This is a genomic window from Paenarthrobacter sp. TRD_SC_7 (assembly GCF_056156245.1).
This window is the reverse complement of sequence record NZ_CM149587.1, coordinates 4,322,582-4,379,797: the sequence shown is the minus strand read 5'-3', so window position 1 is coordinate 4,379,797 and position 57,216 is coordinate 4,322,582. Positions and strand designations below refer to the sequence as shown.

Genomic DNA, 57,216 nt, shown 5'->3' with positions numbered 1-57,216 from the left:
ATACGGCACTTCTGGAGCCGGCCCGTTGACTCAAGCATCAGGTTGTAGAGCAGGTCCAGCACCAGGTTGCCACTGTTGTAGACATAGGAGCCGCTCCATGGATTGCCTGCAGCGTCCACCGGAAGGGCACCCTGGGCCCCCACCAGGTAGTGATGGATGTTGCTGGTGTCCAGCGCGATCTTCAGGGGAGTGGCTCCACCTGCGCCCGGCTGGTCCACAGGATCCGTCTTCTTGCCCTGGTAGCGCGGTGAGCCATCGAGGAGCTGGGAGATGGTGGTTCCAATGAGTTCCACGTGGCTGATCTCTTCGGTGCCGATGCCTTGAAGGAGATCTTTATACGGTTTGGAGGCGGGGTCACCCCGGAAGTTCATGCTCTGGAAGAGGTATTGCATCATGGTGCGCATTTCACCGAATTGTCCGCCGAGACCTTCCTGGAGGGCGTTTGCTGCGGCGGGATCGGGCTCGTCAGCGGCGATTTCGTTGATGAGAAGTTGGGTGTGCAGGTACATTGCGATTCCTCACGTTGTTCATGCTGCGTGTTTGGGGTGGAAACCCTCTGCTGGCCACCCCGGACCAACCCACCATAAGCATGCTTACTATTCGGAGGCAATGAAAATATCGATTTGATTCCCAGGCGTTAGCCGGCAACTTGGTTGGTCAATGCGTTGCCTTCCTTGAGTGCCTCGATGTTGGCCAGCACGAGCTTGGCGGCTCCCTTGGGCCGGTTGCCGGCCACGTGCGGGGTGATGATCAGGTTCGGCGCGCTCCATAGTTTGGAATCGGCGGGCAGCGGTTCCTCCTTGGTGACGTCGAGGGCTGCAACGCGCAGCCTGCCTTCCTGCAACGCTGCAAGCAGGGCGTCTTCGTCCACGGTGGCGCCGCGGCCGACGTTCGCAAAGATGGCGGTGTTCGGGAGGGCCCGCAGAATGTCTTGGTTCAGGGCGTCCGCGGTTTCCGGGGTGGCCGGCAGGATGGAGACCAGGACATCTGTGGTGCGCAGGACTTCGGGGAAATCGTCGTCCGCCACCACGCGGAAGCCGTAACGCTCGCCTTTGGAACTTGCGACGCCGGTGACGTTCGCACCCAAAACGGCCAGCATGGGAGCCAGTCGCCCCGCGATCGAACCGAAGCCCCAAATGGTGACGTTGGCGCCGTCGAGCGTGTAGAGGTGCTCCGTGTCAGGCGCGGACTGGGCAGCGTTGTACGGCTGGTTCCAGGTGGAGCCCTTCTGTGACTCCATCAGCTGGTCCAGGCGGCGGATCGCGGCCAATATCAACGCCAGTGCATGCTCGGCCACGGGGCCATCGTGAAGGGAGCGGCCGGACGTGATGGCCACGTTGTCCGCGAATCCGGCAGCGAGCACGGAGTCCGGGCCGGCTGCGAGCGTCTGGACCAGCCTGAGCTTCGGCAGTTCGTTGGCCGCGTCCGCCAGGTTCTCCGAAGTGTTCCGCCACACCACCAACACCTCAGCGTCGCGGTGCTCGCTGGGGATGGGCTTGTCCACCGAATAAACGACGACGGCGTCCCCAGCGGCGACGAGGGCGGAGAGGTCCACTTCGATAGTGTCCGGGACGAGGATTTTCACTGCAGCTCCAATGCTCAAAAGGGGTTTGGTAAGTACTCACACATCTAGTCCGAGGCTAGCGGACATACCGAAGCACCACGGCGAGCCGTTGTTCGGCTGGCGGTGATGGAGAATCGGTGCATGATCAGCACAGCGAAGGTTGAGGGTTTCGTGGTTCGGGTGGGCGGTCAGTCGCGAGCTGAGGTTGTGCAGTTGCTGCACAATAAGGAAGTCTTGCTCAATGCCCACGCCGAGACGCTGCTCGCTCACCCGGCGTTCGAGGCCCCGGAGGGGCAGAGCTTACGAATCGTGGAGCGAACGGTGGAGGAGCTTGGTTTCGAGCACGGCGCGGTTCAGTCCCGGATCTTCGCCGCTGCGAGGAAGCAGGGCCTCGAACTCTGTCCCTTGGTGACGGGCCCATACCTTCGATTGGCGATGATGGACCAGGCGAACGCACCGGACTCGGTCTTGTCCGCCGGCCGCGGCCCGACCGGAGCAATCCACGTCGCTTCCGAACCTCTGAGCGAGGACGTGGAGTATCCCAAGGGCTTCTACCTCCGTGTCGTGGACGGGCAGGCCTGGCTGAGGGGCTATAGGTGCGACGACATGTATGTGTGGGCGCCAGGGCAGCGGCTCGCGTTCCTATTGCCAGGTGGTTAATGAGACGCGGACCCGCGGGCTAACCAGGATCTTCACATCATCACTGAGATTCCGATGGGACGAATCACCCTTGCTGTGACAAGACAAAAATCTTGAAATGTGCTGTATGTCATATTTGGCTATCACTAGGTACTCTGTGACTCGGCTGGTTGCGCGGCTTTGACAAGAACTGTCAAAGGTTCAACCATCTGCAAGTTGACAGGCCAGGGCGATGGGGCCCTGCCTCCCTCAGTGAAAGGTGCAACCACTCGTGAAATTACAAGGAAAGAGCTTCGTCAGAAGCGGGGGACTTCGAAAGGCCGCGGCGCTCGCCGTCGGACTGCCGTTGCTGCTCTCGTCGATGGCGATGCCGGCCCAGGCCGCTCCCGCCCCGGAGACGCCCGGGAATGTTGCAGGCGTGGCCAAGAAGAACCTTGACCCCAGCGCCTACAAGGACGGCCGCTACATGGTGGTCCTTGCCGAGAAGCCTGCGGCGACATACGACGGCGGCACGGCGGGCCTCGCGCCCACTAAGCCGGAAGAGGGCAAAAAGCTCGACGCCGACAGCGCGGAGGTGAAGGAATACCAGCAGCACCTGCAGCAGAAGCAGCAGGAAGTCGCCAAGCAGGAAAACATCACCATCGAGCGCGACTTCACCACCGCCGTCAACGGTTTCAGTGCCAACCTGACGGCAGACCAGGCAATCAACCTTGCCAAGGACCCCAAGGTCCTCATGGTGGCACCGGATACGCAGTACGCTCCGGACTACTCCACTACTGACTTCCTCAAGCTCAGCGGCCCCAACGGAACATGGGCCACGCAGTACGGCGGCCAGGACAACGCCGGCAAGGGCACCGTTGTTGGCGTGATCGATACCGGCTACACCCCCTCCAACCCGTTCTTCGCCGGTGAGCCAGTTGGTCCGCTGGTGGGCAACCCCCAGGTAGGCATCCCGTACCGCACCGCCGACGGCAAGATCGCCATGCTCAAAGCCGACGGCGATACTTTCGTTGGTGAATGCCAGCCCGGCACGGATACCGGTGCCGACTACGATGGCAGCGCCTGCAACTCCAAAGTTCTTAGCACCCACTACTTCGCAGACGCCTTCCTGGAGACCGTTCCGCCGGAAAACCGCGCCCCGGAAGAAGTCATCTCTCCCGTCGACGTGGATAGCCACGGCACCCACACGGCCAGCACTGCAGCGGGCAACGCCAACGTTGACGCCGTAGTGGATGGCCGCAGCTTCGGAACCACCAGCGGCATCGCACCAGCCGCGAAGCTCTCCGTCTACAAGGTCTGCTGGGAAGACACCGATCCCGCCACGGGTGGCTGCTACGGCTCCGCTTCAGTGGACGCGATCGAGCAGGCCATCCTGGACGGAGTAGATGTGCTGAACTACTCCATCTCGGGTTCAACTACGTCCACTACAGATCCCGTCTCGCTGGCCTTCTTGTCGGCATCTTCCGCCGGCATCTTCGTGGCAACCTCGGCCGGTAACTCCGGACCGACCGCCAGCACCGTGAACCACGGAGCACCGTGGCTGACTACGGTTGCCGCCACGTCCTTCTCGCAGGAGCTCCAGGGCACCGTTGAGTTCTCCGATGGCAGCAAGTTCCGCGGAGCGAGCATCATGAACCGCGAGGTGAGCGGGGCCGGCGTCGTGCTGTCCACCAACGCTGCAAGCGGTGAAGGCAACGCGGCACTTTGCGCTCCGGGCTCGCTGGACCCGGCCAAGGTAGCCGGCAAGGTTGTTGTCTGTGACCGTGGTGTTGTTGACCGCACCGCCAAGAGTGCCGAGATCCTGCGCGGCGGTGGCGTGGGCATGATCCTGGTGAACCTCACGGATTCCTCCCTGGACACCGACAAGCACGCTATTCCCACCGTGCACGTCAACCCGCCCGCTACCCAGACCATCAAGGACAAGGTCACGGCCAACCCGGCCATCACCGTCTCCCTGCTGAACCGCGACACCACCGGTCTCCCGGCCGAAGCACAGCCGCAGATCGCAGGCTTCTCCTCGCGCGGTCCGCTTCTTGCTACCGACTCGGACCTGCTGAAGCCTGATGTGTCCGCACCCGGCGTCGCGATCCTCGCAGGCGTTTCCCCGATTGGAACCGGTGGCGACAACTTCGGCTTCCTGTCCGGAACATCCATGGCCGCACCGCACGTAGCCGGTTTCGGCGCGCTGATCCTGGGCAAGAACCCGCAGTGGTCCCCGGCCACCGTGAAGTCAGCCATGATGACCACCGCCGGGCCGGTCAAGCTGGCTAACGGCTCCATCAACAAGGACGTCTTCGCCACCGGAGCCGGACAGGTTGATCCCGCAAGGGTCCTCTCACCGGGCCTCGTGTACGACGCCACCACCGAGGACTATTTGAAGTTCATCCAGGGCACAGGCATGGATCTGGGCATTGAGGGGCTCGGCACCACGGCACCGCGAGACATGAACGTTCCCTCCTTCGCCCTCGGCAACCTGGCCGGCAAGATCGAGGTCACGCGTACTCTCACCGCATTGACCCCGGGCACGTACCGGGCATCGGTCAACGTTCCGGGTGTCAACGTCAAGGTGACCCCGTCCGTGCTGACCTTTGGCACTCCCGGTGAGAAGAAGACGTTCAAGATCCAGTTCGAGAATAAGAATGCTGAGCTGGGCAAGTTCGCCATGGGCTCGCTGAACTGGCAGGGTGCCAATAAGACCGTCACCTCGCCGATCGCTGTCCGGCCGCAGTCCGTCATCGCGGACAAGGCATTGGCCTTCACCGGAACGGGCCCCAACGGCTCCGGAACCATCAACATCACCTCCGGCACCAACCTGCCGGTGGGCGTCACGGTTGATGGTCTTTCCAAGGCTGATTCCTCGGCAGTTGAGCTGGTTCCCGGCCCGTTCGCGGGCGAGACCAATGCGTCCAACTACGTGAAGAAGGTGACCGTCGGCGCGGGCAGTGCGCTTGCTAAGTTCTCGGTCATCTCTTCCAATGAGGCGGCGGACTTCGACATGCTGGTGGTGACCCCGACAGGTCAGCAACTGCCGGCCGCGACGGCGTCAGCCAGCGAAACCCTGTCTGTCCCCAACCCGGCAGCCGGCGACTACTACATCTACGCCAACCTGTACGCGAGCCCCAACAACCAGCCCACCAAGGCAACTGTTGATGCCGCAGTCCTCGGTGCCAACCAGGGTAACGCCACTGTGACGCCGAATCCGATCCGCCTCGCCAACGGCAAGACGGGGCAGATCTCGCTGAACTGGAAGAACCTGGAGCCCGGCTCCTACATTGGGCGCCTGACGTTCGCAGGAACCAGCGAGCCGAGCTTCGTCACCGTCCTGGTCAACCCGGGCGGAACCGTAGTGGTTCCGGACGAGGAAGACCCGAAGAAGGACAAGAAAGACAAGAAGCACGGTGGCAAGATCCGCGCTGATGAGCCGACACAGAGCAACAACGCCGGCTAGTACCCGCTTGATCCAGTAGCGGCAGTGGCCGGTGGGGTTTCCCGCCGGCCACTGCTGTTTGGGCAGCCGGGTCCACGACGCGCAAATTCGTGTGGGACACAGAACTGTGCTGGGGACACCTGAATCGCAGCATCCTCAGCCCGTTTGCGTGTCGTGAGCCGAAAAGGGTGGCGCAGGCCGGGCTTAGCTTGCGCCGGTTGAGCCCCCGGTGTTGCCCAGCAACGCGGCCAGGGTCTTCCAGCGTACGATCTCGCATCCATCAGTCCTGCTGAATCGGCTGTGGACTTCGCGGCCCCGGAACCATCCCTTGACCACAGCTATCTGCGGGCCGCCGTACTGCTGCGTGCAGATCCGGTCCGGTCGGGGCTCGGGAAAAAAGATTTCCTCGCCGAACTGCTCGACGGCGGCAAGCGCTGCAGGTGCGTCCGGCAAGTTCGAGTCCAGCGAGTCAGGGTCAGGCGAGAGGATGCCGGCGGCGGACCGGAGATAAAACTCGTGGCTTCCAGCGCCAGGTGCCTCTGTCAGCGTGACCGTCAGGTCGACGTCGTACCCGCTCTTGTCTGCGTCGCTGTTGTCTGGGAAAACCATGGTTACCTTTCGCTGGTGGCGGCGGGTGCCCCGGCAGGCAAACCGCCCAGCTCATCCAAGAGCGGGCTTACTGCTTGGAGCACGCGGGCCCGCAGCTCCTGGGATTCGGCTGCGAAAGCCCGCTGGTATTCAACGTACTCGGCCTTGCCCTGCGGTGTCTCAATCCTGATGGGTGGGTAGCCCCATTCTTCAAGATCGTAAGGAGAAGCCTGCATGTCCATGGCCCGGATCCGCCACGAAAGCTCGAAACAGTCCATCACCAGCTCACCCGGCAGCGCGGGCGTTAGCTTGTAGGCCCACTTATATAGGTCCATGTTGGCGTGCAGGCAACCCGGTTGCTCCGTGGTGCGCTGGTTCTCGCGGGTGGGCGTGAGCTCATTCAGCGGGGCGGCATCCGGTGTGTAGAAGCGGAAGGCGTCAAAATGCGAGCAGCGGATGCGGTTCTCTTCAACCACAGTGTCCGTGCCCTCGCCGCCGAGCCTCAGCTTGAGGTACTCATGCCGCAGCTCAAACTTCTCCTGCCGGTACACCATGGCCCACTCGTGCAGGCCGAAGCACCCAAACTGGGCCGGTCGCTTGGCCGTACCTGCGAGGATGATTCCCGCGAAGCGTACTGCTTCGGCGCGGTCGGCCAGGAAGCCACCCCGGTCAAAGGTGACAGCAGGCGTGCCTGGAGCCAACCCGACTGAGGCGAGTTCGCCGTCGTCGAGGGCTCTGTAGAACTTCCAGGCGACGCGCTCCAAGGCGCGCGTGCCGCTGAGGACCACGCCGTCGCCAGGATGCCAGCGCTGTAGTTGGCCCGGTTTTTGGGTGTAGTAGGTGAAGAGGAAGTCCTCCACCGGGTGCTTCTTGCCGGCCGAACGCCGTGCCAGATATGGGTCTGCGTACCGCGCCACGCGCGCATGGTGGGCTGCCTCCAGCCCGAGCCATTGCTCTTGGGGGAGGTGCCGTAGCCTAGTGGCCGCCATCTGATCCGAGGACGCTCTTTGCGGCCTCCCATAGGGCGATCTGGCAGCCATCCGTGCGGCTGAAGGAAGCGTTGACTTCCTTGCCGTCCACTGATCCGGTCACCTTGGCCGTTGCAGGGCCGCCGTACTGCATGGTGCAGGCCTGGTCCGTCCGTGGCGGGGCCGGGCTCAGGATGGACGGACCGTTCTTGAGGGAAGTGCAGGCCTCCGCGGCTGATGGGTGGCTGCTTTCGGCTGCCGGCGCGCCATTTGTGCAGACGAGCGTGAACGTCTGGGGAGCGGACTCCGGAGTTTCAACCAGGGTGATGGACAACTCGGCATTGCCCTGTCCGAGTGCTGCCGACGGGCCGGTGGGGGAGGCGCTTGGTTTTTGGCTTGAAGGGGAACTGTTTGATGTGGCCGACGACGACGGTACTTCAGTTGGGCTGTTGGTGGAACCCGGCGTGGGATTGCCTGAGCATGCGGAGAGGCCGGCGACGGCCAGTACTGCCAGTAAGGGCCGAACAAATCGCATGCGCATGGAATCTCCTAGGTTGCGTCCATTTTACGTTGCACTTTTGGTGCTCGCTTCAAGGAGAACACTGGGGCTGTGCGCTTGGCTAGGGGACGGTTGCCTAGTTGTTCCGCTGGGTGGCGGCGATCAGTCCGGTCATGGCCTGGTGGAGTTCAGCCACTTCTTCCCGGCTGAGTTGCAGCCGTTCGCGGATCTCCCCCGGAACAGCGGTGGCCTGCTCACGAAGGGCGGCGCCTTTGTCCGTCAGTTTGACCGCCAAGGCGCGTTCATTGCCGGGCACGCGCTCGCGGGTAATCAACTCGGCTTCCTCCAGTCGTCTGAGCAGCGGGGAGAGAGTGGCTGGCTCATGGAGGAGGCTGTCGCTGATGTCCTTCAGCGTCCGGGGGCTTCGTTCCCAGAGGGCCAGCATCACCAGGTACTGGGGATGTGTCAGGCCGAGCCGTTCGAGGACGGGCTTGTAGACGCCCACAACGCTGCGGGAGGCCACAGTCAAGGCGAAGCACAGCTGGCGCTCCAGGAGAAGGTCGTCCGTCTCTTGGGTGGACTCATCGATGGCTGTCATGGCTGCCTCCTGTAGCGAATTAGTTAGTGCACTAATGATTAGCGTACTATGGACTCATGGAACCGTCTAAAAGAGGAGTCGATCCGCGTGGCCAAGGAATCCTTCACACGGAAGTTCATGCGCGCGACAGGAAAGTTCCGGGTCATCTTTGGGCCTGCGCACAGCAGCTCCCTCGATCACGAGATGACCGACGCCAATCGGAAGTTGCTCGCTCAGCGCCAAGCTGAGACCCAGCAGTGGGAAACTCTCCGACGGCCCAACGGCAGCACCTATGTGGTGCCCCGCAACCCGGAGGACAAGTCGCTGCGGTAAGCGCCCCTCTTTTCCCCGCCGAGTTGGCACTTAACCCCCATGTTGTTGGGAAACATTGGCATTAAGTGCCAACTCGGCGTCTGGATCCGGTCGGCTTTCGCCGCGCCTTTTCCCGCCAGCGGGCGTAAAATTGCCTCACTGAACGGCACGCACCAGCCCTGCCGCTTTTCTCTCTCCGGTAAGAAAGGAGGTGGAAAACATGGGACGCAGAATGGAAGGCTTCGTCCATGTGACCGAGCGGCTGCAGTCCGTCTTTGGACCGGCAACCCACGGCGATTGGGACAGCCCCGTGGTGCATAAGCACGATGATTTCGAGACCGCTTCCGAGGAAGACCTGAAGCACTTCGACGTTGAGACTGACTCCGAGGGTCATCACTATGCCGTCCGTAACGACGATCCAGGGCCGAGCACCACTGACTACTCCCTGTAAGAGGGAGTGAGATGCCGAAGGGCCGGACCGCGAACTCCGGCCCTTCCTTACGTGCTGATCGGCTCGGTGCCTTGACCCTGATTCCCTTACCGTGCCACTGTTGAGCAACTAATCAGCATGCTTATTATGTGAGTAGCACGGTAAATGCTGGTCAACAGAGGGGGCCGTCAAATGAGTTTCCAAGAAGATGCAGCGGGGGTTCCGGGCAGATCCGCGCGCCCGGATCGAGGCAGTTCGGAGCACCAGGACCGAGTGAGCCCGCCGCCTGTGGCGGGGCACGACAGGCCAACCCGCACCGCCGCTTTGTGGGTGGCGGTAGCTGTTGGCTTGGCGGTTTTGGTGATGCTGATCGTGTTCTTCGTCCAGAACCAGGACATGATCACAGTCCGGTTCTTCGGACTGGAGGGGACGCTCGCGCTCGGCACAACGCTCTTCATCGCCGCCGTGGGTGGCGGAGTCCTGGTGGCCCTCGCGGGAGGGGCGCGCATCCTTCAGCTAAGGATGAACAACCATCGCCGTAGGAAGGGCGTTGGGGGGCCGGGAGCGGGACCCTAGGCTCTATTAAGTGCGGGAGGACCGGAGCGAGTGCTCCGGTCCTCCCGCAATTTAATCCCGACGGCGGCACTCCCTGACGATGTTAAGTCCGCCGGGGTGGTGGGCGGTCTTAGCCTTCGCAGTCAGTGCAGTAGGCGACGCCATCTTTTTCGCGTGCGATCTGCGAGCGGTGGCGAACCAGGAAGCAGGAGTGACAAGTGAACTCGTCGTTTGCCTGCGGAATAACCTGGATGACCAGTTCTTCGGCGACGATTTCGCCGCCGGGGCCGCTGGCGTCGAGGCCATCGGTTTCGTCCAGTTCAAGCACGACACTCTTCGCCGTGGGAGCGCTGGCGGACTGGAGAGCCTGGAGGGACTGCTCCTGGTTCTCTTTTACATCGGTACGGAGTTCGTCGTAATCGGCTGCCACTTTTTAATGCCTCTTCGTGTTAGGGGGTTACCGGGTATGCAACGTACAGCATGCCACGAAAATTCCATACCATACCCCAGTTCTGCGGCTTGTGGCGAAAACCACGTCATTTCGCTCCCGTGTTACCGGATTGTGTTCTGACTCGTTAGCTGCGGAAGGACCGGAGCGTTTGCCCCGGTCCTTCCCTGTAATGCTCGACGCCGGTACTCGCCGTCGCGTGAATGGCCCTAGCGGCCGGTGCCGCCGTAGACGGTAGCCTCAGCGTCGCCGTCGAGCTCGAACGCATTGTGGATGGCGCGGACGGCGTCGTCGAGCTTGTCAGCGCTGGTGACCACGGAGATGCGGATTTCCGAGGTGGAGATCATGTCGATGTTGATGCCGGCGTCGGAGAGGGCCTTGAAGAACGTGGCCGAAACGCCGGGGTGCGAACGCATGCCCGCGCCGATCAGGGAGAGCTTGCCAACGTGCTCGTTGTATTCGATGCTCTCGAAACCGATCTGGCCCTCAGCTGCACGCAAAGCGGCCAGGGCGTCGGCGCCTTCGACGATGGGAAGGGTGAACGAAATGTCCGTGCGGCCGGTGCCGTGAGTGGAGACGTTCTGGACGATCATGTCGATGTTCGAGTGTGCGTCTGCGATCACTTGGAAGATCGCGGCAGCCTTGCCGGGGATGTCCGGAACGCCCACAACGGTGACCTTGGCTTCGGACCGGTCGTGCGCAACGCCGGAGATGATTGGCTGCTCCAAGGCAACTCCCTCTTGAATGTTGAACTTTTCATCGGCACCGGGGATGACCCAGGTGCCTTCGTGCTGGCTGAATGACGAGCGGACGTGCAGCGGCACGCCGAAGCGGCGGGCATACTCCACGCAGCGAAGGTGCAGGATCTTGGCACCGGAAGCGGCCAATTCGAGCATCTCCTCGCTGGAGATGCGGTCGATCTTCTGGGCGGAGGTCACAACGCGGGGGTCGGCCGTGTATATGCCGTCAACGTCCGTGTAGATTTCACAAACGTCAGCCTCAAGTGCGGCGGCCAACGCAACAGCGGTGGTGTCCGATCCGCCGCGGCCCAGCGTGGTGATCTCGTTGGTAATTCGGCTCATGCCCTGGAAGCCGGCCACAATCGCAATGTGTCCCTTGTCCAGGGCTGTGCGGATGCGGTGGGGGTCGACGTCGATAATCCGGGCTTTGCCGTGGATGCCGTCTGTAATCATGCCAGCCTGGGAGCCAGTGAAAGACTGCGCTGAGGCGCCGAACTTGTTGATGGCCATGGCGAGCAAGGCCATGGAAATTCGCTCGCCGGCAGACAACAGCATGTCCATTTCACGGGCAGGAGCGGAGTCCGTGACCTGACCCGCGAGGTCCAGTAGTTCATCGGTGGTGTCGCCCATCGCGGAGACAACAACCACAACCTCGTTGCCGGCCTTCTGCGCATCCACGACGCGCTGCGCGACCCGCTTGATGCCATCAGCATCGGCAACCGAGGAACCGCCGAACTTTTGAACGATCAGCTGCTTGGTAATCGCAGCCTCGTTGGAGAGCTCTTCGATCTTCACTTCGGTAGTGGGCATAGTCATGCGCGCACCCTCACTGCATCAATAGGGTTCGAACGCGGCATGCCAAATTCCAAATTTGAGCACGCCTGCGTAGCTTATTTGCCCAGTTTATCGCCGTGCGCAGGGCTGGTAGGAATTGTGACCACATAGCGGCCACCTGACGGCGGCATCCGTTGACCACGCCTACGAATGGTTCCTGACCCATCCGTCGCCGCACATCCACATGAAGCTTGAGTACTTCCCCTACCCGGTGAAACTCCGGCGGGCAGCAGATAACCCCGCATCGAACTAGAGAGCGCATGACCGCCCGGCGTACCATCCAAGTAATGAGGATTGCGAACGGCGATGGCCGGCGTCCCTGACCATCCAGACGGTTCGGGTCCGGGATGGAATGAGCCCGAATACGACGTGATCGGCGGCGTTATCGACGATCAGCCGTCCAGCATGACTCACCCAAAGCGAGGTTCGGGGCCGCCACACGCATCTGGGAATCTCAAGGTGACTGGCGGGGAGGCGTGGCGGAACACCCGGAAGTCCTTCTCTTCCTGGTGGTTCTGGCTGGCCTGTGCACTGGGGATAGCTCTCGCATGGGGGATGGCTGCCGCACTGGTTGCTTGGGCAGAAGCCAACGGCTGGTTCGAGACCGGCGCCGGAAATGCCACCTACTTGATCATGCTGGCATTTCTGGCACTCATAGCGGCCGTACTGGGGGCCGGTTGGGGCTTCCGGCATTCGCAGGGAAGCATCCCTGCACTGCTGCTGGCAGGAGCCATGCGGGGCGTGGCCTTGGCCGCGCCGGCGTGCGTTGTATCGCTCGTGGTGGGCCTCAACGTCGGCGGGACGATCGCGTGGGCCGTTTCCGCCGTCCTCGTGATTGTCCTTGAAGTAGCGCTGTTCGGGCTGATCGGTGCCGGTTCGCGGAGATGCTTCGCCAGGGCCGCGCCGGGTGTGGCCCTGGCTGTGGTGCTGGTGGCTTTCCTTTGCGTCGGGAATGTAGCGGCCACCATCCTGTTGCTTCCTGCGACCGCGGGAACAGGCCAGGCTTCGGTGCCCGTCAACGTCGAGCGCGACGACTCCGGAAGGACCGTCTCTTACTTGTGTGTGGGTGATCTTCGCCCGGTGCAAGTTATGCACACTGAACGGATTGCCTGGCTGGCCACGTCCAACCCTGCCTTTATCCTGGGCAGCGTGGGTGCCGACGTTGTGTCCACCGATAACGAGGTGGGATGGCTGTTGTCCGGACTACAATCGGCCGCGGACGGGCCGGCCCGTGAAGTGCCCTGCCTCGGCGGGGTCTCTCGCGACGGGCTGACACCCCCCACGCCCGTAGCACTGACAGGGCTGGCAGTGCAGGGCGTTGTGGCAGCATTGGTGCTCGCAGCGGGGCACTGGCTGGCGTCCCGGAGGCTGCGTGCTAATTCGGGTTCTGGCTAGCTCCCTCGCGCATGTACTCAGAAATTACGACGCCTGAGCCGAACGCCGTCGTCGAAACTTCGGTGAAGGCGCTGGGCTGGTAGGCCCCGGGCGCGAAGAGCGGGATCCCGTCGCCAAAGAGCAGCGGGCTGCGTTTGAGCACGAGCCGGTCGATTTCACCGGCGAGCTGCGTTGCCAGTTGCCCGCCGCCACAAAGCCAAATCGACTGACCGGGCTCGGACTTCAACCGGCGCACAACGTCTAAGGGGTCTTCATCGGTGAGTTTCAAATTGGGGTGCTCGCCGGGGATGTCCGCCTCGGTCCGTGTCCGGGAGAACACCACTTGTTGGAGGTGTTGATACGGGCTCGTCATACCAAACGGCAGACCCACGGCGTACGTGTTCCAACCCATCACGACGGTGTCGAACATTGTCCCGGTACGTTCGATGCCCATGGCGTCGGCGATCACGGTAGGGATGGCATCAGAGAAGCGTTCATTCTGGGCGGCCATGTGGTCGCCCTCTACGGGGAACGCGTCGAATTCGCCGTCTGGGCCGGCAATGTAGCCGTCCAGGCTCACGGCAACGTAGTACACAAGTTCTCGCACGGGACCCCCATCGCGGTTGATGTTGTGATTGCGAGACTACAACAATGCGTTGCGCCTGCCCTCGAAGGCACGGCCGAGCGTGACTTCGTCCGCATATTCCAGATCTCCCCCGACGGGAAGGCCGGAAGCCAGCCTGGTCACAGTGATCCCGATCGACTTGAGCATGCGGGCCAGATACGTCGCTGTGGCTTCGCCCTCGAGGTTGGGGTCCGTAGCGATGATGATTTCCTGGATGGCGCCGTCGTTGAGGCGTGTAAGGAGTTCACGGATGCGCAACTGCTCGGGACCGATGCCCGCAATGGGATTAATGGCCCCGCCCAGCACGTGATAGCGGCCTCGGAAGGACCGCGTGCGCTCCACGGCCAGGACGTCCTTGGACTCCTCGACGACGCAGATGACCGACGGATCACGGCGCTGGTCGCGGCAGATGTTGCACGTTTCCTGCTCGGTCACGTTGAAGCAAACGCTGCAGAACTTCACTCGTTCCTTGACCGTTGTGATGGCTGTGACCAGGCGCTTCATGTCTTCGGGATCCGCCTCAAGGATGTGGAACGCCAGGCGCTGCGCTGATTTGGGGCCCACACCGGGAAGCCGGCCGAGCTCATCAATCAGCTCTTGAACTGCACCTTCGTACACAATGTCCTCGTTAGTTTGAAATCAATGCTGGAGTCAGCGGGGTTGTAGGGGAGATCCGTCCAAGGCGCGCTCTTCAATCAGCTTTCCGCCCAGAATACGCTCCACCGCAGCCCGTCCAAAGACCCGGGATTCCTCGATGGTTTCATCTTCCGGGCTTGGGATGTCCTCCGGGACCGACTCCGGCTTCGCCTGGGTTCTCACCGGCGCCTGGACCCGGCCCGCTTGGGCTTCGGGGCTGTTCGTCAACCGCTGGTACAGGCTCTGACGGCCATTCGGACTGCTCGACGGCGCGCCCTCCTCAAGCGTCGCAACCGAACCATGCGCTTCCTCGGGTTGCGTCGCCATGGATGGCCACACCGCGGGAGCGTTGCTGGCCGCCGGGGCGCCGCTGCTTGCAGGGGCGGGCATGGATTGCGTTCCGGGCCAGCTCGACGCCGGTGCGACGTCCCAGCTGGAGCTTGGGTTTTGCTCGGCATTGGTTGGGTGACCGTAGGTTCCGGACGCCGTTGCCGGCGCCGGTGCTTGCGCCGCGGCCGGTTCGTAGTCCGGGGTATCAGTTGCGGGCGTGCTTTCTTCGATGTCCTGCGCGCGTTGCTTGCCCACGTTGGATTCCGTGCCCACAACCCAAGTGCCCGGCGCCTGCTCCACAGCCCTGGACCAAGGGTCGTCGGACGTGCTGGAGCCTGCGGCGGAGACCGTGGTTTTGTCCGTTGCTGCGGATGGCGGTGCCGATGCCGAGGGTGCTGACGTGGCCGGCGCTGACTTCTGTGCCGGAGTAGCAGCTGCCGGTGCCGGGCTTTGGCGGCTGTGTCCGGACGGTGGTTCCCAGTCCGCTGGGGGCTCTTCGTCCAGCGGCGGGGCGTCCTCGTCGAGCGGCGGGCCCCAGTCGTCGTCAGGGTAGGAGTACTCGCCGGCCGAGGATGCCGCGGACATGTCGGCGACAGGCGCGGCCGGGGTTGTGGCAGGGGCGGCTGACTGCGCGGGTGCCGCTGTTGCCGGGGCGGGGGCCGCCGTCGGGGCTTGGGTGGGTGCCACCGGAGCCACCTCAGCAGCTGGGGTCGGAGCAGTTGCCGCCGGTGAGGTTGCCGTTGACGCAGACGCTGCGGCAGGGCTGGCTGGGGCGAGTCCCCACGCCGAGTCGACAGCCGACACCGGTGCTGGCGGCGACTCAGCAGACGATGAAGCGTCGGACGACGAAGCAGCCGGCGATGATGCGGGGCCCGTAAATGCTGCCGCTGGCGATTCACCGCCGGCCGATGCACGGGCTCCCGCTGACGATGCAGCAGCCGGAGTTTCCCGGCTAGTAGGTGCTTTTGGGTTTGGCTCAGAGCTCGCTGAGCTGTTGCCGCCAGCCACTGCGACGATCTGGCATTCGATGCCGAGGGTCTTGTGGATCGCCTGGCGAAGGTTCTCGGAGTGATCAGCACGTCCGAACGCACCCGCGAGCCCACCAGTTGTGAAGGCGAGCGTCAGTACCTGGCCATCGAACTGGGCCACTTGGGCATTCGGTTCAACCAGCGCCCAAGTGCTGCGCTTGATCTTGGTCAGCGTCTGCAGGACATCCGGCCAGGCTCGGCGCAATGCTTCTACATCGCCGGTGCCTCCGGGGCCCGGGGCCGGAGCCGCAGAAGGCTGCGGCGCTGAGGCAGGAGCCTGCTGTACGGCCGGAGCGGGCTGTACCGGCGGTGCTGGTTGCGCCTGCGGTGGGAGAGGCGTCTGTGCTTGAACAGGCTCGGGCTGCGAGGTTGGTGCCTGGCCGGGATTCACCGGGGCCGGAGCAGCCATGGGTGCGGCCGGGGATGCAGCAGCCTGCGGAGCGCGACCGGAAGCTTGGCGGTCCTCAACGGGCCAGTCGTTAGTGGACACTCGCGGTGCCGTGATGGCGTCGCGCGACCCGGCGTCAGCGGCCGGCGTGGGAGCGGCCGGCGTGGGAGCGGCAGGTTCCGAAGGGGGCGTTGCCCGGGAAACCGCCGGCGCAACAGGCGCCGCAGCGGCGGGAGTCGGCTCAACGGCAACCGGATCCACGCCGTCGCCCGCGTAATTCAGGCGACGTTCCACGCGGTCAATGCGGGCTGCGATGCCGCGCTCAGTCTGCTCGGCGCTGGGAAGGAGGATGCGCGCACACAGCAGTTCAAGGTGAAGGCGCGGCGACGTAGCACCGGTCATCTCAGTGAGCGCCGTGTTGGTGACATCTGCGGCCCGGGACAGCTCGGCCGCGCCCAAGTTGGTTGCCTGATTGCGCATCCGGGCGATCTGGTCCGCTGGCATGCCGCGAAGGATCGCCTGGGCGCTCTCGGGCATCGCCTGAACGATGATGAGGTCGCGGAACCGTTCCAGGAGGTCTTCGACGAAACGCCGGGGATCGTGGCCGGTCTGGATGACGCGGTCCACCGCGCGAAAGACAGTGGCGGCATCGGCTGCAGCGACGGCATCCACGATGTCGTCCAGCAAGGAAGCGTGCGTGTAGCCGAGCAGTGCAACAGCGAGCTCATAGTCCAGGCCATTGGGTCCCGCGCCGGCCATGAGTTGGTCCAGGACGGACAGGGTGTCGCGAACGGAACCGCCACCTGCGCGGATGACGAGCGAGAGCACGCCGGGAGCGACAGGAACGTTCTCCTGCCGGCAAAGGAGCTCGAGGTACTGCATGAGCGGCTCGGGCGGCACCAGCCGGAAGGGGTAGTGGTGCGTGCGGGATCGGATGGTCCCGATGACTTTGTCCGGCTCCGTGGTGGCGAAGATGAACTTGATGTGTTCCGGGGGCTCCTCGACAATCTTCAGGAGCGCGTTGAAGCCAGCCGACGTGACCATGTGGGCCTCGTCAATGATGAAGATCTTGTAGCGGTCGCGGACCGGGGCGAAGGTTGCGCGCTCGCGGAGATCGCGGGCGTCGTCCACGCCACCGTGGCTGGCGGCGTCAATCTCGATGACATCCAGCGAACCGGAGCCGCCGCGTGCGAGTTCGACGCAACTGGGGCACTTGCCACAGGGGGTGTCAGTGGGGCCTTCGGCGCAGTTCAGGCAGCGGGCAAGAATGCGCGCTGACGTGGTCTTGCCGCAACCGCGGGGGCCGGAGAAGAGGTAGGCGTGGTTCACGCGGTTCTTGCGGAGCGCCGTCATCAGCGGCTCCGTGACGTGTTCCTGCCCGATAACGTCCGCGAAAGAATCCGGGCGATACCTTCGATACAGGGCAGTTGTAACAGTCACAAGTGAAACCTACCTATAGGGACTGACAGTTAAAGTAGTGACCCCTCATGCACCCGCCAGAGCCCATCTACCCTTGCTACCTTCCGGTCCTGGGGGAGTTCAACAGGATGACGCCACATGAGGGGCCGTCGACAAGCTTACCCGAACTTACTTCGGGGTTCGAATCGGCCCGGTGGGGCTGTGGATAAGGCTCGACGGCGGGTGGCTGGCCTTCTCGTTTTGCGGCAGGGGCACAAGTTCTACATGTACTGCCCCTGTGGATCCAACGGGGTCAGTATGAACTATGTAACTGTCCTGCAGGATGCCGCAAGCGGCACGGAGGCCGCCCATCTGGTTGTTGACCAGGTTCGTCATCTCGGCGGATAGGTTCAAGCCGTTGATTCCGACTACGTGACGAGGGGTGAGATTGCCGAGCGGCTGGGAACGATGCGAGTCTGGCTTTGGTGCTGGTCGGACGTCGTCAACTGGGCCCCGTCACCGCCAGCCATTCACCGGCCACGTCATGAAAGCCGGCTCCTCGTAAGGGTGCGCGGCCCGCAAAGCCCGCACGACGCCGTCGAGCCTGTCTTCCTCAACCACGCACTCAACCCGGGTTTCGGGCACCTGCTCCTCAATTCCAACCTCACCAATAGAGGGTCGCGCTCCCGGTAAAGGTGTGAAGCGGCCAGTGCCGGGCGAAGTAAAGGCGCAGTGGGAGTAATCGCCGATTCGCCCGGCGCCTGCGTCGCCGATAGCAAGGAGGACCTCCTCGATATGCGTCTCAGGAACGTAGACGACCAGGGCATGCAGCTGAGCCATAAGGACATCCTGTCAATAAACTTCGGCTACAAACAGGTCTCAGCCATTGCAAAACGGGGGACTGCAGCGGACCATGGGTATGTACACCGATTGGGGCAATCTCAAGGTTGTGAGCTGCGGGGCCTGGGAGCGAGGGGCCGGACCCGGCAGCTCAACGGTGATACCGCAAGAATGGGCGCGTTGGGGGCGTCCATTTTTCCGTTAACGGCCGTGTTTCCGAAGCCGTCCAAAGGTGGCAATTCAGCCCGATTACACGATGCCGAAATTCTCAGGTACAGTAGTATCTGCTTTCGAATCGAAAGCAAGGAGAATTCGCCTAGCGGCCTATGGCGCACGCCTGGAACGCGTGTTGGGTTAACGCCCTCGGGGGTTCAAATCCCCCATTCTCCGCGGTTGGCCCCAGTCCTTTGGACTGGGGCCTTTTGCGTTCCCGGACACCCAAATTCGTTACCGCCACGGAACCAGTCAGGCGCCACGTGATTCCGGGCGGCGCTGGGGTAATTCCTGGTCGCCGGTGAATATGCGTGTCGTCAGCCCGACCGGGTCGGATCTTGGCTAGTCGGCGTCCGCCTGCTGCTCGGCGTCCTGCTGCTGTGTTGCCGCTACCCGTTCGAGGACTTCGCGGCAGGCTGCGGTTGCGGGATGGATGCGGCCGGCCGTTCTGGTGGACGTGAATACCGTTCGTTTTGGCAGGCCCGGGAGGTCCAGTAGTTGGACCGTGCGGGTTCTCCCGGTCCACACGAGGTCCGGCATGAGGGCCACGGCGTTCCCGGATTCAATGAGCCGGATCTGTGCTTGAAGGTCGGCCGTCTCGTAGCGCACATCAGGTTCAAAACCCGCCGAACGGCACGCCTGCTCGGCCCAATGCCGGGAAGCAGCGCCCCGGGGTTCCATGACCCATGGCATCGAAGCGGTGTCCGCAAGGGAGGAAACGGTCTCGCCGCCAAGTCCCACCGGGGGAGTGGCAAGGCGGATGGCGTCGCTGGTAAGGATGGCGCGGTCCAAGCCGCTGTGGTGTGGAGCCGCGTGGCCGGGGTATTGCTCGGCCACCACAAGGTCGAAGTCCCGTGCCCACGTTTCGTAGAGGGCGGTCTCGGGTTCGCGCTGGGTCATTTCCACACGCACTTCGGGGTACTCCTGGCGCATGATGCTGAGGAAACCGGGCAGCAAGGCCAGGGCTGCGGACTGGAACACGGCCAAGCGCACGGTCCCGGTCACCATTGACAGCGACGCCGCCAGTTCCGTTTCGGCCCGCTCCAAAGTCTCCAGCAATGCGGCGGTGTGGGCCACGAGGATCTCCGCCTGCGGAGTCAGCTGCACCCGGCGGCCGGCTTTACGCAGCAGTTCCACCCCCGCTTCCTTCTCCAGCAACGTGAGCTGCTGGGACACCGATGAAGGGCTGTACTGCATTGCGTCGGCCACCTCCGCGAGGGTTCCGCGGATCTTCAATTCGTGCAGCAAACGCAGCCTGCGGACATCCAGCAAAGCGGCCTCCAAAGGTTCGGGATGGGTAATCAATATTCGTCAGAAAAGATCGCTTTTCCTAACGTGATTGTAGATCCATACTGATGGAAATAAACAAACTTCTCCGCCTCAGAAGGAGCCCCCATGACCAGCACCCTCCCGGATGCCACCGCACCGCGCACCCAGGATTCCGGGCAGTTCGATGCTCTGGCTCAGGAAGCCATCGCCTTGGTCCGCCACTGGCTTACCGAAGCCAGCAAGATCCCCGTGGATGTATCTGCGCAGCGCCTCGCCGGCGTTTTGAAGGACCCGAACGGCCTTGACTTCACGGTCGGATTCGTCGACGGCGTCATCCGCCCCGAGGACCTGTCGGTCGCCGGCCGCAAGCTGGCCGAGCTGGCTCCGAAGGTGCCCAAGTTCCTCCCGTGGTACATGCGCAGCGCCGTCCGCGTGGGTGGCGTCATGGCTCCGATCGTCCCCCAGGTTGTCATCCCTATCGCCCGCCGCGTGCTCCGCGAAATGGTGGGCCACCTGATTGTGGATGCCACCGACGCCAAGCTCGGCCCGGCCATCGCCAAGATCCGCCAGGACGGCGTTCACCTCAACGTCAACCTCCTCGGCGAAGCAGTCCTGGGCGAGCACGAAGCCCAGCGCCGCTTGGACGGCACACTGAAGCTCTTGGCCCGCGATGACGTGGACTACGTTTCCATCAAGGAATCCTCCACCGTGGCACCGCACTCCCCGTGGGCCTTCGACGAAGCTGTCGATCACGTGGTGGAGAAGCTCACCCCGCTCTACCGTCTTGCTGCGTCCTTCCCCAAGCCCAAGTTCATCAACCTGGACATGGAGGAATACAAGGACCTCAGCATGACCATCGCGGTGTTCAAGCGCATCCTGGACATGCCCGAATTCAAGAACCTCGAGGCAGGAATCGTCCTTCAGGCCTACCTTCCGGACGCCCTCGGCGCCATGCAGGAACTGCAGGAGTGGGCCTCTGCCCGCCGCGCACAGGGTGGCGCACCCATCAAGGTCCGCGTGGTCAAGGGTGCCAACCTTCCCATGGAGCAGGTTGAGGCATCACTGCACGACTGGCCGCTGGCTACCTGGGGCACCAAGCAGGACTCGGACACCAGCTACAAGAACGTCATCAACTACGCCCTCACCCCGGAGCGCATCGACGCCGTCCGCATCGGCGTGGCGGGCCACAACCTCTTCGACGTCGCATTCGCATGGCTGCTCGCCAAGCAGCGTGGCGTCACGAAGGGCATCGAATTCGAGATGCTCCTGGGCATGGCAACCGGCCAGGCCACCGCTGTCCGCAAGGACGTCGGCAGCCTCCTGCTCTACACACCGGTGGTTCACCCGGGCGAGTTCGACGTCGCCATCGCGTACCTGATCCGCCGCCTCGAAGAAGGCGCCAGCCAGGAAAACTTCATGTCCGCAGTCTTCGAACTCAGCGAGAACGAAGCCCTGTTCAAGCGCGAACAGCAGCGCTTCCTGGACTCCCTGGCCGGCATGACGGACGAAGTTCCCGGCCCCAACCGCAAGCAGGACCGCCGACTCCCCGCGGAGCCGGCACCTCTTGAGGGCTTCAGCAACACCCCGGACACCGATCCGGCACTCCCTGCCAACCGCGCCTGGGGCCGTGACATCCTTAAGCGCATTCCCGGTTCCACCGCCGGCAACAAGATCGTCGAGTCCACCAAGGTCGCCGACGCCGCCGAACTGGATCGCATCATCGCGACCGCCGTAGACCACGGCAAGGCCTGGGGCGCCCGCCCGGCCGCCGAGCGCGCAGCCATCCTGCACCGCGCCGGCGAGATCCTCGAAGCCCGCCGCGCCGAACTCCTCGAGGTCATGGCGTCCGAAACCGGCAAGACCATCGACCAAGGCGACCCCGAGGTCAGCGAAGCAATCGACTTCGCGCACTATTACGCCGAGCGCGCCAAGGACCTGGAAACGGTCGACGGCGCCACGTTCGTTCCAGCCAACCTCACCGTAGTGACACCGCCATGGAACTTCCCGGTGGCGATTCCCGCTGGCTCGACGCTCGCAGCGCTCGCCTCAGGTTCCGCCGTCGTGATCAAGCCTGCAAAGCAGGCCCGCCGCTCCGGTTCCGTGATGGTGGATGCGCTGTGGGAAGCCGGTGTGCCCCGCGAAGTGCTGGCCCTCGTGCAGCTCGAAGAGCGCGAGCTCGGCACTCAGTTGGTCTCGCACCCGAGCGTTGACCGCGTCATCCTCACCGGTGGCTACGAAACCGCTGAACTGTTCCGCTCCTTCCGCCAGGACCTGCCGCTGCTTGCGGAGACGTCCGGCAAGAACGCCATCATTGTGACCCCGAGCGCAGACCTCGACCTCGCCGCGAAGGACGTCGTGTACTCGGCATTCGGCCACGCAGGCCAGAAGTGCTCGGCCGCATCGCTGGTGATCCTGGTGGGCTCGGTCGCCAAGAGCGCCCGCTTCCACAACCAGCTGATCGACGCCGCACGCTCCTTGACGGTGGGCTACCCGGACAACGCCACCACGCAGATGGGGCCGATCATCGAACCGGCCAACGGCAAGCTCCTCAACGCCCTCACCACCCTGGGCGACGGCGAAAGCTGGGCGATTAAGCCTGAGCGCCTCGATGAAACCGGCCGTTTGTGGTCCCCGGGCATCCGCTCCGGTGTCAAGCGTGGCTCCTACTTCCACCTGACCGAATTCTTCGGACCGGTCCTTGGCGTCATGACCGCTGAAACCCTCGAGGAAGCCATCGCCATCCAGAACGAGATCGAGTACGGCCTCACCGCTGGCCTGCACTCCCTGGATTCGGCTGAAATGGGCGTCTGGCTGGACACCATCCAGGCCGGAAACCTGTACGTCAACCGCGGTATCACCGGTGCTATCGTGCAGCGCCAGCCCTTCGGTGGATGGAAGAAGTCCGCTGTCGGCGCCGGAACCAAGGCCGGTGGGCCGAACTACCTGATCGGTCTGGGCAGCTGGCTCCCCGCCGAAGCCAAGGCCAAGCGCGGCACTGTCCTCCAGGGCGCAGCCGCGCAGCTTCTCGCCGCTGCCAAATCCGCGGACGTGTCCGCTGAGGAACTCCAGACCCTCCAGCAGTCACTCTTCAGCGACACAGCGGCATGGGAGTCCGAGTTCGGCACCAGCAAGGACGTCTCGGCCCTCTCCGCAGAGCGCAACGTCTTCCGCTACCGCTCCCTCCCAGTGACCATCCGCCTCTCCGAAGGCGAGCGGCTCGCTGAGCTGCTGCGCGTTGTAGCAGCCGGCGTCGTGGCGGGTTCGGCGCTCAAGGTCAGCTCCGCCGTCGTACTTCCCGACGCCGTGGTGACCGTGTTCGCGAACCTGGGCGTCAGCGTCCGAATCGAGGACGACGCCGCATGGCTGGCTCGTGCGGCAAACTTCGACGCCGGCCGGATCCGCCTGATTGGTGGCGACTTCGCCGCGCTGAGCGCAGCGATGGGTGGCCGCCCGGATGTCGCGGTTTACCACGGTGCTGTGACCCAGGCTGGCCGCATTGAGATGCTGCCGTTCCTCCACGAGCAGGCCGTGTCCATCACAGCCCACCGCTTCGGTACCCCGAACCACCTGTCGGATCACCTGATCTAGGTCTTCTGCCGAGGGGTGAGCTCTCGGCAGAAAGTGCGCGCTAAAAGGTTGAAAGCTAACCCCTCGGCGGGCCCACACAACGTGGGCTTGCGTCGAGGGGTTAGCTTTCGGCGTTTTGGGCTGGCGAAAGGGGTGAGAGCTCACTCCTCGGCGAACGGGGCGGCTCAGGCTTCCGCGTAGCCGAGCCTTTGCAACCTTCGCCGGGCGGCCTGCTCGCTTGGCCCGTGGGAGCCCAACGCAAACCGGACCATGCCCAGGACCGCCCTGGCAGCGGTGATCACGGGCAGGGGGAGTGGGCCGAGCCGCGCGCGCGGGAGCCCCAGCAACTCCCGGTACTTGGGTTCAAGGCTTGCGACCGCGGCCGCGAAGAGGATGGTGTACCCGGGTTTGAGCAGAGGGCTCAGCGGTGGATAGCGAATGAACGACACCGTCTCGGCGAGGCGTTCATCAGCCCGGAGTACCCCCGAGGCGTACCACTGCTCAAGTTCGTCACGGACCTGGGCCTCGGTGAGCGGCGGATCCTCCACTCCCATGAGCCGCCCGGCCGCCGCCCACTCACGGACGTAGGCATCGGGCCCGCCGGGGATGGGTCGGCCCCAGATGCGGTTGGCGGTAATGAAGGAGTCAGCGTAGGTGATGTGGACCCAGCGGAGGAGTTCGGGATCGTTGGCGGCGTACTCGCGCAGGACTCCGTTGCCGTCCACATACGTTCCCCGGACGCGCTCGTGGATCTTCCGCACACGTGCGGTCGCTGCTTCCGCGGCCGCTGTGGAACCGTATGTCACGGTGAAAATCCACCGGACCGTGTTCGCCAAGCGGCCGAGCGGATCTTTCTGGAATCCGGAGTGCTCGTAAACCCCAGCCAGCGCACCGGGGTGCAGGGCCTGCATCAGCAGCACCCGTATCCCGGCCACGATGGTAGCCACATGGCCGTGCACCGCCCAGACGGCCGACCCCGGAAGGTGATATCCGGCGTCGTTCCCTTCTGCGAGGCGTGGCACCCACTCGGGAGGCGTGCCCGACGTCCCTGTGAAGGTGCGCTGCAGTTCGTGCCTGTACTCCGTGAGGTAGTTCCTCATAGATCCCATGAGACCTCGCAATTGCGCCCGTGTACAGGGGGAGATTGTGTATGGATAATGCCCCTATGACGGACGCATAAGGGCATTATCTGTACAAAAACGCGGGGTTAGGAACGGACTCGTCGCCGCGACGGTGCTGCGGCCACCAGCAGGGCGGCGATGGCGACGGCGGCACTCAGGATGAGTCCCGGACGGTACTGTTCCAGCATGGCTTGGGCGCTGACTGTTCCAGCTGCTTGGCCGTGACCGCTGACCAGTGCCGTTGTAACTGCCAAAACCAGGGCGGCTCCCACTTGGGTGCTGGTCTGGATCAGGCCAGCGGCCAGACCCTGTTCCGAGTCCTTGATCCCGGCCGTGGCCTGAACGTTGATAGACGGGAAAGCCAAGGCGAAGCCAATGCCCAGCAGGACCACCGACGGCAGGATGTCCAGCACGTAATTCGGTGTGGTGCCCACCCGGAGGAACAGGACGTACCCCAGTCCGAGCGCCGTGAGCCCGGTCAGAATCAGTTGCGTGGCGCCGAACTTCTCGATAAGCCGGTCCGCAAATGGCGCGCTGGTGGCCACCAACAGACCTGCCGGCAGCAAGGCCAACGCCATTCCCAGCGGAGTCCAGCCGAGCACGGACTGCAAGTACATGGTGACGATGAACTGGAAACTCAGGTAGGAGCCAAACAGCCCCACCGCGCTGAGATTGGCCCGGGCCACCCAGCCTTCCTTGAGGATGCTGAAGCGGATCAGCGGATGCTTGACCTTGTTCTCAATCACCGCGAAACCTGCCAGCACGGCAACAGAAACTGCGAACCCGGCGATTGTTGCCACAGATCCCCAGCCCTGCTCCGGTGCTGAAACCAAGGTGTACACGAGGCCGAGCATGCCCAGCGCGAGGGTTACGGCGCCCCAGATATCGTGCCCGCTGTTCTCCGCGGACGGCTTGTCCTTCGGGATGAACTTCATGCCCAGGAGGACAACCACGACGGCGATCGGCACCGAGACGAGGAACGTCCAGCGCCAGCTGAGGCTGGTCATGAGTCCACCCACTACCAGGCCCAGCGAGAACCCGCTGGCACCGAACGTGGTGAAAATGGACAGCGCCTTATTGCGCTCGCGTCCTTCCGCGAAGTTGGTGGTGATGATGGAGAACCCTGTGGGTGCGGTGAAAGCGGCGGCGAGACCCTTGATGAACCGGGTGGCGATCAGGATGGCGGGATCATCCACCAGCCCGCCAAGCAGCGACGCCGCGGCGAATACCGTCAATGCAATGAGAAAAATTCGACGGCGGCCCAACAGGTCCGCGAGGCGGCCACCAAGGAGCAGGAGGCTCCCGTAACCAAGGACGTAGGCGGAGACAATCCACTGCAGGGAATCAGTTCCGAGGTTGAGTTCCTGTCCGATGGAAGGCAGCGCAACGCCAACCATGGAGACGTCCAGCCCATCCAGGGCCAGGACGGTGCAGACAACCATGAGCAGCAGCCACTGGGCACGGGTCCAGTGAACTGCCGTAACCAAAGGCGGCTCAGTTGAGGTCTTGAGGGTGGTGGGTGATGTCATAGATTTGAATGTACATGACGCGTCATTCAATGACAAGGAATATGATGCGGAATATTATGACGTGGATTCTAACGGCGTCATGAACTAGAATCAGGGCATGGCAACGACGCGTGACCGTCAACTGGTTGAGCAGTGGCGCAGCATCCAGAACTCCTACTTCCGCACCGCAGGAGCAATCGACCGCGCCCTCGAAGCCAAGTTCGACATTGGGCTCAACGAGTTCGAAATCCTGGACCTTGTTGCCGAAAGCGAAGAATCGGCATGCAGGATGAAGGCCTTGGGAGAACGCACCCCCATGACCCAGAGCGCTGTCTCAAAGGTGGTGGACCGGCTGGAAAAAGCAGGCCTGGTGTCCCGCGAAACCTGCGTTGACGATCGCCGCTCCCTCTTCCTGGAACTGACTGAGGCGGGCCGTGCACTCCACGCCAATGCCGCCGTCGAACACCGTGCCCTGCTGAAGGAAAACCTGGGCTCCTAGACACCGAAAAACAAAGCTCAAGTTTCTTGAGCTAAAACTGCGCCAACCTTTCGGTAGATGGCACCCGGGAAGCCTTTATTTCTCCACTGATTCCCGCAACAATGGTGCTTGCACGCCAGGCTGGGGTTTGGTGCCGCTGGCTTTGGGGAGTGTTTTGTGGGCAAGCATCATGAATCAGACCGGGCAGTAGACCTGATCCGTACCGTAGGCTTCCATCGCGTTCTAATAGCCGGAAGTCTCGCCGTCCTGGCTTTCTTTGCGTTTGGGTTCCAACCCTTGAATTCCGTGGCCAGCAGCTCCGTTGGCGGAGCACTGGCGCAGGGGGTGGTGGAACCAACGGCTCTGGGCACCCTGGTGCCGCCGGAAGCCGAGACCTTGGTGATCGACTCCATGCCGGAGCCCCCCGAACAAATCCCTGGCGCGCCCATGGTCTTTTTCGACCGCGCTCTGGTCCGCACGGTCAGCAAGGACGGATCCACAGGCCTTACCGTTGCCTCCGCCGGCCTGTCCCGGCCACCTGCGGGCAGTCTCTACTCACCGCTTGAGGTCCTCAACAAGAGCTCGTCCTATGGCTACCGCTACAGCCCCTTGACGGGCCTGGCCGGAGAATTCCACTGGGGCCAGGACTACGCAGCCGCCTGCGGCACGCGGGTCTACGCCGCAGACGCCGGCGTGGTGCGGGCTGTCGGGTGGCATGTGTGGGGCGGTGGCAACCGTGTTGAAATCCAGCATGGAAATGGCCTGGTCACCACCTACAATCACCTCCAGGCAATCGGCGTCACGCAAGGCCAGTCGGTGCGGGTAGGCGAGGTCATCGCAGAGGTTGGGACCACGGGCTGGTCCACTGGCTGCCACCTCCACTTTGAGACGATCGTGAACGGTCTGCATACCGATCCCGCCAATTGGACACTGCTGTCCATCCGCCAGACTGATCCGCTGCAGACCATCGCCATGGTGAACTACCAGCCCGGTGTGGGAAATGGCGCCTCCGGGACCCCGCAATGGGCCGTTCCCGTATCGGATGGAACCAACCGGGCTGTCATTGGTGGAGAGCACGAACACGACGAACCGCTTCCTGTTCCGCCCGCCGTTTCGTCCGGCACCACTCCACCGGCCGCAAATCCGCCGAGCAACCCCGGGGGCACTCAGACCACTCCGCCAGCCACCACGACGCCGGTTCAAACCACGACGCCGACGCCCTCGCCTTCCGTGACGGCTACGCCGACGCCCACTCCGACGCAGACTGCCACACCGACTCCGACGACCACTGCGACACCAACGCCGACGACCACTGCGACACCATCGCCGACGGGCACCTCTACGCCGCCGCCGTCGACGAGCGCCCCGGCAACCACAACCGTGCCGCCATCGCTGACGACAGCCCCGGTGGCGCCGACCCTCCAAACGGCTGTTGTTCCGCCGCCGGCAGTTGTTGAACCTGCTCCGGCACCAGTAGTCGTGGCTCCGGCTCCAGTAGTCGTGGCTCCCGCTCCGGCTCCAGCCGTCGTCGAAGCGCCTGCCGTAACCCAGGCCGTGGTTCCGGCCGCTCCTGCACCTCCGGCTGCTCCTGCGCCCACGCCTGTCGCCGTCCTTCCGTCGGCGCTGCCGGCAGTGGTCCTCCCGCCGGGCTACATCCTGATCGCACCCGACCTGGTCCAGCGGCCGGACGGCGTGATCGTGCCGTTGTCCTCGCTCATCCTTCCGGCGCCCTAGACGCCACACGCTGACGGCACGTGCAACGCTGGCATATCTGCGTTTCGCGGCCCCAAGCCAGCTCCCGTAAGCTCGATGGCGGCAATCCCGCCAGACGACGTCGTCAGGAAGCGAACCCCATGACCAGCCTTTACAGCATTCCCCTTACCTTCAACGATGGCACCGAAGCAGACTTCGGCCGGTTCGAGGGCAAAGCGGTCCTGGTGGTGAATGTCGCTTCCGAATGCGGCTATACCCGCCAGTACGCGGGCCTGGAGGAGCTGTACGGCAAGTATCGCGCGCAGGGTTTGGAGATCCTCGGCGTGCCCTGCAACCAGTTCGGTGGGCAGGAGCCCGGCGCCGACCATGAGATTGCAGAATTCTGCGAGCGGAACTTTGGCGTAACCTTCCCCCTGACCAGCAAAGCCAACGTCTTGGGTAAACAGCAGCACCCCCTGTTTACGGAACTGACCCAGGACGAGGACGGGCAGCCGGCCAAGGTGAAGTGGAACTTCGAGAAGTTCGTCATAAACCGTGGTGGTGAACTCGTGGCAAGGTTCCCATCCACAGTGGAGCCTGACTCCGAAGACCTTATGGAAGCAGTGGAAAAGGCGCTGGCGTAGAGCCGCCGATTCTGAAGGGAGGAAAGTAATTTTCCAACATTCCGCCGGAAATTAGCCAGTTGTTGGCTTGTTGTCTGGTTGGATTGGCCCTACTGGATTGACACGGGAGAAGCCGTCTCCCACCAAACGCTAAGGCAAGCTATGGAGCTCATCGAGGCCGAATACCCCAAACCAGGTCATGTGCTTTTGCACCTGAGTGATCTTCACCTGGTGGGTGGACCGGGCACGCTCCACGGCTCGGTGGACAGCGCAGCCAGGCTCCAGGAGATCTGCGAGCAAATCATCGCCTCACGGATCAGGCCCGAGGCCATCATCTTCACCGGAGACCTCGCTGACAAGGGTGAGCTCGAAGCCTACGAGCGTCTCCGCGAGATGATTGAACCTCTCTGCGCGTCGCTGGGAGCCAAGGCCATTTGGGCCATGGGCAACCACGACAACCGGTCAAACTTCCGTTCAGCATTCGCGGACGCGTCTGCGGCCAGCAAGCCGCAGGATCCGGTGGACCGCAGCTACTTCGTCAACGGACTGCGTATCATCACCTTGGACACCACCGTCCCGGGCCATCACCACGGGGAACTGACAGAATCCCAGCTGGCCTGGCTGGCTTCTGAACTGGCCACGCCGGCCCCGGACGGCACCATCCTTGCGCTGCATCACCCGCCCGTGCCGTGCGTTCAGGACCTCGCGGTGTTGGTAGAGCTGCGCGACCAAGCCGCACTGGCCGCCGTCGTGCGTAATACTGACGTTCGCACCATCCTGGGTGGCCACCTGCATTACTCGACGACGGCGAGCTTCGCCGGCATCCCGGTTTCGGTCGCCTCGGCCACGTGTTACACGCAGGACCTCGCGGTTCGAGCCGGCGGACAGCGAGGGCGCGACGGAGCACAGTCGTACAACATGATCCACGTCTACGAGCACACGATCGTGCATTCCGTTGTGCCGATGTCCGGCGGAGTCACTGTTGGCGAGCCCTTGGATGCAGTGGAGGTTCAGCGGCGCCTGGCGGCAGCCGGCATCCGCATCCCGCACGAGTCCCGGGTGGGAGCCCACACCTCGCCGGGGACGCACACCTCTTCGCTCCCGCTTGTTTCACCCGGCGGCTTTACTTCTCCCAAGGCGCCTTGACGGGGAAGTACTTCTCCAGGAAATCGGTCACCAGTTCGGCGCGTTCTTCTGCCTCGACCTCGGGGAAGCTGCCATCGTTCAGGCAGAAGAAGTCCATGTGGCGCTTGGCCAGGAGCTTGGGCAGGTAGTGCAGTCCGGCCCACATGGTGGAGTCCACGTACCTGACTTTGGCGTTGGTCTGGGTGACAGCGCGGCCGGTCAGCAAGGCGTAGTAGTGGTAGAACGAGTTGGTCACCGAGATATTGTCCGCAGCGCGGAAACGGCTGCCCGCGGTCTTGGCGAATTCCGCGGGGAATTCCTTCTCCATGCGCGCCACAACACTCCGCCGCAGGGGTGCCGCGGTGTGCTCAAGGTGCCTGGTGGTGATCCGGCCGAAGCGCTCCCACAGCAGCTTGCGGTTGACACGGGCTGCATTCTCAAAGCCGCTGCGTTCGGCGTCGTTCTCGCCCAAGCCAATGCGGGTGTCAGCTTCAATGAACTTGGTGATGCCCCCGGGCGTGAAGAACATGTCAGGGCCAACGGGCCGGCCAAAGAACATATCGTCATTGGAGTACAGGAAGTGCTCTGAGAGGCCGTCGATGTGGTGGAGCTGGCATTCCACGGCTTGCGAGTTGTGGGTTGGCAGGACGGAAGGATCGGCGAAAAACTCCTCGCTGCGCACAATGGTCACGGAGGGGTGGTCCGCCAGCCAGGCCGGTGCGGGGGAGTCTGTAGCGATGAAGATCCGGCGGATCCACGGCGCGAACATGTGCACTGAGCGCAGCGCGTACTTCAGCTCGTTGACCTGGCGGAAGCGTGCCTCATGGTCGTCGCCCTCGCCAAGGACAGCCCCGGCCTGCTGGGCGCGCCTCCTGGCGATGTACTCGGGGTCGCTGCCATCCACCCACGAGAAAACGATGTCGATATCGAAGTCGATATCGCTGGCATGGTCAGCGAACATGTTCTCGATGGTGGGCCACGTGAGACCGTGGCGCTGGACTGTGCCGCGCACGGCGTCCTGCCGCAGCATGGTGCGGCGGGTCAGTGAATTCTCCACCGGTAGCTCCAGATGGTCGCCTTCGAACCGCCACAGCTCAAGCTGCACACCCAGGGCAGGGCCATACCAGAGGCCGCCACCGATCTCAACGCGGGGGCGGTACAGGCGGAAGATGCGGGCTTTCCGGTTTGCGGACAGCTCGCCGTCGGCCACCAGCACGGACGTCTTCTTCTTGGCGTCCACAGTCATGGAGTAGAAAGGCTCATTCCGGAATGCTGAAACAAGCGCCTTCCGGACGTCCTTGCGTGACTCCCAGTCGACGGCGACGACCGGCCTCTCGTCATTACCTCGCACCAGGATGAAGTCGACACCTGCGGCATCCAAAGCGGCCCGGACAGCCAGGAGATCGGACACCATGGCCTGTTGCGGCGTGAGTTCGCCGTTGACCAGGGCGTACCGCCCGCGGTGACGGACGACGTCGGACCTGTGCCTAAGATGCGCGACGACGGCAGGCGAGATCGCCTCAGCAATCGCATCCTCTTCGATGGACGGGCTGCCGTGGTAAATCGGATCGACCTGTGCTTGTGTGATGGCTGTATCTCCGGGATCGTTGGGGTGCGTGGAACTGGGTTCGCTGTTTGCTAAATGGAAAGGGCCTCGCGCCAGCTGCGGAGGAATGCGCCGCCGGCATCGTCGTGGATAACGTCGTCCGCCAACTCCAAGTCAGCGGCCGTCAAGATGGTGTAGGGCTTCACCGGTACGCCGTCTGCGGGCCGGACATCCACGTGCTTCACATCGTGATCGTTGTGGTGAAGCCAGTCTGCCATGGCATAGTCCGTGCGGGAATCACCAACGGTCCGCCAAGAGAGCGGGGTAATGCCTTGGGCCGCCAGGAGTTCAACGGCGCGGCTGGCTCCGAGGTCCTTGCCCAGGCGGACGGATTCAATGTCTGTGGAGATGATGGTGGGGTCAAGGCGGTAGTCCGCGGTGTCATCGGACTCCGGTGCGTGGTGGTCCAGAATTGCGGCGTTGAGGCCGTGGCGTCCCATGATGTCCAGGGCGTCGGCGTCGAAGAGTTTCTGCTCGGCCAGGTAATCCTCGCTGGCCACGTCCAGATGCTGCTCCACCGAGACCATGGCGCGCTTGGTCTCGTCAAAGAACATGTGCGCGGAGTAATCCTCGGCAACGAGCCTGCGGATGTCGTCCCCATAGGCTTTGGGAACGGCAAGCTCATGATCCACGTGGATAGGGCCCGGGCCCTCCGCGGTGTAGCTGAACCACACAGCGCCCTTCTCGCAAATAGCGTGAATGACAGTGTCCGCCGGCATTCCGGCGGCAATCATGGGTTCCATGACCTGCTCGCTGATAAATGCATCCGAGCGGCCCGTGTTGAAGATGACGGGGATGCCTGCCGAGGCCAAGGCCACCATGTCCGCAATGATGTCCGGCTTGACGTCGCGCGTCACAGGGCTGGCGATAGGGCCATCCACGTCCAGCAGCAACGCCAAGGCGGGCCTGGTGCGGGCAACGGTCCGGTCAGTACCGTGGAGCGGTTGAGTCATGCCCCTATTCTGTCAGTCCCGGCGGTTGCCTTCACAGCTATGACGCTCGACGACGATTAGTCACCTTTTGGCTACAACCTGCCTGTGCCGCGGGTCACAAGTTCCGTTAGGGCGGTATCTTCCATAGGCTTGCAGGGTGATCTTCAAAGCTGTGGGCGAGGGACGCCCGTACCCTGACCATGGATACTCCGCGCCGCGGGACTGGGCTGCCCTGCCTCCGCGCCCTGTCCGCCTCGACGACCTGGTAACCACAAAGCGCACCCTGGATTTGGAGGCTCTGTTAGCAGAGGACTCAACCTTCTTTGGTGATTTGTTCCCTCACGTCGTCCAGTATCAAGGCGTCATGTACCTCGAAGACGGGCTTCACCGGGCTGTCCGTACTGCGCTCCACCAGAGGACGGCCATTCACGCACGGGTATTGGTCATCGATGGCTAGCAAGCGCAGGCGTCCCAAAGATGTGACGCAGCTCCACGGCCACCATGTTGTGACCGGGCCGGAGCTTCGGGCAACCTTTGCCGAAGATGCCCGTGCCCACAAAGGTCGCTTCCGGCGGCGGCTGTTCCATGGAATCGTCCTGGTCCTGCTGGTTGGAGTGATCGCCGCCGGGGCCGTGGGTGCGTGGGCGATCATGAATGGCATGATCAAGGTCCCCACTGCGATCGCCAGCAAAGCCCCCACCAGCCTATGTCCCGCCACCACGTTCGACTACGTCCCGAACGAGACCGTGACCATCAACGTCTTCAACGCCACGTCCCGTGGCGGATTGGCCGGCACGGTTGCAGACGAGTTCACCGCCCGCGGCTTTAAGGTTGCCTCAGTGGACAACAGCGACACCGCGTACTCCGGCATCGGCGTGGTGGTGTCCGGCGTCAAGGGCCAGGCTGCAGCGTTCAACGTGCAGCGGAACCTTGCGGGGACGGACTACTTCGAAGACAACCGCGAGGACGAATCAGTGGATGTCATCATCACCCCTGGTTTCGAAGGCCTTGTGGAACCCCAGCTGGTGGACCAGACCCCCGGCACACTGCAGTGCCCCCGGGAGGATTTGCGGATCGCGGACAACTCCAAATGGCCCATCATCCCCTCGCTTCCCGCAGGGAACTAGGGCGCGCCAGGGACTCGCATTTTCATTGGCGACGCGCTGGGTGTTGGGCGACGCCCGGATGTGGGTGTCCCGAGTCAGTATGCGGGTCGTTAGCCGGCCAGGGCGTCGTGGGCAGGCGCGTCCAGCCTGATGGGCCTTCCAGTGTCGTCAAACCGGGCCCCCGCACCCAACTGAATGAAGCGCACCGTTTGCGTTGTGTGGGCTTCTACGTCCGAGGTTGGGGCAGGCGGCTGAGAGTCGCCGTCGGACGTTCGGTTGCGTCGTGCGGCGCTGGCGGACAGTGTTCCGTGGATAAGCCGCGCCAACTGGGCGACATCGATATCCGGAAGGTAGCCCTGCTGGACCCCGTCCTGGAGAATGTCCTGAAGCAGGACGTTGAGGTCGCCCACATGGTCCGCAAGCTTCGCGAAGGAACCGGGGGAGAGGACGGCCGCCATCGCCGGTCCTGGCGGCAGGTGGCGGCGGCTGAGGTCCTCCACCTGGGCACGGACGTAGAGGGCAAGCCTGTCCACCGGGTTCTCCAGTGCGGCCAGAGAATCCCGGAGGTCCACGATGAACCGCTCAGTCTCGTCCAAGGCGTACGCGATGAGCAGTTGCTCCATGTCCGCGTAATAGTTGTAGACCGCGGTGCGTCCCACGCCGGCGTGCCGGGCGACGTCCGTCATGGTGAGCCCTGGGAGGCCATGGGTGAAGAGGAGCTCTCCAAAAGCGGTCAGAATCCGACGTTGGGTCTCGGCGCGTTGGGCAGCATTCGTGGCGGCCGTGATCCTTGGCATACAGACACTTTACAGTGATCTGTCACTAAGAGCTGTGAGGCGTCAGCATCAGTTGCCTGCAGGAGCCCGGGATGTGGTCTTGCGGAGGACCAGATGCGGCGTTCGGACCACGCTGCCTGGTGACTTAACCCCTTCGATCCGGTCCACGGCGCGGCCAACGGCCGCGGCGGCAAGGAGCGGAGCGTCCTGGCTGACGGAGGACAGTTGGACGAAGCTGAGCTTGGCGAAGTGGCTGTCGTCATAGCCCAGTACCGATATATCCTCGGGAATCCGGATCCCCGCGGCCCTGAAGCTTTCCATTATTCCGAGGGCCGACCTGTCGTTGAAGGCGATGACAGCCGTGGGCAGATTCGCCTGAAGGATTTGCCCGGCTCCCATGCCGTCTTCCTCTCCTGGACCACCTGGAACAACCACAGGTTGCAGCCCGTGGCGGATCATTTCCGAGCGGTACGTCTCCCGGCGTCTGTCCGACGAGACGGCAGCGCCGCCGTCGACGTGGACGATCCGGCTATGACCGAGACTGACCAAGTGGTCAACGGCTAACGCGATGCCTGCGTAATCGTCACTGCTGACCGAATCCACGAGGTCGCCCACATTGTCCCGAAGGAGGCTTACCACCGGCACCTGGCGGGCGTGTAGTGCGAGTTCATCCACGCTGAGGGTGGGAGCGATGATGATCAACGCCTCGGCGCCGACATCCAGCAAGGTCTCAATGGCGCGGGCCTCGGGCCTTCCGCTGGCCACTGCGCTCAGCGCAATTTCGTAGCCCATGGCCGAGGCTTCAGCGTACGCGGCATCCACAATTTCGGCATGAAAGGGCTGTGAGCTGGAAAAGATGAGACCCAGGAGTTTGGTCCTGCTGCTCCGCAGTAGCCTCGCCCGGGAGTCTGCCCGATATCCGAGTTGGCGGGCCGCCTCCAGGACTCTTTGCCGCGTCGATTCCGCCGCGCCGGGTGCACCCCGCATCACGATGGAAACCAAGGCACGGGAGACGCCGGCAGCCTCGGCTACGTCCATCAAAGTGGGGCGGCGCTGCAAATCCGACATATTTCCTCCTGGGTGCAAACAGTCTATAGAACGATCTAGACGTAGGGCGAACGACATGTCAGGATGGTGCGACTAGAACGATCTAGAAGACTATTTCAGGAGCTACCATGAGTTACCTTCAGCATCCGGTCACCGAAGACCGGCCGGTTCGTATCGGACTGATCGGAGCCGGATGGATCGGGAGTTTCCACGCTGAGTCCGTTGCGCAGCGCATCCCCAATGCCCGGCTTGAGGCGACCGCGGATCCCGCCCTTCAGGCCGTCGAGGCACTTGCCGGCCGCTTGGGCGTGGCCAAGATCAGTAGTGACCCGGCAGATGTGCTGAATGATCCGGATGTGGATGCTGTCCTTATCGCCGCGCCCGCGCGCTTTCATTCCGGGCTGATCGCCGCGGCAGCGCGGGCGGGTAAGCACGCTTTCTGCGAAAAGCCGGGTGGCCGTACTGTGGAAGAGCTTGATGAGGCGCTGGAAGCGGCAGAGGCCGCGGGCGTGATCGTCCAGTTCGGTTTCAACCGACGCTACGCAGACGACTTCGCCGCCGCCCGCAGGCTCATCGATGACGGCGCCATAGGAACCCCGCAGTTGCTGCGGTCCTTGACCCGCGATCCCGGCAACCCGGACGGGATTGCCAACCCGGAGCGGATTCCGCCGGGCACCATCTTCCTGGAGACCCTCATTCACGACTTCGACACCTTGAACTGGCTGAACCCGGGCGCTGTTCCTGTTCGCGTTCATGCGGTGGCTGACGCGCTGGTAGCTCCTGAGGCAAAAGAGGGCGGGCTGTTGGATACCGCTGTGGTCACCGTGACCTACAGCAACGGAGCCATCGCTGTGGCTGAGGCCAACTTCAACGCACTCTATGGCTATGACGTGCGCGGAGAAGTGTTTGGCTCTGCCGGAATGGTGACAGCGGGAGGCCCGCAGGCCAGCACGGCCATGAGCTACACCGCCGCCGGCATCAATGCGTCCACCGTCCGCCTGAATGTGGACCTCTTTCACGATGCATATACGGCTGAACTGGCCCTCTTTGTGGACTCCGTGAAGGCTGACCGTGACGGTGTCCAAGCCCCCGCCGTCCAAGCTGCCGGTGGAACCGCCGCGCGGAACGCCTTGGCTGTGGCCCTTGCCGCTTCCCATTCAGCCCAAACCGGGCTGCCGGTTGATGTGGCAACCATTGCAGTACTGCGTCCAGCCGAACCCGCGTTGCACGCCGTGGGGGAAGAAGCATGAGTTTGCGTTTGGCTGTCTGCGCTGAAATGCTCTACGGCGAACTTCCCTTGACAGAGCGTGTGGAGAGGATCCATGAGCAAGGCTTTGAGGTGGAGTTGTGGGACACCCGGGGCCGGGACATCGCGGCCCTGGCAGCAACAGGTGCCCGGTTCTCGTCGATGAGCGGCTATTTTGGCGGTAGCCTCACTGATCCCGCCAGTGCCGATGAGGTGGTGGCATCGGCCCGGAAACTGATTCCTGTCGCGCTTGAACTTGGTATCGAGCGTATGGTGGTCCACCCTGCAGAACTTGGGGAAGGCGGCCGGGCTGTCCGCCCCGTTCACCGATCTACCGGCGAGATGTGGCTGACCGGTCGGAGCACGCTCGAACGCCTGGCAGCATTGGGCGAGAAGCACGGAGTGGTCTTCGCGTTGGAGAACTTGAACACCGTGCTGGACCACCCCGGCATCCCCTTGGCACGCGCAAAAGACACGCTGGCGCTGGTCTCGGCTGTTAACCACCCCAACGTCAGGATGATGCTGGACCTGTATCACGCCCAAATCGGTGAGGGGAACCTGATCGAACTTATCCGGGCCGCATTGCCCTGGGTGGGAGAAATACAAGTGGCCGATGTCCCCGGCCGTTGCGAACCCGGCACCGGGGAAATCAATTACCGTGTCATCGCAGCTGCTCTTAGGAAGGCCGGGTACAAGGGGGTTGTCGGCCTCGAAGCCAAGGCCGCCGGAGGAGCCGGCCTGGAAGCCGGGGACACCGCGCTGGCGGCTTTCCGTGCGGCCTTCGAAGGCTAGCTAAGAGCGGCGGGTCCGCTTGTTATGGACGACAGTGCACTGCGTCCAAGGGCAAGAACTCGCGTAGCATCAAGGAAAACCGGTCAACAGGAGCGCCGGGCCAACAGCAGCTAGGGGGCGTCTTGCGCGCAACGGTCAAGGACGTAGCGCGCCGTGCAGGGGTTTCGCCTAAAACGGTATCGAACGTGATGAATGGGATCGTGCCGGTCAGTGGTCCTACACGGCTCAGGGTTGAGCAGGCCATGGCGGAGCTGGACTACGTCCCCAATCTTTCGGCACGCGGACTGCGGAACGGCCGCTCAGGTGTCATAGGACTGGCGCTGCCGGATCTGGCGACGCCCTTCTCGGCGGAGATTGCCCAAAGCATTGTGGAGGTTGCCCACGAGCAAGGCTTCAGTGTGCAGATCGAGGAAACCGGCTCTGACCCGCAACGTGAGCATGAGTTGATGACGCGTGCGCGGGCCAACCTTATCGATGGCCTGATCCTCAATCCTGTGGTGCTCAAGGAGAGCGCCGTGCAGGTAGGCGTCGCGCTGCCTCCGGTGGTCCTCCTGGGTGAGGTTACGCAGCAGCTGGCTGACCGCGTCTTCGTGGACAGCTTCGCTGCGGCACGGGACATGACCCTCGCTTTGGCCAGGCCGGGACGCAGGCGTATCGCAGTCCTGGGGGTCAATCGAGGAAGGCAGTCGGCCACGGCGATCCAGCGGACAGGCGGGTATGAGGCTGCACTGCAGATGTTGGGAATCGACCGCGATGAGTCGTTGCTGATTTCGTGCGACAGTTGGACGCCTGCTTCAGCGGCTGAATCGCTGGCTGAGTATCTGGACACAAACCCCTTGCCCGAGGCGCTGTTCTGCTTCACGGACTCCATGGCTCTTGGTGCCTTGAATACCTTGTGGAAGAGGGGCATGCGCGTTCCGGATGACATTGCGGTAGCCGGCTTCGATGACGTGATCGACGGGCGGTTTGCGGTACCTTCGCTGACCACGGTGTCCTTCGACAAGCGGGCTATTGCCACGGAGGCCCTCCGCCTGCTGACCGAGCGCATGTCCGATAGGACCCATGGGCAGCGCTTGGTTGAGATTGGTTACAGCATCGTGGAGCGGGACAGCAGCAGGGTCTGAAACGAGAGTCTCCCAATAAATTGTGTGCGCTAACAATTTTCTCTTGCCCTCCCTATTACATCGATGTAATGTGAGAGCTGCGTCACCCCCGGACCAACCTTTACCCGGATGTGGAGATGCGCCGGAGCCGGATTTTGCAGCAAAGCAGTGACCTTTCAGCGGACCCATCCAAAGGAGTGACGGGTGAAGCAGTTTGAATCTTTGACCGGGAAACAGTTGTCCCGGAGACAGTTATTGACAGGCTCGGCCCTTCTTGGCGGAGGTCTCCTGGCCACCGGTCTCACCGGTTGTGGCGGCGCGGCTCAGGCCGCGGCAGTGCAGGACATCGGGTTCTGGCACCTTCTTTCCGGCGGTGATGGCATCAAGATGCAGGCCATGATCAACAGCGCCAACCAAGCCAACGCGGGCTTTAAGGTGCATCCGACCGTGCTGGCGTGGGGACCGCCTTACTACACCAAACTCGCCATGGCCTCTGCCGGCGGCCGTCCTCCCGAGGTAGCCATCATGCATGCCAGCCGGGTTCCCGGATATGCGCCGGGCGGCCTCATTGATCCCTGGGATCTGGACCTGCTTGCCGAGAATGGCGTGACTGCCTCCGACTTCGCCCCCAGGATATGGGAGAAGAGCCAGCACAACGGCAAGGTCTTCTCCATCGCGTTGGACTCCCACCCCTTCGTCATGTTCTACAACACTGACGTGGCAGGCAAAGCGGGACTCCTGGGCAGTAACGGCCAGCTGCAAGAAGTCAGCTCGCCTCAGGAATTCAAGGCGATGGCCTTGGAAATGCAGAAGGTCACCAAGGCTCACGGCCTGTCCTTCGGCTACCTCGGCAGCGGCTCGCAGATGTGGCGCCTGTTCTACACCCTCTACAAACAGCACGGTGCTGACATGGAACTGACGCCAGGCCAGCCCATGAAGGTGGATCGGGAGGCCGCCATTGGATCGCTGGAGTTCATGGCCTCCCTCTTCGATGACACCATCGCCGCCCAGGCCGGGGACATCAGTACCGGTATTGCAGAATTCGCCCGCGGCGGCTCGGGCATGCTGTTCAGCGGAGTTTGGGAACTGCCCACCATGAAGAAAGCCGGCATTCCCGTTGACGCGGCCACCATTCCCACGCTGTACGGAACTCCGGCCTCCTATGCCGACTCCCACTCCTTCGTCCTGCCACGGCAACTGAACTTGAACGAGGACAAGCGCCGGGACGTCTACAAGTTCGTCACGGATGTCCTCAAAGGATCACTGTCCTGGGCGGAGGCCGGACATATTCCCGGCTACCAGCCCGTGGTCCAGTCACAGGCGTACCGCGAGCTCACGCCTCAGATCCACTACGCCAATGCGGCGGACATCATCGCCTACGATCCCGAATCCTGGTTCAGCGGCTCGGGCTCGGATTGGCAGACCTACTTCGCGGAGACTGTGCAGAACGTCCTCCTGGGTAGGGACAAGGCGACCGTGGGGTGGGATGCCTTCGAGCAACGGACCAACACCCTCCTCTCCCGACCCAACCCGGTCTAACCGGCCCACACACCGAGCGACAAAGGAGTCCTTAAATGAGTACCTCTACGCTGTCCCGGCCGAGGCCGGAGAACCTGCGCAAACCAGGGAGCCGCACCCGCAGCAACGTGAGCGGCTGGGCGTTCGCCACGCCGTTCCTGGTTTTCTTCCTCGTTTTCCTCGTCTGGCCCATTCTTTACGGCTTCTACATGAGCCTTACGGGCAAATCCCTCACCGGCGCCAACGACAGTTTGATTGGTTTCGCGAACTATGCCGAAGCCCTGGCCGATGCCGACATGTGGCGCTCCCTCGGCAACACCCTCTATTTCACGGTGATCAGTACCGTTCCGCTGGTCCTGGTTGCCTTGGTGATGGCGGCGCTCCTGAACATCGGCCTTCCGGCCCAGTGGCTATGGCGGCTCTCCTACTTTGCGCCGTTCCTGTTGGCTTCCACGGTGGTCTCACTTTTTTTCACCTGGATGTACAACCCGCAGCTCGGCCTGATCAACGAGTTCCTGACAGGCATCGGCCTCCCCAGGGTTGCCTGGCTGAATGACCCCAACGTGGCCATGTGGGCTATCGTCATAGCCACCCTTTGGTGGACCGTGGGCTTCAACTTCCTGCTCTACCTGGCTGCGATGCAGAACATCCCGGCCCAGCACTACGAGGCAGCATCGCTCGATGGCGCCGGAGCATGGCGCCAGTTCTTCTCCATCACGCTTCCGCAGCTGACGCCAACCACCGTGATGATCGTGCTGCTCCAGATCCTGGCGTCGCTGAAGATCTTCGATCAGGTGTACCAGATGACGGCGGGCGGTCCGGGCGGATCTACCCGACCAGTGGTCCAGTACATCTTCGAAACCGGGTTTACCGGATATCGGCTGGGATATTCAGCAGCCATCTCCTACATCTTCTTCGGACTGATCGTGGTTGTTTCCGTCATGCAGTTCGTCATCACCCGCCGCAGGAGTGCATAACCATGGCAATCCCTACCCTCACCCGTCCCGCGCCCAGTACCACCACTGCCAACAGCCTCAAGGTCCGCCAGCCACGAAAGAAGCTGACGGTGGGCAGGATCGCTGCCATTGTCGTCGCCGCCTTCATCGCGGTGCTGTGGCTGATCCCCTTCGCCTGGGCCACCGCCACCGCTTTCAAGACCGAGACGGATGCCGCAGCTCCGGACGTAACGTGGCTGCCGCCGTCGGGCTTCACTCCCGAAGCGTTCGTCAAGGTGTTCCAGGCCGGCAACATCCCGCTCTGGACGTGGAACTCCCTCTACACCTCGGCGGCCATCACAGCCATCACCCTGGTGATCTCGGCGCTGGTGGCCTACGCGCTCTCAAGAATCGATTTCAAGGGCAAGAAGGTGCTGATGACGGTGATCATCGCGTCCATCATCATCCCGCCGCCCGTGTTGATCATCCCGCTGTTCTACCAAATGCTGGCGCTGAACCTCATTGATACCTCGTGGGCCATCATCTTGCCGCAGGTCATCCACCCCGCCATGGTGTTCGTCCTGAAGAAGTTCTTCGACCAGATCCCGCGTGAACTCGAGGAAGCGGCTGTGATGGATGGTGCCAGCCGGCTCCGGATCTTCATGCAGATCATCCTGCCGTTGTCCCGGCCGATCCTGGCCGCCGTCGCCATCTTTGTATTCATTGGGGCGTGGAACAACTTCCTCTGGCCATTCATCTCCACCAATGACGACTCCCTGCTGACCCTCCCCGTGGGCCTGCAGACCATCAAGAGCGCCTACGGCGTCCAGTATGCGCAGAACATGGCATCTGCGCTGCTGGCCGCACTTCCACTGATCGTCGTTTTCCTCTTCTTCCAGCGCCAGATCATCAAGGGCGTTGCGACGACGGGACTCGCCGGAACGTAATCGGCGCCCTTTGGCCCACCACCAGTTTCAGAACACAACAGTTTTAGAACACAACCAAGGAGATACATGTCCCGCGCACGCATCACCCTCGACCGCGACTTCACCATTGGCGAGGTACCCCGACGACTCTTCGGCTCCTTCGTGGAGCACATGGGCCGGTGTGTCTACACCGGCATCTATGAGCCCGGGCACCCCGAGGCAGACGAGAACGGCTTCCGCCAGGACGTCATGAAGCTCGTCAAGGAACTCGGCGCCACCGTCATCCGTTACCCCGGCGGCAACTTTGTTTCCGGATACAACTGGGAAGACGGCATTGGCCCCCGGGAAAATAGGCCCCGCAGGCTGGACGGAGCCTGGCACACCGTGGAGACCAACGCCTTCGGCCTGCACGAGTTCGTGGACTGGTCCAAGCAGGCCGGCACGGAAATCATGGAAGCCATCAATCTTGGCACCAGGGGAGTGGACGCTGCCCGGGAGATCGTGGAATACGCCAACCACCCCGGCGGTACCTATCTGTCCGACCTCCGCGCCAAGAACGGGCACAAGGACCCGTTCAACATCAAGCTCTGGTGCCTGGGCAACGAGCTGGACGGTCCGTGGCAGATCGGCCACAAGACCGCCGACGAGTACGGCCGGCTGGCACAGGAAGCCGCCAAGGCCATGCGATTCGTTGACCCCTCGCTGGAGTTGGTGGCTTGCGGCAGTTCCAGCTCCAGCATGCCCACCTTCGGCGCGTGGGAGCAGACCGTCCTCACCCACACCTACGACGAAGTGGATTACGTGTCCCTTCACGCCTACTACCAGGAACACGAAGGCGACGTGGGCAGCTTCCTGGCCTCCGCCGTCGATACCGACTATTTCATCGAATCAGTGATCGCCACCGCGGATGCCGTTCGTGCCAAGGGCAAGCACAAGAAGCACATCAACCTGTCATTCGATGAGTGGAACGTCTGGTACCAGCGCGGCCTGGACACCGAGGACCAGCCACACAACGTGATCAAGGCCGGATGGCGCGAGCACCCGCGCGTCATTGAAGACAAGTACAACGTCACCGATGCCGTAGTGGTGGGGACGCTGCTCAACTCTCTGCTCCGCCATGGTGACCGCGTGAAGATCGCCAACCAGGCCCAGTTGGTCAACGTGATTGCGCCGATTCTCTCGGAAGAGAACGGACCGGCCTGGAAGCAGACCATCTTCCACCCGTTCGCGCGGATGGCCGAGCTCGCCAAGGGCCAGATCCTGAGGCTTTCGGTGGACTCGGACAAGTACTCGAACAACCGCTTCGGCGACACGGACCTGGTGGATGTCAGCGCCACCTGGAACGAGGAATCGGGCCGCGTGGCACTGTTCTTCGCGAACCGCGGACTGGAAGAAGCTGCCGACGTCGAAGTGGCTCTGCGCGGCTTCGACGCCCGCCAGGTGCTCCGCGCCGAAGTTCTGGAAATCCCTGAGGGCGGCGACCGTCTGACCATCAACAGCCAGGACCAGCCGGGGCGCGTTGGCCTGACGGCACTGGAAGGTGTGAAGGCGACTGGTTCCGAACTCCGCCTGACACTGCCCGCCCTGTCCTGGGCCGTCGTCGAGCTTGATGTGGTGAAAGCCTAGCGACGCACCCAACTGAGTCGCAGCAGAGCGCGTTATGGACGTCCATAACGCGCTCTGCTGCGACTTACATGGGTTAGGGTTCGACGGCGGCTGGCTGGCTAGACTGGGCAGCCGTCCGGGCCGCAGGCCTCGGCGTCGGAGGTGCCCACGGGTATCAGCGGATTGGCTTCCTGCCACGCCTGGTTCAAAGCCTGACTGAAAAGGTCCGCGGGCTGTGCGCCGGAGATGCCGTACTTGCGGTCAATGACGAAGAACGGGACGCCGGTGACGCCGATGGCGCGGGCCTCGTTGATGTCCTGTGTGACCTCGTCCGCGTACTTGTCGGAGGTGAAGAGCTCGGCCACCTCGTCGGCGGGCAGTCCAAGGACTGCGCCGAGTTTCGTGAGGTAGTCCTGGTTGCCGATGTCCTTGCCGTGCTCGAAGTGGTCGCTGAGCAGGCGTTCCTTGGCTGCGTCCTGGCGGCCGTGGGCTGCGGCAAGGTGGATGAGGCGATGGGCGGTGAAGCTGTTGGCAACCACCACCTTGTCGAACCGGTAGTCCAGGCCTTCTTCCTTGGCGGTCTGCGTGACGTGGCCGAACATCTGCTTGACCTGCTCAGGGGCCATGCCCTTGCGCTTGCTCAGATAGTCGAGCTCCGTGCCGTCGTAGTGCTCCGGGATGGAGGGGTCCAGCTGGTAGCTTTTCCACTCGATGTCCACCGAATCACGGTGCGGGAACTGTGCCAGGGCGGTCTCAAAGCGGCGCTTGCCGATGTAGCACCACGGGCACGCGACGTCTGACCAGATCTCAATCTTCATGCTGGCTGCAACGTCTCCGGTCGGCACCACATTCCGGTAGGCGCTGTTATTTTTGTCACCCATTGGGCAGCTATTGCGGGCTGGAGGGACCACGCCTAGTGTTTGAAAAAGGTTATGCAGTCAGCCTGTAGGCGCTTGCCGCCACCCACCAATCGCGAGAGCTGGGCCGCGATCGACGCAGGACCGGGTCCGTTTTCGCGGGCTTGGCACATTCATGTCGGAGGCCTCCAGCGTGCGCATTGGACTCATTGTTGGGCCGTGGTTCACGGTCCCCCCTACCAAATATGGCGGCACGGAAAGAGTGGTTGACGCCCTCGCCTGCGCCCTCACCGAAGCCGGGCATGAAGTACTGCTCGCCACGACGTCTGACAGCACGTGCCCCGTTCCCATGGTCCCCGGGTTGGATCCTTCAGAACCCGACCAGCTGGGGACCAGCCTGTCCGAGCTGAACCATGTGATCAAGGCATACGCGGGCCTGCATGGCGTGGATATCATTCATGACCACACCCTGGCCGGACCACTTTATGCACACCGTCCACCGGGCATTCCGGTGGTGACCACCATGCACGGACCTCTGTCACAGCGGTCTGCGGACCTCTACCGGGATGTGGCCAGGGACACCGCCGTCATCGCCATTTCCCACGATCAGTGCAGCGGCGTCCCTGACCTACCCATAGCAGCTGTCATCCACCACGGCATTGATCTTTCCCACGTTGCAGTCGGTGGAGGGAAGGGCGGCTACGCCTGTTTCGTCGGCCGGATGTGCCCTGATAAAGGGCTTCTGGAAGCGATATCCGTGGCCCGGCAGGCAGGGGTGCCACTTCGCATCGCTGCAAAAATGCACTCTCCTGATGAGGTGCAATTCTTCAACGACGTTGTGGAACCCCTGCTGGGCCCCAACGAAGACTTCCTGGGCGAGCTGTCCGACCCCGAGAAGTATGAGTTGATGGGTGATGCCTTCGTCCTGCTTAACCCCATCCAGTGGCCCGAGCCCTTCGGACTGGTGATGATCGAAGCACTTGCCACAGGAACCCCTGTCCTGGCAACTTCCATGGGGGCAGCGCCGGAAATCCTGTCCCATGGAGTCAACGGGTTCCTTGCCCCCACTCAAGACCTGGCCGGGTACATGGGCGCGGTAGCGGGGATCAGCCGGGACGCGTGCCGCCGCTCGGTAGAGGACAACTTCACAGCCGCCCGCATGGCTGCGGACCATCTGGAACTGTACGGCCGTGTGATCGAACAATTCAAGGCAAAAGGGCTTCCCGCTGACGGCTTGTTGCAAGAGAATCAGAGTCAGGCCCTGTAGCCCGCTGCGGCGCTGTGGATTACCAAAGCCCTTATTGGAGGAGGCCTGCCGGTCATGACCGCTTGGAACGCCGACCCGGAGGCCGGTACGTCGGAGTTCGGTGCGGTGACCGTCGTCGAAGGTTCCTCTTTTTGCATATCCGGCCACACAGGTGATATTCACGGTGGCGGGGCCCAAGGTGCCTACTACCAGGACACGCGCATCGTGTCGCGCTGGATACTCCGAATCAACGGCGCATTCAGGGAGCCGTTGGTGGCGCGCAATCCCACGGCCTTCCAAGCGGAATTCGTGGGTCGGGCGTTGTCGGCGGACGGCAGGTTTGACAGTCCTTTGGTGGTTCAGCATCAACGGCATGTGGGATCCGGGCTCAGGGATGACATCACCATCCGGAACTATTCCGGACAGACTGCCACATGCGGGATTGACCTGCAGATCGATGCAGACCTGGCCGACCTTTTCGACATTAAAGGTGGCCGGACAGGCAAGGCCGGAACCGCATTGAAGACCGTGCACAAGAAAGAGCTGCACATAGAATCCGGACACCCAAACGGGGAACGCCGTGGTGTGGCCTTCCGTGCCTCCGGTGGCAAACCCACTGAGGAAGGGCTGACCTTCCACGTCAGCATCCCGGCACGGAGCCAATGGACAACCAGCGTAATCGCCGTCCCGCTGACCAACGGGAAAAGACCCAGCGAACCGTTCACCGAAACCATGCCCCTCCACCACACCCCGGGGGTACGCCGCCATGTCGCGTGGGAAGAACACGTACCGCGGATATCCGTCGCAGACGCGAATGTAGAGGAAGTGCTGGAAAGGAGCCAACGCGATTTGGGCTCCCTGCGCATCTTCGACCCCCAACACCCTGGCCGTACGGCGGTGGCCGCAGGCGCGCCCTGGTTCATGGCACTGTTCGGCCGCGACTCGCTGCTGGCCTCCTACATGTCGCTCATGGTGGATCCGGGACTGGCCGCAGGGACGCTGCAGACGCTCGCTGAACTTCAAGGCAGCAAAGTTGACGTCGACTCCGAGGAAGAACCCGGCCGTATGCCCCACGAGGTGCGGCTCGGTGTCACGGCAGGACTCGCCCTGGGCGGGACCGCATACTACGGAACCGCAGATGCGACGCCCCTCTTCGTATCTACGCTCGGCGAGCTCAGCCGATGGGGCCTGAGTGCGGACATTATCGAATCCCTCCTGCCCAACGCCGATCGTGCCATTGCCTGGATGGAGGACTACGGAGACCGTGACGGGGACGGCTTCATTGAGTACCAACGGCCTAACGAGCACGGATTGGTAAACCAGGGCTGGAAGGACTCGTGGGACGGCATCAACTTCGCCGACGGTCTGATGGCGGAGGCCCCCATAGCGCTCTGCGAAGTGCAGGCCTACGCTTACGCGGCCTACGTGGGACGCTCGCTGCTGGCGCGCTCGGCGAGTGATACCGCCGTCGAACGCCGTTGTGCGGACCGGGCGGCAGCGCTGAAGGAGGCTTTCAACGATAGGTTCTGGCTTCCAGACAAGGGCTATTTTGCGCTGGCACTGGACAAGGACAAGAAACCGGTGGATTCCTGCACGTCCAACATGGGGCACTGCTTATGGGTAGGCATCGTGGACGAAGACAAGGCGCCCATGGTGGCGGAGCGACTGATGTCCCCGGAGATGTTCACCGGGTGGGGCATTCGCACTTTGGGCTCGGACATGGGCGCCTACAACCCCGTCAGTTACCACAATGGCTCGGTGTGGCCCCACGACACTGCGCTCGTGGCCACTGGACTCATGCGGTATGGCTTCGTGAAGGAGGCCAGCCGGGTTGCGAGCGGACTGTTCGACGCCGCCGAGCACTTTGGTGGGCAGCTTCCGGAGCTTTTTTGCGGCTTTGACCGTGGCGATTTTGCGGAGCCGGTTCCGTATCCGACGGCGTGTTCCCCGCAAGCGTGGGCGGCTGCGGCGCCCGTTCAACTCGCCCGGATATTGCTGCGGTTCGATCCCGATTTCACCCGGAACGTGCTGCACTTGGCGCCGATCCTGCCCGACTCCTTTGGCAGCTTCAAGGCCGACAACGTGCTGCTGGGGCGCTCGCGGATCACCATCCAAGCCTCGGGTTCGTCCGGGAGCGTGGCCGGTGTACCCGCCGGTCTTGAGTTAAGGTCCGATCCCCGGCCGCCGCTGGCGGGGGACCTGTTTGGCTAGCTTCTAGAGCGCGTGCTCCATGACGAAGTCGTGCTCCACGGTGTCGCCGAGCTTGAACGACTTGGCACCAACCCGCTGGAAACCGCTCTTCTCGTAGAAGCGGATGGCTTTCGCGTTCTCACTGTTCACGCCGAGCCAGACTCCTGAAGCTCCCTTGTCCGCGGCATCCGCTAGCGAGGCCTTAATGAGCTTTGATGCGGCGCCCTTGCCATGGTGGTCAGGGTGGACGTAGCACTTGCTCAGCTCCGTGGAGGGTAGCGCGGAAAGTACCGAGGCGACGTCGGGGTCGGTGGCCGGCTTTGCAATCAGCATGGTGTAACCGAAGAGCTGCCCGTCGTCGTCGAGCACCAGGATGGTGATGTTCGCATCGGCGAGGTAGTCCTCGAAATTTGCCTCGCTCAGCGTCTTCTGCAGGTGGTCCTGGATGTCAGCCGGCGAGGAGCCGGGCGGGCACGCCAACGGGAAGGTGATGGCGGCAAGCTCCGCCAGCCTCCCGGCGTCGTGCGTTGTTGCGGTGCGGATGGTTTCAGTCACGTGGTCCCCCTTGCGAGTTTTTTCGTACAAGTAATGCCCCTAAGAACGAATCTTAAGGGCATTAGCTGTAAGAAAACTTCTAGTCCGCTTTGACCGCCAGGACCGGGCAGTCCGCCTCCAGCAGGATCCGCTGGGAGACGCTGCCCATGATGAGCTTGCCTACCGGGCTGCGGCGACGAAGGCCGATGACAATCAGTTCGGCGTCGTTCTCGTCGGCGGCGTCCAGGACTTCGGCGGCCGCGTCGTGGCCGCGGACCGGCTGCTTGATGATGTGCCGGATGCCCTGATCAGCGAGCCGGTCCTCGATGCTCTGGATGTCCGGCTCCTGCGCGTAGCGGTTGTCCACCAGGGCGTCGCCCTTGGACGAGTTGATGACCAACAGGGTGTCGTTGCTCTTCTTGGCCTCGGCGATGGCCTGCGTCAATGCCGCTTCGCCTTCTGGTGTGGGGACGTATCCCACCACGATGGTCATGGTTTCTCCTGTTTGTGCTGGTTGTTGGTGAGGCGACTGACAGTGCCAGATGCCAGGCTAGCCGTCGCTGCCGCCGTCGCCGTTTGCTGTCCCGTCGGCGCGGTGGCTGCCGTGGCTGACGCCACCGGCTTCCCTCGGGACCGTAGCGCCGGAGTTACCCGGGACCACTGTGGCTGCCACCGGACGGTTGCGGCGGATGAGTTTGAAGATCAGCGGCCAGGCCAGGATGAGCGCCACGATGATGTAAACCACGATGGCAATCGGCTCGCTGAAGAGGCCTGCGGGGTCGCCGGCGCTCAGCTGCAGCGTTTTGCGGAGCTGGCCCTCGATGCGCGGGCCCAGGATGACTCCGAGGATCAGCGGCAGGACGGGCAGTCCGAAGCGCCGCATCATGAATCCGAGGGCACCGAGCACCAACAGGATTACAAGATCGAAAGCCTGCAGGTTGACCGAGTAGGCACCCAAGGTAGCGAAGAACAGGATGCCCGCGTAGAGGTAGGGGCTGGGGAGTTGCAGCAGCTTTGCCCAGACCGGTGCCAAGGGCAGGTTGATGAGCAGGAGCAGGAAGTTGCCGATGAAGAGGCTCGCAATGAGTGCCCACACCAGCGGTCCTTCGCTGGAGAACAGCTGCGGGCCTGGCTGAATGCCGTAGGACGTAAATGCTGCAAGCATGACGGCGGCTGTTGCGTTAGTGGGGAGGCCGAGTGCGAGCAGCGGTGTCATGGTTCCGGCGGCGGCAGCATTGTTGGCCGCCTCTGGTCCGGCGACGCCTTCAATAGCGCCCTTGCCGAACTCTTCCGGGTGCTTGGTGAGCCGTTTCTCGGTGACGTAGGACAGGAACGTGGGGATCTCCGCGCCACCGGCGGGCAGGGCACCGAACGGGAAGCCAAAGGCGGTGCCGCGAAGCCAGGGCTTCCAGGAACGTCCCCAGTCCTTCTTGCCCATCCAGGGACGACCCACGGGAATGACGTGCAACGGAGTCCGGCGCAGGTGGGCTGCGACCCAGAGGGCTTCACCCACGGCGAAGATCGCGACGGCGACCACCACAATGTCCAAACCGTCCACCAACAGCGGCTGACCAAAGGTCAGGCGGCGTTGGCCGGTCACGGAGTCGATGCCCACCAGCCCGATGGCCAAACCAAGGGCCAGCGACGCAAAGCCGCGGAGCCTGGACGAGCCAAGGACGGCGGTCACCGCGAGCAGTGCGAGGACCATGATGGCAAAGTAGCTGGGAGCACCCAGGCTGACGGCGAACTGCACCACGATGGGTGCGAAAACCGCCAATAGCGCGGTGCCAATGGTTCCGGCGATGAACGAGCCGATGGCCGCTGTGGCAAGCGCCTGTGCGGCCCTGCCCGCTTTGGCCATCTTGTTGCCTTCGATGGCAGTCACCACCGACGACGATTCACCAGGTGTGTTGAGGAGGATGGAAGTGGTGGAACCGCCGAACATGCCGCCGTAGTAGATGCCGGCGAACATGATGAAGGCGCTGGTGGGCTCCAGGGCGGCGGTGACCGGAAGCAGCAACGCTACCGTCATGGCCGGGCCCAGCCCGGGAAGGACGCCGACGGCGGTGCCCAGGAGTACGCCGATCACGGCGAACAAGAGGTTCATGGGGGTCAGGGCGGTCGCGAAACCGTCCATCAGGGAGGACCAGACGTCCATTAGAGGATTCCTTCCAGGAGCCCGGCCGGTAACGCGATGCCCAGGCCGAGGTAGAAGCCGTAGAAGGTGAGCAATGACAAGGCGACGGAAATAAGGCCGTCACGAATGTAGCGACGACTGCCGAGTGCCAGTACGCTGCCCCAGAAGAGGACAGTTCCGGAAATGACCCAGCCGGCCCAGTCGATGAGCAGGATGTTCAGGATGAAAGCTCCGGCCAGCGGAAGGACGGTCTTCCAATCGGCAGGGTGGGCCAGGTCGACGTCTTCGCCGCCCTCGGCTTCGCCCTTGCCGCCGCGGAGGACGTTGATGGCTAGCAGAACAGCACAGACGATCAGCAAACCGGACACAATGAACGGGACGGTCTTGGGACCTACCGGGTCCGACTGCGAGTACGGGGTGACCAGGCCGTTCGCGTCCAGGAAGACCAGGATGCCGACCACGCCGAGCAGGAGGGCTACCCCCAGCTCGGCGCGGCCTTTCAAGCCTGTTGCTAAGGAGCTCACGCCAACCCGAGCTTGGTCAGGACGTCCGCCACCCGCTTGTCCTGGTCTGTCAGGAACGTCTGGAATTCGTCGCCGGTAACGAAAGCGTCGGTCCAGCTGTGGGTCTTGAGTGCTTCCTTCCAGCCAGCGGAGGCGTGCATCTTCTCAAGGGCGGCGATCAGGGACTTCTTGTCGTCCTCGCTGATACCCGGAGGGGCCACAACGCCGCGCCAGTTGGTGAAGACGAGGTCGATGTTGGATTCCTTCAGCGTGGGAGCGTCCACACCTTCCAGGCGGTTCTCGCCACTGGTGGCCAGGACCCGGATCTCGCCGGACTTGATCTGCTGCAGGTACTCGCCGGCGCCGGAAGCGGCGAAGCCGAGCTTGTTGCCAAGGATGGCGGGGAGGAGGTCGCCACCGCCGTCGTAAGAGACGAAGTTGACCTTGGTGGCATCGATGCCGACAGCGCCGGCCAACTGCATCGGCAGGAGGTGGTCCGGGCCGCCCGGCGAGGAACCGCCACCAACCGCGATGGAGCCCGGGTTGGCCTTCCACGCCGTCACCAGGTCATCGATGGTCTTGTACGGGGAGTCCTTGCTGACCATGATGGCGCCGGGCTCCTCGATGAGCTTTGCCAGAGGAGTGGTCTCGGTCAGCTTGGACTCGGACTTGTTGGTGTAGCTGGCCCCAACAACACCCAGGCCCATGAGCATGGTGAGGTCTCCGTTGCCCTTTTCGTTGACGATGCGGGCAAGGCCCACCGTTCCGCCAGCGCCCGCAAGGTTGAAGACCTCGGTGTTGGTGGAGATCTTCTCGTCGTCCAGTACCTTGGCAGCTGCCCGGGCGGTGGTGTCGTAGCCACCACCTGGAGTGTTCGGAACCATGATCTGGAGCCCGGTGATGGGTCCTGCTGCTGCGCCGGTGCTGTCAGAACCGGTGGACTTACCTGTGGCACCGCAGCCGGTGGCCATCAGGGCGATGCCGGCGGCGACGGCGGCGACTCGCAATGCGCGGATCTGGCGCATGGTGTTCCTCTTCTCATCATCGAAAATTCGGTGTAGGGCGATCAGCGTTGTGCCCCGTTGATTTGATGCTAGGCGGGTAAGTGACAGGGATCACTCTTGTGTTCGCAGTGATCTTTAAGTTCATTGCGTTCACGGGTTTTATCTTGGTTTTGGCCGTCTGAGCTGGTCTTCCGTGCCGCTGGGGTATAGTTCCGATACGCCACGGGGGAAGCTGTTGTCTGCCCTCCGCTCACTGGTACCACCAAAGGAACCCAGCAGTGACTCGACTGACTCGACTGTCTCGAAGAAGAGGCATGTCCTTGGCAGGGCAGTACCTGGTGCTGCAGTTGCTGATCGTCCTCGCGGTTCTCGTTGCCGTAGTGGCCATCTCCTTGGCCCAGTCGGCTGCCACCTTCGAAAGGACTGAAGGCCGCCGGGCGCTGTTGGCTGCTGAAGCATTGGGCAGCAACCCCACGGTCCGCGCGCTGTTGCCGGAGGCCGAACCCCGCGTCGGCTCAGCCCTCCCGGCCGTTGCCGAATCGGTGCGCACAGTTTCAGGCTCATCCCATGTCGCCCTCGCAAAGCTCGACGGCACCGTAGTGGCCTCATCCGATCCCAGCCTGTTGGGCCAGTCACTTCCGTTGGGCGAGAGCCAAGTCATGGATGGGCGAGCTTGGACGGGTGTCCTGTCTGGCAGCAGCGGCGCCGTACTGTCTGCCCACGTCCCCGTCTTGGATGACGCCGGAAAGATGATTGGCATAGCCTCTATTAGCCGGAACTATCCGTCCACCATCGAGCGACTTGGGGACGCCATTCCCAACCTGCTCACCTATCTGGGTGTCGCCAGCGTCCTGGGCGTTGCCGGATCCCTCCTGTTGTCCCGCCGCGTCAAACGGCAAACCCTCGGTATGGAACCGCGGGAAATCACCGGTCTCGTAGAGAACCGTGAAGCGATGCTGCAGGGCCTCAAGGAAGGCGTAGTCGCTTTGGATCCCCACGAGCGTATTACGGTGGCCAATGAAAGCGCCAGGCAACTCCTTGGCCTGCCACCGGATTGTGTGGGAAAGAAGCTGCGAACCCTCCACGTAGACCCTGCGCTGAAAATAGTCCTCACCCGTGAACAGTCAGACGCGGATCAATTGGTACTCGTGGGGGAGCGGCTGGTGGTTATGAACCGCGTTGCCCTGCGTTCCCACGGGCGCGACATCGGTTCCGTCACCACCTTGAGGGACCGGACCGAGCTGTCCTCCCTGGAGAGTGAACTCGGCGCCACCAAGACCGTGACCGATACTTTGAGAGCCCAGGCCCACGAGTTCGCCAACCAACTCCACGTCATCTCCGGCCTGATCCAGATAGGCGAATACGATTCCGTGGTGCAGTTCGTCAATGGAGCCACGGTGGACCGGACTCGGCTCAACGACGACGTCACCAGCCGCATAGAGGACCCCGCGCTCGCAGCGCTGCTGATCGCCAAGGCCAGCCTGGCAACGGAGCGCGGCGTGGAGCTGAAGCTGGATCCGAGGTCCGCCCTGCCGCGCGTCAACGAGGAACTGTCCCGCGACCTCACCACCGTGGTGGGCAACCTGGTGGATAACGCGTTCGACGCCGTCACTGGCCGTCCCGGGGCGTCGGTCCAAGTGTTGGTGGTTAACTCGGGTGACGACGTCACAGTCACCGTTCGGGACAACGGTCCCGGCGTGCCCTTAGGCTCCACAGAGGACATCTTCCGCCAGGGCTTCTCCACCAAAGAGCCAGGACCAGGCGATGCGCGGGGTTTCGGGTTGGCGTTGTCACGGGTGATCTGCCGGCGTTCCGGGGGAGACCTGACGGTGGCCACTGATCAAGGGGCCGTGTTTACGGCACGATTCACCAAGAACGACTCTGACTCGGGCAAGCTCGATTCCGACTCAAATAAGGGGGCAACTCAGCCGTGATCAAGGTACTGATCGTGGACGACGATTTCATGGTGGCCAAGGTCCACGCCGGATTCATCCAACGGACCTCAGGGTTCGGAGTGGTGGGCGTGGCGCATACGGGTGCCCAAGCCTTGGTGGAAACGGAGCGGTTGCGGCCGGATCTAGTCCTGCTGGACATCCATCTTCCGGACATCAACGGGCTGGAGCTCATGCACCAACTCCGCGATGTTGCCCCGGACCTCGATGTCCTGGTGATCAGCGCTGCCCGTGAAGTGGAAACGGTCCGGAAAGCGCTGCGCGGCGGGATTGTCCACTACCTCATCAAGCCGTTCTCGCAGGCTGATCTGCAGGAACGGCTGGAGCACTACCTCAGCGCTTACCAAGGGCTGGATGATTCGAAACAGGAGGCAGAACAGTCCGACGTCAACCGGGTCTTCGGCCTGAGCGTTTCCGAGCGGACCCTGCCCAAAGGCTGCAGCGTGGAGACACTCGAACTGGTTGAATCCGCGCTGAAATCAGCCCCGGGCGATCTGTCCGCCGCCGAGCTTGCAGAACAGTTGGGTACGTCCCGGGTCAGCGCCCGCCGTTACCTTGAGTACCTCCACGACGAGGGGGCGCTGGACGTCAGACTCAAGTACGGCGTCGGACGCCCTGAAAGGCGATATGTGCTGAAGGGGCGGTAACCCCGAGAGTGAGTCTTAGAGCTGGTTTATATCCCGGCGGTGGCCCATGGCTACAACCAGAACAATAAGCTGGGCGTCCCGGATTTCTTTCGCAACTGACGGACGGCGGCAGGCGCTAGCTGGACTGAATAGCTCAAGCCAGGCCCAGCTCCGCCTTGACCCAGGCTGAAATGTACATTTCGGCGCTAACCGCTTTATGCGGCCGGGTTCCAGCCCAAGGCCGGACCCAATTTCTGCGCAATGTCGGTGAGGATCTGCACGTAGTCCTCGTGGTCAAAGCTGAAGGGCAACGCGAAAGCCACCTCATCCACTTCCCGAAAGCCGCCGTGGGCGTACAGTTGCTCGGCGATTTCGTCGCTGCTGCCAATGAGATCCCGGGCGAACAGCATGCCCTTCGGACCTTGGGGAGCCCGTGTGCGGGGAGTGCGTTCATCGACGTACCGCTGGAACTTAACCCGCTGAGTCTTGGATGCGGAATCGGTGGGGATGACCACCAAGCCTTGCGACGCCCTGGCAGTGTTTCCGGACGCTGCGGCGGCCTCACGGTAGGCCCGAATCTGCGATTGCTGGACCTTGGCAAAGTCCGGTTCCTGGTCCACATCCGGGAAAATCACGCTGCTGGACAGCAGATTGAACCCGTTCGCCCCGGCCCAGACGGCCGACTTCATGCTGCCCGCTCCGTACCAAAGGCGGCTCCGCAGCCCGGGCGAGTGCGGCTCCACCCGGTTGGAGAATTCCTCCACGACACCCTGCTTGCCGGAAAAGTCGCGCATCTTTTCGCCTGCGACCAGGCGGGCAAAGCGCTCCACACGGGCGTAGGTGAAGTCCTCTGTCTCCGAAGATTCCGGGTACAGCTCATGCTTCACGGTGTCGTAGTGCATCGGTTCGCCCACACTCAGCCCTGGATTGATCCGTCCACCGGCCAGCAGATCCACGGTGGCGAGGTCCTCAGCCAGGCGCAAGGGGTTTTCCCAACCCAGCGGCGTCACGGCGGTGCCCAGCTCAATCCTGGATGTGCGCTGGCTCGCGGCAGCCATCACCGCGACCGGAGAGGAGATCCCGAACTGCAAATGACGGTGCCGCAACCAGGCGCTGTCGAACCCCAACTGCTCGCCGAGTTCAATGATCTCCAACGTTGACCGGTGGCCCGCAGCCGGATCAGCGGGATCGAACAGACCGATGGTGAGGAATCCAAGCTTGCGGAGAGGATTTTCGGGCGTGGGCATCGGCTTCCTTCAGGTTCGATCGGCGGCTTCTGCCCAGAATAGTTGCCGGTACTGAGGACGACGGCGGGAGGTTACTTTTTGTGATGGCCTCTATCCCCTCCACTCCTACCTGAATACCAGGTCATTGGCCTTCTTCACGGTTCGTATTGCCGATAGCCGTGAATATGTCCCTCTAGCCGTGGAGGTATTGGCGGAGTCCGGGGATTGCGAAGTCGACTTTCCCGTAGCCGGCGGACTCGATCAGGCCTGCGGCGATGAGCCGTTTGCGGTATTTGGACACGACGTTTGGTCTGGCATTGAGGATGGCACCGATCTGCCCGGCAGCGGAAGGGCCTTCCTGGGCGGCCATGGCATCGAGAAACTCGCGGTCTTTGTCAGAGATGTCGGACAGCGCCGATTCGACGACCACCAGACTGTTACGCCTCTCCGCGGCGCTGATCGCCCGCTGAACGCTGGCCCCATCCAGTGTCCATTCCGCCTTGCCCGCTTCGAGCCATAGGTAATACCCCACGAGCTGGATCAGGAAGGGATACCCTTCCGTGGCCTCGGCCGCCTTGCTGATGAGCTCCGCAGAGATGGTGATCTCTCCCCGGTTGAAGAGCTCACTGTAGGATGCGGTGACTTCGGCTATGGCCGCTTCGTGGAGATTAATTCTGTCGGCCCTCCGCAAGAAAGTGGCGACACCCTCGTTAAGGAGGTCGGACACCGCTGACGGGAGTCCAGCGAAGATCAGGCCGATGGGCAGTCCGTCGCGGATGAAGTGCTGGACGTCAGCGGCTAGTTGGGATATTTCGGTCCTGTCGACTGCGTGGATCTCGTCGATGGTGATGACCAGCCCCGTGCCCTTTTCGTCCAGTCGGCGCAACAGTTCGTTCCCGGTCCTTCGCCAGTCCGCGGCCCGTTCCGGAGGTAGCTGGGTTGTGAGTCCGAACCCCGCTGCGGAGAAGGCGGTGATCTTCCGCGAAGGAGGCCCGTCCCCGAGCTCATCAAGGAGGCGCAGCATGTCATCACCAACCCCGGCAAGGAACCCCGGCGTCGCTGTCCGGGAGGTGACGGCCCAGCCCTGGTCCCGGGCGATCCCTTCCGCCTCACTCAGCATCACGGTCTTGCCGATACCCCGGGAGCCCGTGATGATGGTCAAAAGCCCCAGCGCCCCGGAACCCTGCTGGAGGCCATACTCAAACTCGTCCAACAGCCCGGCCCGTCCCACAAGCTCAGGCGGGGTCGCTCCGGCCGTCGGTTTGAAGGGGTTCAGCACGCGGCACCTCCTAAAGCGCATTCAGGTGAAACTAGGTGAAAGTGGTGAAAGTGGTGAAACTCCTGCCACCATAAGCCGAACCCTCGCCCCGGGCAAGCGCACCGGGGCGAGGCGGTAGCATCGAGGCCATGACGCGGGAAGCAAACTACATCGAGCACGTGCTCCACGTGGGCCAACAGTCTCCAGAACCTTGACCGAATAGACCGCGAAGACATCGCCAACACCTTCGTGCTTTCTGGCTTGCCACCCCGCCACGCCGACAAATACGATGCCC

At 63.0% G+C, this 57,216-nt stretch carries 51 protein-coding genes, 1 tRNA gene and 1 other RNA gene (1 of these 53 running past the window's edge); 25 read left to right on the top strand and 28 right to left on the bottom strand.

Annotated elements, in window-relative coordinates; genetic code table 11:
• Both AC0J5Z_RS20770 and AC0J5Z_RS20765 read right to left on the bottom strand, forming a co-directional pair.
• Window positions 1–509: the 5' portion of a manganese catalase family protein gene (locus AC0J5Z_RS20770; RefSeq protein WP_475036159.1), read on the bottom strand. It extends 463 nt beyond the left edge of the window; only the first 509 of its 972 coding nucleotides appear in the window; the start codon lies at window positions 507–509; the stop codon falls past the left edge of the window.
• A 128-nt stretch (window positions 510–637) separates the two neighbouring features.
• Entirely contained in the window at window positions 638–1,585 is a 948-nt protein-coding gene (locus tag AC0J5Z_RS20765; protein ID WP_475036156.1) for a phosphoglycerate dehydrogenase, read from the bottom strand.
• 120 nt (window positions 1,586–1,705) lie between these two features.
• Between AC0J5Z_RS20765 and AC0J5Z_RS20760 the strand changes: the two genes are divergently transcribed.
• Together AC0J5Z_RS20760 and AC0J5Z_RS20755 are read left to right on the top strand one after the other, a co-directional pair.
• Complete coding sequence (locus tag AC0J5Z_RS20760; protein ID WP_475036154.1) at window positions 1,706–2,224, top strand: hypothetical protein; 519 nt, start codon at window positions 1,706–1,708, stop codon at window positions 2,222–2,224.
• A gap of 250 nt (window positions 2,225–2,474) precedes the next feature.
• Window positions 2,475–5,651: a S8 family serine peptidase gene (locus AC0J5Z_RS20755; protein WP_475036152.1), complete on the top strand. Its 3,177-nt coding sequence runs from the start codon at window positions 2,475–2,477 to the stop codon at window positions 5,649–5,651.
• A 183-nt stretch (window positions 5,652–5,834) separates the two neighbouring features.
• Here AC0J5Z_RS20755 and AC0J5Z_RS20750 read toward each other — a convergent pair whose 3' ends face one another.
• The 4 genes from AC0J5Z_RS20750 to AC0J5Z_RS20735 form a co-directional block, all read right to left on the bottom strand.
• A complete protein-coding gene (locus AC0J5Z_RS20750; protein ID WP_475036149.1) occupies window positions 5,835–6,239 on the bottom strand; it encodes a serine protease inhibitor in 405 nt (134 codons plus the stop codon).
• 2 nt (window positions 6,240–6,241) lie between these two features.
• Window positions 6,242–7,207, bottom strand: a complete 966-nt coding sequence (locus AC0J5Z_RS20745) for a 3-methyladenine DNA glycosylase (RefSeq protein WP_475036148.1) — start codon at window positions 7,205–7,207, stop codon at window positions 6,242–6,244.
• Entirely contained in the window at window positions 7,194–7,727 is a 534-nt protein-coding gene (locus tag AC0J5Z_RS20740; protein ID WP_475036147.1) for an SSI family serine proteinase inhibitor, read from the bottom strand. Before AC0J5Z_RS20740 ends, AC0J5Z_RS20745 begins: the two co-directional genes overlap by 14 nt.
• Before the next feature lie 94 nt (window positions 7,728–7,821).
• A complete protein-coding gene (locus tag AC0J5Z_RS20735; protein ID WP_475036143.1) occupies window positions 7,822–8,283 on the bottom strand; it encodes a MarR family winged helix-turn-helix transcriptional regulator in 462 nt (153 codons plus the stop codon).
• An 87-nt stretch (window positions 8,284–8,370) separates the two neighbouring features.
• Between AC0J5Z_RS20735 and AC0J5Z_RS20730 the strand changes: the two genes are divergently transcribed.
• From AC0J5Z_RS20730 to AC0J5Z_RS20720, 3 genes are all read left to right on the top strand, one after another.
• Window positions 8,371–8,595: a hypothetical protein gene (locus tag AC0J5Z_RS20730; protein ID WP_475036138.1), complete on the top strand. Its 225-nt coding sequence runs from the start codon at window positions 8,371–8,373 to the stop codon at window positions 8,593–8,595.
• A 199-nt stretch (window positions 8,596–8,794) separates the two neighbouring features.
• Window positions 8,795–9,025, top strand: coding sequence for a hypothetical protein (locus tag AC0J5Z_RS20725; protein WP_475036134.1), 231 nt, complete (start codon window positions 8,795–8,797; stop codon window positions 9,023–9,025).
• A gap of 171 nt (window positions 9,026–9,196) precedes the next feature.
• Window positions 9,197–9,580, top strand: coding sequence for a LapA family protein (locus AC0J5Z_RS20720; protein ID WP_475036132.1), 384 nt, complete (start codon window positions 9,197–9,199; stop codon window positions 9,578–9,580).
• A 109-nt stretch (window positions 9,581–9,689) separates the two neighbouring features.
• On the opposite strand, the gene AC0J5Z_RS20715 is transcribed toward AC0J5Z_RS20720, so the two are convergent.
• Complete coding sequence (locus AC0J5Z_RS20715) at window positions 9,690–9,989, bottom strand: DUF4193 domain-containing protein (RefSeq protein ID WP_142936764.1); 300 nt, start codon at window positions 9,987–9,989, stop codon at window positions 9,690–9,692.
• Window positions 9,990–10,216: 227 nt separating this feature from the next.
• Entirely contained in the window at window positions 10,217–11,563 is a 1,347-nt protein-coding gene (locus AC0J5Z_RS20710; protein ID WP_159705651.1) for an aspartate kinase, read from the bottom strand.
• A 477-nt stretch (window positions 11,564–12,040) separates the two neighbouring features.
• Here AC0J5Z_RS20710 and AC0J5Z_RS20705 point away from each other — a divergent pair, with 477 nt between their 5' ends.
• Complete coding sequence (locus AC0J5Z_RS20705; RefSeq protein WP_475036128.1) at window positions 12,041–12,976, top strand: hypothetical protein; 936 nt, start codon at window positions 12,041–12,043, stop codon at window positions 12,974–12,976.
• On the opposite strand, the gene AC0J5Z_RS20700 is transcribed toward AC0J5Z_RS20705, so the two are convergent.
• The 5 genes from AC0J5Z_RS20700 to AC0J5Z_RS20680 form a co-directional block, all read right to left on the bottom strand.
• A complete protein-coding gene (locus tag AC0J5Z_RS20700; protein ID WP_475036126.1) occupies window positions 12,957–13,562 on the bottom strand; it encodes a dihydrofolate reductase family protein in 606 nt (201 codons plus the stop codon). The two genes, AC0J5Z_RS20705 and AC0J5Z_RS20700, sit on opposite strands and share 20 nt — an antisense overlap.
• A gap of 36 nt (window positions 13,563–13,598) precedes the next feature.
• The gene (gene recR, locus AC0J5Z_RS20695; protein ID WP_017198356.1) at window positions 13,599–14,198 is read right to left on the bottom strand and encodes a recombination mediator RecR; all 600 of its coding nucleotides are present in this window, start codon (window positions 14,196–14,198) and stop codon (window positions 13,599–13,601) included.
• A gap of 33 nt (window positions 14,199–14,231) precedes the next feature.
• A complete protein-coding gene (locus tag AC0J5Z_RS20690; protein ID WP_475036124.1) occupies window positions 14,232–17,402 on the bottom strand; it encodes a DNA polymerase III subunit gamma and tau in 3,171 nt (1,056 codons plus the stop codon).
• 33 nt (window positions 17,403–17,435) lie between these two features.
• Window positions 17,436–17,532: signal recognition particle sRNA small type (gene ffs, locus AC0J5Z_RS20685), an RNA gene on the bottom strand.
• Between the two features lie 344 nt (window positions 17,533–17,876).
• On the bottom strand, window positions 17,877–18,200 hold the full coding sequence (locus AC0J5Z_RS20680; protein ID WP_475036121.1) for a hypothetical protein: 324 nt from the start codon (window positions 18,198–18,200) through the stop codon (window positions 17,877–17,879).
• Window positions 18,201–18,505: 305 nt separating this feature from the next.
• Here AC0J5Z_RS20680 and AC0J5Z_RS20675 point away from each other — a divergent pair.
• Window positions 18,506–18,590, top strand: a tRNA-Ser gene (locus AC0J5Z_RS20675).
• 165 nt (window positions 18,591–18,755) lie between these two features.
• Here AC0J5Z_RS20675 and AC0J5Z_RS20670 read toward each other — a convergent pair.
• Complete coding sequence (locus tag AC0J5Z_RS20670; RefSeq protein WP_475039819.1) at window positions 18,756–19,685, bottom strand: LysR substrate-binding domain-containing protein; 930 nt, start codon at window positions 19,683–19,685, stop codon at window positions 18,756–18,758.
• Between the two features lie 123 nt (window positions 19,686–19,808).
• Here AC0J5Z_RS20670 and AC0J5Z_RS20665 point away from each other — a divergent pair, with 123 nt between their 5' ends.
• Window positions 19,809–23,270, top strand: coding sequence for a bifunctional proline dehydrogenase/L-glutamate gamma-semialdehyde dehydrogenase (locus AC0J5Z_RS20665; protein ID WP_475036119.1), 3,462 nt, complete (start codon window positions 19,809–19,811; stop codon window positions 23,268–23,270).
• A gap of 164 nt (window positions 23,271–23,434) precedes the next feature.
• On the opposite strand, the gene AC0J5Z_RS20660 is transcribed toward AC0J5Z_RS20665, so the two are convergent.
• Both AC0J5Z_RS20660 and AC0J5Z_RS20655 read right to left on the bottom strand, forming a co-directional pair.
• Window positions 23,435–24,358 carry an oxygenase MpaB family protein gene (locus AC0J5Z_RS20660; protein WP_475036115.1) on the bottom strand — a complete coding sequence of 308 codons (924 nt, stop codon included), beginning with the start codon at window positions 24,356–24,358 and terminating at the stop codon, window positions 23,435–23,437.
• A gap of 98 nt (window positions 24,359–24,456) precedes the next feature.
• Window positions 24,457–25,899: an MFS transporter gene (locus tag AC0J5Z_RS20655; RefSeq protein WP_475036111.1), complete on the bottom strand. Its 1,443-nt coding sequence runs from the start codon at window positions 25,897–25,899 to the stop codon at window positions 24,457–24,459.
• 97 nt (window positions 25,900–25,996) lie between these two features.
• On the opposite strand from AC0J5Z_RS20655, the gene AC0J5Z_RS20650 reads away from it, so the two are divergent.
• The 4 genes from AC0J5Z_RS20650 (at window position 25,997) to AC0J5Z_RS20635 (ending at window position 29,817) form a co-directional block, all read left to right on the top strand.
• Window positions 25,997–26,377: a MarR family winged helix-turn-helix transcriptional regulator gene (locus AC0J5Z_RS20650; protein ID WP_475036107.1), complete on the top strand. Its 381-nt coding sequence runs from the start codon at window positions 25,997–25,999 to the stop codon at window positions 26,375–26,377.
• A 285-nt stretch (window positions 26,378–26,662) separates the two neighbouring features.
• Window positions 26,663–28,090: a M23 family metallopeptidase gene (locus AC0J5Z_RS20645; protein WP_475036104.1), complete on the top strand. Its 1,428-nt coding sequence runs from the start codon at window positions 26,663–26,665 to the stop codon at window positions 28,088–28,090.
• A 119-nt stretch (window positions 28,091–28,209) separates the two neighbouring features.
• Complete coding sequence (locus AC0J5Z_RS20640; protein ID WP_475036101.1) at window positions 28,210–28,692, top strand: glutathione peroxidase; 483 nt, start codon at window positions 28,210–28,212, stop codon at window positions 28,690–28,692.
• A 141-nt stretch (window positions 28,693–28,833) separates the two neighbouring features.
• Window positions 28,834–29,817, top strand: a complete 984-nt coding sequence (locus AC0J5Z_RS20635) for a phosphodiesterase (RefSeq protein WP_475036099.1) — start codon at window positions 28,834–28,836, stop codon at window positions 29,815–29,817.
• Here AC0J5Z_RS20635 and AC0J5Z_RS20630 read toward each other — a convergent pair.
• Both AC0J5Z_RS20630 and AC0J5Z_RS20625 read right to left on the bottom strand, forming a co-directional pair.
• Window positions 29,795–31,210: a stealth family protein gene (locus tag AC0J5Z_RS20630; RefSeq protein ID WP_475036097.1), complete on the bottom strand. Its 1,416-nt coding sequence runs from the start codon at window positions 31,208–31,210 to the stop codon at window positions 29,795–29,797. The genes AC0J5Z_RS20635 and AC0J5Z_RS20630 overlap by 23 nt on opposite strands.
• A gap of 224 nt (window positions 31,211–31,434) precedes the next feature.
• A complete protein-coding gene (locus AC0J5Z_RS20625; RefSeq protein WP_475036095.1) occupies window positions 31,435–32,355 on the bottom strand; it encodes a Cof-type HAD-IIB family hydrolase in 921 nt (306 codons plus the stop codon).
• A gap of 136 nt (window positions 32,356–32,491) precedes the next feature.
• Here AC0J5Z_RS20625 and AC0J5Z_RS20620 point away from each other — a divergent pair, with 136 nt between their 5' ends.
• Together AC0J5Z_RS20620 and AC0J5Z_RS20615 are read left to right on the top strand one after the other, a co-directional pair.
• A complete protein-coding gene (locus AC0J5Z_RS20620) occupies window positions 32,492–32,791 on the top strand; it encodes a type II toxin-antitoxin system VapB family antitoxin (RefSeq protein WP_018778077.1) in 300 nt (99 codons plus the stop codon).
• A gap of 22 nt (window positions 32,792–32,813) precedes the next feature.
• A complete protein-coding gene (locus AC0J5Z_RS20615) occupies window positions 32,814–33,461 on the top strand; it encodes a LytR C-terminal domain-containing protein (RefSeq protein WP_475036093.1) in 648 nt (215 codons plus the stop codon).
• A gap of 89 nt (window positions 33,462–33,550) precedes the next feature.
• On the opposite strand, the gene AC0J5Z_RS20610 is transcribed toward AC0J5Z_RS20615, so the two are convergent.
• Together AC0J5Z_RS20610 and AC0J5Z_RS20605 are read right to left on the bottom strand one after the other, a co-directional pair.
• Entirely contained in the window at window positions 33,551–34,237 is a 687-nt protein-coding gene (locus tag AC0J5Z_RS20610) for a TetR/AcrR family transcriptional regulator (protein ID WP_475036091.1), read from the bottom strand.
• A 48-nt stretch (window positions 34,238–34,285) separates the two neighbouring features.
• Window positions 34,286–35,284 carry a LacI family DNA-binding transcriptional regulator gene (locus tag AC0J5Z_RS20605; protein WP_475036088.1) on the bottom strand — a complete coding sequence of 333 codons (999 nt, stop codon included), beginning with the start codon at window positions 35,282–35,284 and terminating at the stop codon, window positions 34,286–34,288.
• 107 nt (window positions 35,285–35,391) lie between these two features.
• Between AC0J5Z_RS20605 and AC0J5Z_RS20600 the strand changes: the two genes are divergently transcribed.
• The 7 genes from AC0J5Z_RS20600 (at window position 35,392) to arfA (ending at window position 43,409) form a co-directional block, all read left to right on the top strand.
• The gene (locus AC0J5Z_RS20600; protein ID WP_475036086.1) at window positions 35,392–36,513 is read left to right on the top strand and encodes a Gfo/Idh/MocA family oxidoreductase; all 1,122 of its coding nucleotides are present in this window, start codon (window positions 35,392–35,394) and stop codon (window positions 36,511–36,513) included.
• Window positions 36,510–37,301 carry a TIM barrel protein gene (locus AC0J5Z_RS20595; RefSeq protein WP_475036083.1) on the top strand — a complete coding sequence of 264 codons (792 nt, stop codon included), beginning with the start codon at window positions 36,510–36,512 and terminating at the stop codon, window positions 37,299–37,301. Before AC0J5Z_RS20600 ends, AC0J5Z_RS20595 begins: the two co-directional genes overlap by 4 nt.
• Window positions 37,302–37,423: 122 nt before the next feature.
• The gene (locus AC0J5Z_RS20590) at window positions 37,424–38,425 is read left to right on the top strand and encodes a LacI family DNA-binding transcriptional regulator (protein ID WP_475036079.1); all 1,002 of its coding nucleotides are present in this window, start codon (window positions 37,424–37,426) and stop codon (window positions 38,423–38,425) included.
• A 183-nt stretch (window positions 38,426–38,608) separates the two neighbouring features.
• Complete coding sequence (locus tag AC0J5Z_RS20585) at window positions 38,609–39,943, top strand: extracellular solute-binding protein (protein ID WP_475036077.1); 1,335 nt, start codon at window positions 38,609–38,611, stop codon at window positions 39,941–39,943.
• A 35-nt stretch (window positions 39,944–39,978) separates the two neighbouring features.
• The gene (locus AC0J5Z_RS20580) at window positions 39,979–40,899 is read left to right on the top strand and encodes a carbohydrate ABC transporter permease (protein ID WP_475036075.1); all 921 of its coding nucleotides are present in this window, start codon (window positions 39,979–39,981) and stop codon (window positions 40,897–40,899) included.
• A gap of 2 nt (window positions 40,900–40,901) precedes the next feature.
• Window positions 40,902–41,804: a carbohydrate ABC transporter permease gene (locus AC0J5Z_RS20575; RefSeq protein ID WP_475036073.1), complete on the top strand. Its 903-nt coding sequence runs from the start codon at window positions 40,902–40,904 to the stop codon at window positions 41,802–41,804.
• Between the two features lie 66 nt (window positions 41,805–41,870).
• Entirely contained in the window at window positions 41,871–43,409 is a 1,539-nt protein-coding gene (gene arfA, locus AC0J5Z_RS20570) for an arabinosylfuranosidase ArfA (protein ID WP_475036071.1), read from the top strand.
• A 98-nt stretch (window positions 43,410–43,507) separates the two neighbouring features.
• Here arfA and AC0J5Z_RS20565 read toward each other — a convergent pair whose 3' ends face one another.
• Entirely contained in the window at window positions 43,508–44,269 is a 762-nt protein-coding gene (locus tag AC0J5Z_RS20565; protein WP_475036069.1) for a DsbA family oxidoreductase, read from the bottom strand.
• Between the two features lie 169 nt (window positions 44,270–44,438).
• Here AC0J5Z_RS20565 and AC0J5Z_RS20560 point away from each other — a divergent pair, with 169 nt between their 5' ends.
• Both AC0J5Z_RS20560 and AC0J5Z_RS20555 read left to right on the top strand, forming a co-directional pair.
• On the top strand, window positions 44,439–45,512 hold the full coding sequence (locus AC0J5Z_RS20560) for a glycosyltransferase family 4 protein (protein WP_475036067.1): 1,074 nt from the start codon (window positions 44,439–44,441) through the stop codon (window positions 45,510–45,512).
• Between the two features lie 54 nt (window positions 45,513–45,566).
• Window positions 45,567–47,702 (top strand): amylo-alpha-1,6-glucosidase, encoded by a 2,136-nt coding sequence (locus AC0J5Z_RS20555; protein ID WP_475036065.1) that lies wholly within the window; start codon window positions 45,567–45,569, stop codon window positions 47,700–47,702.
• Window positions 47,703–47,705: 3 nt separating this feature from the next.
• Here the strand turns inward: AC0J5Z_RS20555 and AC0J5Z_RS20550 are convergent, their stop codons facing one another.
• The 5 genes from AC0J5Z_RS20550 to AC0J5Z_RS20530 all read right to left on the bottom strand — a co-directional run bounded on the left by AC0J5Z_RS20550 (window position 47,706) and on the right by AC0J5Z_RS20530 (window position 51,880).
• A complete protein-coding gene (locus AC0J5Z_RS20550) occupies window positions 47,706–48,236 on the bottom strand; it encodes an N-acetyltransferase family protein (protein ID WP_475036062.1) in 531 nt (176 codons plus the stop codon).
• Between the two features lie 79 nt (window positions 48,237–48,315).
• Window positions 48,316–48,708 (bottom strand): universal stress protein, encoded by a 393-nt coding sequence (locus AC0J5Z_RS20545; protein ID WP_475036057.1) that lies wholly within the window; start codon window positions 48,706–48,708, stop codon window positions 48,316–48,318.
• Window positions 48,709–48,765: 57 nt separating this feature from the next.
• Window positions 48,766–50,373 carry a tripartite tricarboxylate transporter permease gene (locus AC0J5Z_RS20540; protein ID WP_475036054.1) on the bottom strand — a complete coding sequence of 536 codons (1,608 nt, stop codon included), beginning with the start codon at window positions 50,371–50,373 and terminating at the stop codon, window positions 48,766–48,768.
• Window positions 50,373–50,876 carry a tripartite tricarboxylate transporter TctB family protein gene (locus tag AC0J5Z_RS20535; RefSeq protein WP_475036050.1) on the bottom strand — a complete coding sequence of 168 codons (504 nt, stop codon included), beginning with the start codon at window positions 50,874–50,876 and terminating at the stop codon, window positions 50,373–50,375. The genes AC0J5Z_RS20540 and AC0J5Z_RS20535 overlap by 1 nt, the downstream gene beginning before the upstream one ends.
• Window positions 50,873–51,880 carry a Bug family tripartite tricarboxylate transporter substrate binding protein gene (locus AC0J5Z_RS20530; RefSeq protein ID WP_475036048.1) on the bottom strand — a complete coding sequence of 336 codons (1,008 nt, stop codon included), beginning with the start codon at window positions 51,878–51,880 and terminating at the stop codon, window positions 50,873–50,875. Before AC0J5Z_RS20530 ends, AC0J5Z_RS20535 begins: the two co-directional genes overlap by 4 nt.
• Window positions 51,881–52,173: 293 nt before the next feature.
• On the opposite strand from AC0J5Z_RS20530, the gene AC0J5Z_RS20525 reads away from it, so the two are divergent.
• Both AC0J5Z_RS20525 and AC0J5Z_RS20520 read left to right on the top strand, forming a co-directional pair.
• Window positions 52,174–53,793 carry a sensor histidine kinase gene (locus tag AC0J5Z_RS20525; protein WP_475036046.1) on the top strand — a complete coding sequence of 540 codons (1,620 nt, stop codon included), beginning with the start codon at window positions 52,174–52,176 and terminating at the stop codon, window positions 53,791–53,793.
• A complete protein-coding gene (locus AC0J5Z_RS20520; RefSeq protein ID WP_475036044.1) occupies window positions 53,790–54,458 on the top strand; it encodes a response regulator in 669 nt (222 codons plus the stop codon). The genes AC0J5Z_RS20525 and AC0J5Z_RS20520 overlap by 4 nt, the downstream gene beginning before the upstream one ends.
• 194 nt (window positions 54,459–54,652) lie before the next feature.
• Here the strand turns inward: AC0J5Z_RS20520 and AC0J5Z_RS20515 are convergent, their stop codons facing one another.
• Window positions 54,653–55,684: an LLM class flavin-dependent oxidoreductase gene (locus tag AC0J5Z_RS20515; RefSeq protein ID WP_475036042.1), complete on the bottom strand. Its 1,032-nt coding sequence runs from the start codon at window positions 55,682–55,684 to the stop codon at window positions 54,653–54,655.
• Between the two features lie 172 nt (window positions 55,685–55,856).
• The gene (locus tag AC0J5Z_RS20510; RefSeq protein WP_475036040.1) at window positions 55,857–56,942 is read right to left on the bottom strand and encodes an AAA family ATPase; all 1,086 of its coding nucleotides are present in this window, start codon (window positions 56,940–56,942) and stop codon (window positions 55,857–55,859) included.
• Window positions 56,943–57,216: the final 274 nt, after the last annotated feature.

Bases quoted from the DNA above. Each gene is read 5' to 3' on its own strand.
- AC0J5Z_RS20720 (WP_475036132.1), top strand. From the start codon at position 9,197: ATGAGTTTCCAAGAAGATGCAGCGGGGGTTCCGGGCAGATCCGCGCGC.
- AC0J5Z_RS20710 (WP_159705651.1), bottom strand. From the start codon at position 11,563: ATGACTATGCCCACTACCGAAGTGAAGATCGAAGAGCTCTCCAACGAG.
- AC0J5Z_RS20735 (WP_475036143.1), bottom strand. From the start codon at position 8,283: ATGACAGCCATCGATGAGTCCACCCAAGAGACGGACGACCTTCTCCTG.
- AC0J5Z_RS20760 (WP_475036154.1), top strand. From the start codon at position 1,706: ATGATCAGCACAGCGAAGGTTGAGGGTTTCGTGGTTCGGGTGGGCGGT.
- AC0J5Z_RS20565 (WP_475036069.1), bottom strand. From the start codon at position 44,269: ATGGGTGACAAAAATAACAGCGCCTACCGGAATGTGGTGCCGACCGGA.
- AC0J5Z_RS20660 (WP_475036115.1), bottom strand. From the start codon at position 24,358: ATGGGATCTATGAGGAACTACCTCACGGAGTACAGGCACGAACTGCAG.
- arfA (WP_475036071.1), top strand. From the start codon at position 41,871: ATGTCCCGCGCACGCATCACCCTCGACCGCGACTTCACCATTGGCGAG.
- AC0J5Z_RS20750 (WP_475036149.1), bottom strand. From the start codon at position 6,239: ATGGTTTTCCCAGACAACAGCGACGCAGACAAGAGCGGGTACGACGTC.
- AC0J5Z_RS20665 (WP_475036119.1), top strand. From the start codon at position 19,809: ATGACCAGCACCCTCCCGGATGCCACCGCACCGCGCACCCAGGATTCC.
- AC0J5Z_RS20515 (WP_475036042.1), bottom strand. From the start codon at position 55,684: ATGCCCACGCCCGAAAATCCTCTCCGCAAGCTTGGATTCCTCACCATC.
- AC0J5Z_RS20530 (WP_475036048.1), bottom strand. From the start codon at position 51,880: ATGCGCCAGATCCGCGCATTGCGAGTCGCCGCCGTCGCCGCCGGCATC.
- AC0J5Z_RS20725 (WP_475036134.1), top strand. From the start codon at position 8,795: ATGGGACGCAGAATGGAAGGCTTCGTCCATGTGACCGAGCGGCTGCAG.
- AC0J5Z_RS20540 (WP_475036054.1), bottom strand. From the start codon at position 50,373: ATGGACGTCTGGTCCTCCCTGATGGACGGTTTCGCGACCGCCCTGACC.
- AC0J5Z_RS20745 (WP_475036148.1), bottom strand. From the start codon at position 7,207: ATGGCGGCCACTAGGCTACGGCACCTCCCCCAAGAGCAATGGCTCGGG.
- AC0J5Z_RS20630 (WP_475036097.1), bottom strand. From the start codon at position 31,210: ATGGTGTCCGATCTCCTGGCTGTCCGGGCCGCTTTGGATGCCGCAGGT.
- AC0J5Z_RS20605 (WP_475036088.1), bottom strand. From the start codon at position 35,284: ATGTCGGATTTGCAGCGCCGCCCCACTTTGATGGACGTAGCCGAGGCT.
- AC0J5Z_RS20575 (WP_475036073.1), top strand. From the start codon at position 40,902: ATGGCAATCCCTACCCTCACCCGTCCCGCGCCCAGTACCACCACTGCC.
- AC0J5Z_RS20655 (WP_475036111.1), bottom strand. From the start codon at position 25,899: ATGACATCACCCACCACCCTCAAGACCTCAACTGAGCCGCCTTTGGTT.
- AC0J5Z_RS20580 (WP_475036075.1), top strand. From the start codon at position 39,979: ATGAGTACCTCTACGCTGTCCCGGCCGAGGCCGGAGAACCTGCGCAAA.
- AC0J5Z_RS20600 (WP_475036086.1), top strand. From the start codon at position 35,392: ATGAGTTACCTTCAGCATCCGGTCACCGAAGACCGGCCGGTTCGTATC.
- AC0J5Z_RS20625 (WP_475036095.1), bottom strand. From the start codon at position 32,355: ATGACTCAACCGCTCCACGGTACTGACCGGACCGTTGCCCGCACCAGG.
- AC0J5Z_RS20545 (WP_475036057.1), bottom strand. From the start codon at position 48,708: ATGACCATCGTGGTGGGATACGTCCCCACACCAGAAGGCGAAGCGGCA.
- AC0J5Z_RS20740 (WP_475036147.1), bottom strand. From the start codon at position 7,727: ATGCGCATGCGATTTGTTCGGCCCTTACTGGCAGTACTGGCCGTCGCC.
- AC0J5Z_RS20640 (WP_475036101.1), top strand. From the start codon at position 28,210: ATGACCAGCCTTTACAGCATTCCCCTTACCTTCAACGATGGCACCGAA.
- AC0J5Z_RS20610 (WP_475036091.1), bottom strand. From the start codon at position 34,237: ATGCCAAGGATCACGGCCGCCACGAATGCTGCCCAACGCGCCGAGACC.
- AC0J5Z_RS20525 (WP_475036046.1), top strand. From the start codon at position 52,174: ATGTCCTTGGCAGGGCAGTACCTGGTGCTGCAGTTGCTGATCGTCCTC.
- AC0J5Z_RS20595 (WP_475036083.1), top strand. From the start codon at position 36,510: ATGAGTTTGCGTTTGGCTGTCTGCGCTGAAATGCTCTACGGCGAACTT.
- AC0J5Z_RS20650 (WP_475036107.1), top strand. From the start codon at position 25,997: ATGGCAACGACGCGTGACCGTCAACTGGTTGAGCAGTGGCGCAGCATC.
- AC0J5Z_RS20555 (WP_475036065.1), top strand. From the start codon at position 45,567: ATGACCGCTTGGAACGCCGACCCGGAGGCCGGTACGTCGGAGTTCGGT.
- AC0J5Z_RS20680 (WP_475036121.1), bottom strand. From the start codon at position 18,200: ATGGCTCAGCTGCATGCCCTGGTCGTCTACGTTCCTGAGACGCATATC.
- AC0J5Z_RS20635 (WP_475036099.1), top strand. From the start codon at position 28,834: ATGGAGCTCATCGAGGCCGAATACCCCAAACCAGGTCATGTGCTTTTG.